Below are 57,671 nucleotides of genomic sequence, written 5' to 3' on the forward strand. Positions count from 1 at the left end.
AGCTATTTTGAAGCCGTTTTCTCGCTCAGAGAGCATGTTTTCTACGGGTACTTTGCAGTCGTTGAAAAATACCTGTCTTGTAGAAGAGCCTTTGATGCCTAGCTTGCGCTCTTCATCATTCATGGTGATGCCGCCGTATTCTTTTTCTACGATAAAAGCCGTCAGGTTTTTATCATCATCGATTTTGGCAAAAACAATAAAAAGGTCTGCAAAGCCGGCATTGGAAATCCACATCTTTTGCCCGTTGATGATGTAGTGTTTGCCATCATCAGATAGCTTGGCTTTCGTTTTTCCAGAATTGGCGTCAGAGCCAGCATCTGGTTCGGTCAGGCAATAGCATGCTTTCCATTCCCCAGTCGCAAGTTTTGGGATGTACTTTTGTTTTTGCTCTTCTGTGCCATAGTAAAGAATAGGAAGGGTGCCTATTCCGGTATGCGCACCGTATGCAGTAGAAAACGAACCAGAAGAAGCTATGATGTCGGCCATCAGCATACCCGTGTTGAAGTTCATGCCTAAGCCGCCATATGCTTCTGGTACGGATACACCAAGTAGTCCTAATTCACCAGCTTTTTCCATAAGTGATGGCATGAGCCCTTCTTCCATATTATCGATTCGGTCTCTGTTTGGGGTAATTTCCTTGTCGATAAAATCCTGGGTGGCTGCCGCCATCATTTTTTGTTCTTCTGAAAACTCTTCTGGAATGAAGACTTCCTCAGCGGATGTTTCTTTGATGAGAAACTCACCTCCTTTAAGTGTTGATTTGTTTGCGACTGCTTCCATTTTGGTTTAATGTATTTTGAATCTGGTACATTTTGTTATGCATGCATAACATTTCAAATATATAAACATTTGTTATGCATGCATAATACTTTTTAAAAAATCTTGAGAAAATATTTCAGAAATCAGCGCGGGAATAGGGGCGGAAAAGAGCAGTTTCTTAAAACTTCATGGTTTAGAACCAAACGCTGTTGTTTACAAGTACTTGTGGGACTGGATATAGATTGGCCGGTATGAGATTACCTCCTGTCTTTTGCTTATCTTTGCGCACTATTTTCATATCCAATTGGTTGGTTTAAAGGAAAATAGGTTGGTGCGGGAAAATCCTGCACCTGTAGAAATGTGAAACGTAAACGAGGCTGTGAACCTCGCGAAGCGAAAATTATGAGTAAACACGGAAGAGTACTTGTCGCCATGAGTGGTGGCATAGACAGTTCATTGGCAGCGGTAATGCTCCATGAGCAAGGTTATGAAGTCATTGGAATGACGATGAAAACCTGGGACTACCAAACCTCCGGTGGTTCTAAAAAGGAGACAGGATGTTGCAGTCTCGATTCTATCAATGATGCAAGAAACATTGCAGTAAACCTGGGTTTCCCACACTTTATAGTAGACATCAGAGAGGAGTTTGGTGACTATGTGATCGATCACTTTACCAATGAGTATCTGGATGGACGCACACCTAACCCTTGTGTGTTGTGCAATACGCACATCAAGTGGGACTCTTTGTTGCGAAGAGCAGATAAGTTGGACTGTGAATTTATCGCTACGGGGCATTATGCAAACGTGCGTGAGGAAAATAGCCGGTTTGTCATTTCTAAAGGGAAAGATGAGCACAAAGACCAATCCTATGCGCTTTGGGGTATTTCTCAGGAAAGCTTAAGCCGAACCAAGTACCCACTGGGTCACCTGCATAAGTCAGAAATAAGGGACATGGCTACTGAGCGTGGATTCCATGAGTTGGTGACCAAATCCGAATCTTACGAAATCTGCTTCGTGCCAGACAATGACTACAGGGGTTTTCTTAAGCGCAGGGTAGAAGGTTTGGAAGATCAGGTAAGTGGTGGAGAATTTGTGCTGGAAGATGGTACAGTGGTTGGCACGCACGAGGGCTATCCGTTTTACACTGTAGGCCAGCGAAAAGGTTTGGGAATCGCTTTGGGGTATCCCGTGTATGTGACAGAGATTCAAAAAGACAAAAACCGGGTGGTGCTTGGGACTTTTGACGAATTGTCGAGAGATGGTATGTATGTAAAGAATCTTACCATGCAAAAATACGCTTCTATAGAAGGAGAGCGAAAAGACACCATTACCAAAGTTCGGTACAATGACAATGGCACGCCTGCGGTGATAGAGCAGGTGGGAGATACCATGAAAGTGTTTTTTGGTAAAGGTGTATCGGCAATTGCGCCAGGTCAGGCCGCAGTGTTCTACGAGGGAAATGACGTGATCGGCGGGGGATGGATCAAATCCAGCTTCCATCAAGCCAAACTGGCCGAAATGCCAGCAATATCCTCCAAATAGGTTGTTAATTTTAGTTCATCATTTTCAGATGTAAGCTAAATTACGGTTCACACCTATGAAAAAACTTCTTTTACCGCTAGTCCTTCTTTGGTCATGCACGGACAATTTGCAGGATATCGCTCTAGACACAGGATATGATTTCTATCCACTGGAGAAGTCCATGCACTGGCTCTATAAGGTAGAAGAAGTTAATTTCGATGCTTTCGGAGGAGATACTACACGCTATTTTCTAGAAGAACGAATTGGTGATAGTCTGATAGCTCCTTCTGGAGAAGTGCGGTACTTATTAGAACGCTACAGGGGTGAGGATTCGCTCAATATGAAGCTGGATAGTATCTGGACAGTTCAGAAGTTTCAAAACTCACTGGTAGTAACCGAAAATAACCTATCTATTGTGAAATTGACATTTCCAGTGGAGGTGGGCAAGAGCTGGAATGGAAATGCATACAACAGTAAGGATGAACGACTGTTCTACTATGAAAGTGGCACCGATCTTGATGAAGTGAAGGTGGTAATTAGCGATATTCCTCAAAATCTGGTCAATCAGGACGAACGCTATGAGGTGTATCAGCGTGGAGTTGGGCTCGTTCGCAAAAATTACATCACGCTCAGTTTTTGTTCGGTGAACTGCTCGTCGGAGTTGGGCGAAATCCAAAGTGGAAGAATACTTAAACAGCAATTAATTTCTTATGGGAAAAGGTAACTTAAAGTGGAGTTTGGTTATGGTGTTGCAAGTTGCCTTTTTGTGGGCTGCTAAAGGGCAGGATCGCTATATGGTATTTTTTTCAGACAAGGATAACGTGCCTTACAGCCTGGAGCAGCCAGATGCTTTTTTAAGTGATCGAGCCATTGCCAGACGATCGGCGCAAGGAATAGCGATTACCGTACAGGATTTGCCAGTAGATACGGAGTATGTGGCTCAGGTAGAGGGTGAAGGAGCCGATGTGTTCTTTACAAGCAGATGGTTTAATGCTGCGTTGGTTCAGATGGACGATACGCAACGTATCTCAGTGACCAATCTTCCATTCGTAGACAGTGTCACATACATTGCCAAAGGAGCCGTGCTGAGCCACGACCTAGGTGGCTATGAGGTTCCTCAAGACTTTTTAGACCCTGATCGTGTTTCAGGTAATAGCCATACGCAGCTTACCATGCTGGGAGCTAAAGACATGCACGAAGATGGCTTTACCGGAGAGGGTAAAGTGATTGCTGTCTTTGATGCGGGGTTTCCTGGTGTGAATGTTTATAAACCATTCGAACACATCTTTACAGAAAATCGTCTGATTGGGACCAAAGATTTTATCCGCAATTCTGGAAATGTATTTCAATACAATGCGCATGGTACTGCTGTGTTGTCTTGCATAGGAGGCATGTATGAAGAGGTGTTTTCGGGCACTGCACCAGATGCCAGTTACATTTTGTGTGTGACTGAGGATGTAGAAAACGAGTACCGCATAGAAGAATACAATTGGTTGCTTGCTGCAGAATACGCTGACAGTGCAGGAGCAGACGTGATCAATGCGTCGCTTGGATATTCTACATTTTCTGATGGATCAATGGATTACACCTATCAGGACATGAACGGGAAAAACACCATAGTAGCTCGTGCGGCTAGTTACGCTGCGGATCGGGGAATAGTGGTAGTGGTAAGTGCCGGCAATGAAGGCAACGGCAGCTGGAAGTACATTACCTCCCCAGGTGACGCTGATGATGTACTCACCGTGGGAAGTGTGGATTCACGCTATGAGCGGTCAGGGTTTAGTTCTTTCGGACCTACGGCAGACGGGCGAATCAAGCCAGATGTGTCTGCAATGGGAACATTTACGTCCATCTTTACGGTAGGCCAAAGCAGGGGTGAAGTAGTCTCTGGAATGATCACCACGGGTAATGGTACTAGCTTTGCTGCACCGCAGATCGCTGGATTTGCTGCAGCTACATGGCAGGCAAACCCGGACTGGAACAGTCAGCAGGTGATAGAGTCCATCAAACTCTCGGGCTCTAATGCTGATGAGCCTAATAGTGAAATAGGTTATGGCGTACCTAAATACGAAAGCGAAGTACCTGGTGCTTTTACCGTTTATCCTAATCCCTTCAAAGACAACATGATTTTTGTAGAGTTTGGTAATGTGGAAATCAAAGGCAGACTCACAATAGATCTTCAGGATACAAAAGGAAATAAAATATTTTCTACTAAACTAAGCGCTCGCGATAGGCTAGACAGGATTGAAATAGAAGTGAAACCCTCCGAAAATGGAACGTATTTCTTAACCTTGCACTCCAGAGGATTTAAGAAAACTGTAAAACTGATAAAGATTTAGCATGAAGGAGTGTTTGGTTTCCCCATCTATGTTGGCAGCTGATTTTGCGAACATTCAGCGTGATGTAGAAATGCTCAATAGCAGTGAAGCTGACTACATTCATATTGATATTATGGATGGTGTGTTTGTTCCAAATATTTCATTTGGATTTCCAGTGACAGAGGCAATAGCTCGTCACGCAAAAAAGCCCTTGGATTTTCACCTGATGGTAAAGGATGCTACTCCATACCTAGAAGCTTGTCGCGACAGTGGCGCTGAGATCATTACAGTACACTACGAGGCTTGTACTCATTTGCATCGTACCATTATGGCTATTCATGAACTTGGTGCTAAAGCTGGAGTAGCCTTGAACCCGCATACCCCTGTAGCCGTGCTAGAGGAAATTATCGATCATATCGATTTGGCACTTATTATGAGTGTAAACCCTGGCTTTGGAGGTCAGAAATTTATCCCTCATACGTTTGCTAAAGTTGAAAAACTGGCCGCTATGGCGGAAAAGACCAACCCGGACCTACTTATAGAAATAGATGGAGGAGTAACCAGTGAAAACGCCAGGGAATTGGTGCAAAAAGGTGCGAATATGCTGGTTGCGGGAAGTTTTGTTTTTAAATCCGAAAACCCTCAGGATACTATTCACTCACTCAAGCGCGTTTAGTAACCTAAATGAAGCTCCAACCAACCCTATTTTTTCTCTTTCTTTTAAATACCTGGCTGCTGAGTGCCCAGAGCACACTGGTGACTGGAGTGGTGAGCGATGAATCAGGTATAGAAATACCAGGAGTGTCAGTTACCATAGAAGGTACCTCCAAAGGCACAGTTACGAACGTAGAGGGGCAGTTTGAGTTAGAGGTTCCCGTGAAGCAGAATGTGACGCTTGTTTTTACACACATTCAGTACATACCGCAGCGATTGACACAAGCTTTTGATGAGGAAACTCCTCTCTCGATAGTCCTGAAAGAGCAAACAACTCAACTTCAGGATGTTCAGATAAAAGATGATCGATTAGGAGATCTGGATGAGGTGGTGAATTTTCAAAAAGTAGATGCCAAATCAGCCAAAGCGCTCCCTTCTACATTTGGAGACTTTAATAAAGTGCTGGTCACGCTACCAGGGGTTTCTAGCAACAATGAACTGAGCTCTGCATACAGTGTGCGTGGAGGTAACTTTGATGAAAACCTCGTATATGTAAACGACATCCCGGTTTATCGCCCATTTTTGGCCAATGCCGGCCGGCAGGAAGGGTTGAGCTTCGTAAACCCTGATATGGTTCAGGATATTGAATTTTACGCAGGGGGATGGGAGCCCAAGTATGGAGACAAACTCTCCAGTAGCTTAAATATCGAATACAAAGAGCCTGACAGTCTGGAAGGGGCAGTGACAGTGGGACTGCTGGGAGGAACTGCCTACACTGGTGGACACTCCGATAGGTTGTCCTACCTAATAGGCGCTCGTCACAGAGATTCCAGGTATTTGCTGGGTACACTGGAGACACAGGGGCAGTACTTTCCTACCTACACCGATATTCAGTCTATGCTTACCTTCGACTTATCTAAAAAGGGAGCACAGTATATCAACAAAACGAAGCTCAATGTACTGCTAAGCTACGGTCGAAACAGGTACGTGAGCATCCCCGAGTCACAAACCACAGATTTTGGATCTGTTCAAGCTAACTTCCGCCTCAATACCTACTTTGAAGGCCGCGAAATCATGCGTTATGATACGTATCAGAGTGGTTTGCGGCTTACCCATCGTTTTACCGAAAGGCTTCGGGCACATTTTATTGGCTCGGCCATGTATACAAGCGAAACGGAGCAATACGATGTGGAAGGAGCCTACTTTCTCTGTGATGTAAATAAAGACCCAAATACCAGCAGCTTTGACCAATGTGTGATTGTTCGTGGTGCTGGCACCAACTATGATTATGGCAGAAACAGCCTGGATGCGCAGCTCTACACTGCCGAAAACAGATGGGAGTATTTGTTAAACGTAAACCACGTCCTGGAGGCTGGTGCCGGGGTGACTATTCAGCAGATGAACGATCAAATCAATGAATATGAATACATTGACTCTGCTGACTATGTAAACCTCCAATCATCCATATTCAATGATATAAACCTGGGGGCAAGACAGTATTTTGGCTATGTGCAAAACACATTGTTGTGGAAGGATTCCATTCATGCGCTTGCTTCAGGTGTGCGAATGACCTTTTGGGATTACAATGGTCAGCTCTTGGTCAGTCCTCGAATCAGTTACCGCTGGGCTCCTAAATGGAAAAAGACCACTACCTTCAAGCTGGCCGTAGGACTTTACCAGCAACCGCCTTTTTACCGGGAACTTAGAGATAGAGACGGATTGCTTCGCCAAAACGTTTACGCTCAAAAATCCCTTCATTTTATAGGGGGAATGACACGCCTTTTTGAAATGTGGGGACGACCATTCCTATTTAGCGCCGATATCTATCATAAGGAGCTTTATGACGTCATACCTTATGACATAGACAATGTAAGGTTGAGGTATTATCCTACACTGTCTGGGCGCGCCTTTGCGAGGGGTGTTGACTTTAGAGTGCATGGAGAGTTTGTAAAAGGCACACAGTCATGGTTTAGCCTTGGTCTGTTGCAAACTCAGGAGAAAATTGATGGTGTAGACGATGATTACATCCGCCGGCCTACCGACCAACGTGTGAATCTTGCGGCCTATTTCGAAGATCACATGCCAGGAGACCCCTCATTGAGGATATACCTTAATATGGTTTTTGGTTCTGGCTATCCCCTGGGACCGCCCGACCGCCCAGAATTAAGAAACGCATTTAGTGGAGACGAATATTATCGGGCAGATATTGGGTTGTCTAAGCGATTTGAGTTTAGGTCCAATCAGATGTTTAACAATATCTGGTTGCGAATAGAAGTGCTCAATGCCCTGGCAGCAGACAATACCCTTTCTTATACATGGATCGAAGATGTGAATGGAGCCCAGTTCGCAGTACCTAATTCTTTGTCGGCAAGGTTTTTGAATATTAAGTTTACAGCAGAACTTTAGTCAGGCAATTTTCGTCTGTTTAGGCTGCAGTTTACTGTTTCTAAAAACCTTAAATATGAAAAATCTAAACATCGCTTTACTCACATTTGTAGTAGTTGTACTTTTTAGTTCGTGTACCAGCCGAACAGTCACCAGGGTGAGCCCCAATGAGCAGATAGACCTTAGTGGTCGCTGGAATGATACCGATTCTAAGTTGGTGGCCGAAGAAATGATTCGTGACGTTCTCAACCGGCCATGGAAAGAGGATTTTGTTCGGGCATATGATCGCAAACCGGTGGTGATCGTAGGAATGATCAACAACAAGACTTCAGAGTACATAGAGCCAGAAACATTTATCAAGGATGTAGAGCGTGAGTTTATCAATTCTGGTATGGTGCGTGTAGTACAAAATGCCGAGTTTAGAGAAAAACTTCGCGAGGAGCGTGCACAGCAAGGGGAGTTTGCCTCACCAGAGACTCAAGCCAAATGGGGGCGTGAGTTAGGAGCAGATTTTATGATGTTTGGTGTAATTACCTCTGTGACGGATTCTTATCGCAAAGAGAAAGTGGTAAACTACAAGGTTAATCTCGAGCTCGCGAATCTGGAGACAAATGAAAAGGTATGGATCGGAGATAAGGAGATTAAAAAGTACATAAAAAATTAATCAAGGGGACTTTCGTGAAGTTTCTCAAGATCAAATACATCGGAGCAGTGCTGCTAGGGGCTGCTCTGTCTTCTTGCGCCACGTATTATCAGATACAATCAGAATTTAACCAAAACTTTGAAAGTGGTCAGCTGGAACAAGCGGCCAGAGTTTTGGACGAAAATAAACGAGCAGGCAAAAAGAAAGCGCGATTTCTGTACTATGCAGACCAGGGAGTGGTCAATGCCATGCTTGGTAACCTGGAAGAAAGTAATAAATGGTTCGAAAAAGCATACCTGTTTGGAGAAGACTACCAGAATAATTATGCAAACGTTGCGGCCTCTTTTCTGGTCAACCCTAATACGATAGTCTACCCGGGAGAGGACCATGAGCACCTGTTGCTTTTATATTACAAGGCTCTCAATTTTCTGAAACTCAACGATCATGAGTCGGCTTTAGTGGAGTGCAGACGTCTGATCAATCGGCTCAATGCCCTGAGTGATCGCTATAAGTCAGATAAAAAATACAGGCGTGATGCTTTTGTACACAATCTTATGGGGATCATTTTTGAAGCAAGTGGAGATGTGAGTAATGCATTTGTAGCATATCGAAATGCCCACAACATCTATGAGCAGGACTATACCCGGCTGTTTGGTCTGGAAACTCCTAATCAGCTCAAGCAAGACCTGCTGAGGACCGCATATCTTAATGGGTATGATTCCGATTTAGCGTTTTTTGAGCGAAAATTCGATTTGACTTATCAGCACAAACCCAACGCTCAGGAGCTGGTGTTTTTCTGGCACAATGGACTTGGCCCCGTGAAAGACGAATGGTCCATAAACTTCACCACGGTAGCGAATGGTGACGGTTTTGTGACCTTTACCAACGAAGAATATGGACTGAGTTTTCCATACAATACAGCAAATGCAGAGGGTGGGGGTGATCTCACAGATTTACGAGTTTTTCGTGTAGCCTTTCCTAAGTATGTGGAGCGAAAGCCATATTTTGAGAGGGCTGTACTGGAAACACCCGGTAAGCGATTTGCACTTGAAAAAGCTGAAGACATCAATGCCGTGGCGTTTAAAACACTAGAGGAGCGAATGCTTCAGGAAATGGGCAAAGGCCTGCTGCGTGTCGCATTAAAAAAATCCGTGGAAATGGCCATTCGCAATGGTGGAGAAAGTGAAGATGGCGAGGAGCAAACCAAAGAAGAGAAGCAGGAGGAAGCCATGCGTGAAGGGTTGTCATTCCTGGTAGGCGTAGTAAATGCTGCTACTGAAAAAGCAGACACCAGAAATTGGCAGACTATACCACATAGCATCTACTATACACGCGTACCCCTGAAAACGGGACGGCAAACTGTGATGCTCAAAACCATTGCGCCATCTGGAGCCACTCAAAAAGAAACATTTTTATTTGATGTGGGACCAGGAGAGACCGTATTTCACACCTTTCATTCACTCGAATATCGGCGTTAAGTCTATTTTTTCTCACTTTTTTGATCAACGTTCATTAAACTTGTTGATTGTAAAAACTTAAAAGACTAAAAATACAGTTAAGATGAGAAAATTTTTGGTGATGATCATGCTAGTGAGTGGCGTACTGTCGCTACGTGCACAGGATGAAACTACATTTACCGACGAAGAGCTACAGACCTACGCATCTGTTATGGTCTGGGCTGAGCAGGAAAAGGCAGCATTGAGCAGTATCGTTAGTGACTCTGTAGCTATTTGGCTAGAGGAGTCTCCACTAGACAATGCCAAGTACAATGAGCTCAGCAAAGCGGACAAAAAAGATGATCTGGCAAGTGTAGAAGCTACGCCTGAGCAAGTGGAGGCGTACAAAGAAGTAAAAGCGCGAATCGCTGAGAAAACCGCAAACTTCAAAGAAACCTATGTAGGCAAAATCAAAGGAGACATAGGTGCTGGTCTTTACAACAAATTGAAGGCTGCGCTCAAAAAAGACGAAGAAGTAAAAGAGCGCTATCAAGCTATCTACGAAGAGCTGAAGGCAGAAGCTGCAGCAGAAAATGATGAAGAGGCTGAAGAGGAATCTCCAGAGCAGTAAGCAGCATCAATACAATGAATTTCTAAGAAAAAGGGGCGATTTTATTGCCCCTTTTTCGTTACATTGAGATTTTTATTAATTTCAATAGCACTAACCTTTTTTCATAGAATTTCATGTTTACTGAATACGAGATCGAAACCATGGTGGCCATACCGGAGGTACTTACGGCTACCCAAGCCCTCAAAAAAGACTTTTGTAAAAACGAAGCTCCCTACCTGGAAATCAGTGATCATGACTTTTTCTCACTCGTGATGATGGCACCTACAGTAGGAATTGCACTGGCTGATGGGAGTGTGAGCTTGTTTGAGGAGCTTGCGCTAAATAAGAAAGCTAGAAAACTATCCAAAGGTGGGTACTTTATGAAAAAAGATCCCGTGGTGTATGCCATGAAGTTTTTGCTGAAGAAGTATGATATCTGGCATGAGAAGTTTTTTCATGTATTGAAAGTGGCCATGCGAGCCTCATTTGATATGGATGGTATGGAAAAAGAGAAATTTCATCCGGATACAGAAATAGCGCCAGAAGTTTACAAACGTGCCGTGTTAAGCACACCATACATTCTCATTCGTTTTATTGCCTCATTTTTTCTGGAAAATGACGAGGAAATCATTAGCACCAATCGCCATATGAGGCGCAATGAATACTTACGACTGTTAAAGATCGGGGAGCAACTAGACCTTCACAAACTACCAATCTTTCACATGTTTTGTAAAACCTTCGATCAGAAAGCCTAATTTCGCATATATTATATTTTAGAATTCTGGCGTTAATCTCAGAACGGATAGTCTGAGGCAATTCATGAGGGGGATTATTACATCATTTTTAAGTGTGCTCATAGTGAGCGTGATTTGGTCATGCAAGGAGGACTCGTCTGAGCTCACCAGAGAGGATGAGGAAAGATCCATCATCAGTGCCTATCTAGACTCTATGGACCTGGCCGACATTGCAGCTGAGGACACGTCAGGAATTTACGCTTATCCGATTATCAGCAATCCATCAGGAAAATCACAAAATGAAGGCAATGTGCTTTCGATATTCTACAAGATATCGGTGCTGGGCGGTCAAACGATTGATGTTTATGATTCGCTGGATGGCGATACCATTGTAGTCAAGCAAGGTGCAGGAGCCATTTACCCTGTAGGGATTGATCGGGCGCTGGCTTATCTGCAGGAGGGCGAAACATGGGGATTTGTTTTGCCATCACATCTCGCATATGGCTCCTATAGTTATTCTACACTGATACCTGAGCATTCAATTATTTTGGCAGAGCTTTCACTCCTAAAGATTAGAAGTGAATCACAAGTGCTGGATGATGAATTGCAGGCCATCAATAGGTATGTAGAAGATCAGGAGTTGAGAGATACCGTATCAAACCCATACAATCAACCGGAGTTTTTGCCGAATGGAATGGTATATAAGCGATTATCACCTGGGTCAGGACCTTATCCTTCACAGGATAGTACAGTTTCCATTACATACGAATCCAATTACCTCAATGGGGTAGTGGTGCATCGTGCACCGGCCGCAGCACCATTTGAATTTGTCATTGGTGGAGCGCAGGTGATTTCCGGACTGGAGTCTGGTGTATTGAAGATGCAGCAGGGAGAAGAGGCTTTGCTGATCATCCCTTCTTATCTGGCCTACCGGGAAAGTGCGCAGGTCATCCCTCCATTTCCTGAGATTTATGAAGATCTCGTGGAGTTGGAAGTAGTGCCGGCCTATAGTTCCAGGATAGCACCTTATAGACCGTTGGTTTTCGAAATTGATCTGATAAATGTCAATTGATGCAAATTATCCGTATTTTTAGCGTTCAAACAGGACTGTATTGAGACTTATTCTCATCGTCATATCGTTTCTCTGTGTCACCGCCACCTGGGCACAGTCTCAGGATATTTATGCTAAATACAATATCTACAGAAACCCTATCCGGGTATTTCTAAACAAATTCAATTGGACGGTAACATCAGGCTACGGAGCTACCGCATACCAGCATGATCTTGCTGGGTTTTACTTTTTTCAGGACAATGATGGTCAATACATTCTGGATAAGTCCAACGAGTTAAGCACCATTTTTCAGGGGTATGCTCACTGGATGAGTGATCCAGTTTCTGGTGAAGAGGTGAGTCTGGAAAACCCGTTTGAAGTGCCCTATGACTATCTGGAGCGTCCGGTTAATAACCCAGAACTAAGAAGTTCGCGGTATTTGGCAGATGCCGACACCATGGGGTTAGGTTTTTCGTCAATAGCCAATACAGTGCCCGTGATGGTTTCATTACACTTCAATATCAAGAAATTTCGCGTAGGGGGCGGGTTTCAGTACGAACGGCACTATATGCGTCCACTTGCTCCCTCTACTGATGAAAGCCAGATTCGCTCATATGAGCCGGCATTTGATAAAACCAGCTATACAAAGTTTTTCGGAACGGTTGGATATCAGTTTTATGAGTTCTGGGATTACACCTTTGTAGGCGAGGTGCAGTTGGGTAGAGCCAAAGCAGGTAAAGAGATCAATACTTCAGCAATTGGTATCGGACAAAATTTCTACACCAATTTAGGCGTGAGCATTGAAAGGAGGTTTTCTGAATACTTCCGTTTGATCATCAAGCCCAGCTTTGATTTCAAAGGCTATGTGATCAATTTGCCAGATGCCTCAAGTGTCAGACATACCAACAATGCGTTCATGCTCAACATTGGGGTTAGTATTAATATCCCGGAGATTCCTCGTTCACCAATCAAAAGTGACCATGTCCAGCTTAAGCATGTGATCACAGATCCTTCTACAGGTAGGCTGATGGAAGTCAGAGGTCAGCCATTTTGGAAAGAACAAAATCCCAAAATAGGGCAAAATCACCGCAGACTATGGCGTTATAAGTTGAAAAACAGGCGAAAAATATCGCCTTATTAATTTCCTTATTTAGCATAAAAAAAATGCTTAAATTGCGACTTGTTTTTAGGTAAACTTTAAAGATTTTTCATGTCCGACGATATTGAAAATTTGCCTGATGAAGAATCAGGTTCGGCCGGATCTGGCCAGCAGATTATCCCGATTAATATAGAAGACGAAATGAGAGGTGCTTACATTGACTACTCAATGTCAGTGATCATCTCTCGGGCGCTTCCAGATGTGCGTGATGGTCTAAAACCCGTGCACAGGCGTATTTTATATGGGATGCTGGAGCTGGGTGTTAATTATAACAAGCCCTATAAGAAATCTGCAAGGATAGTAGGAGAGGTACTGGGTAAGTATCACCCCCATGGTGATTCCGCAGTATATGACACTATGGTACGTATGGCGCAGCCCTGGTCGCTGCGCTACGAGCTGGTAGATGGTCAGGGAAACTTTGGGTCTGTTGATGGTGATTCGCCTGCAGCCATGCGTTATACCGAGGCACGGTTGAGACGTATCGCTGAAGAACTGCTCTCTGATATCAACAAAAACACGGTTGATTTCACCCCAAACTTTGACGATAGCTTAAAAGAGCCTTCCGTATTGCCGGGCAAACTGCCCAATCTGCTGCTCAATGGAGCAAGTGGTATTGCGGTAGGTATGGCTACTAACATGGCCCCTCACAACTTGTCAGAAGTAGTAGATGGCATCACAGCTTATATAGACAACAACGACATCAGCATAGATGAGCTGACTCAGCACATCAAGGCTCCCGATTTTCCTACAGGGGGGATCATTTATGGGTACCAGGGAGTGCGTTCGGCATTCGAAACAGGCAGAGGAAGAGTCGTGCTGCGTGCCAAGGCAGAAGTAGAAACCCTCAAGTCTGGTAGAGAGCAAATTATTGTTACCGAGATACCTTATCTGGTCAACAAGGCCTCGATGATTGAGAAGACGGCTCAGTTGATCAATGAAAAGAAAATTGAAGGCATTTCTGATATCCGGGACGAATCGGATAGAGAAGGGATGCGTATTGTATATGAACTGAAGAAAGACACGATTCCGAACATCGTGTTGAATAACCTGTACAAACAAACGCAGCTTCAGTCTTCATTTAGCGTAAACAACGTGGCTCTGGTCGGAGGAAGACCTAAGACGTTGAACCTGAAGGATATCATCAAGCACTATGTAGATCACCGCCATGAGGTAGTGATCCGCAGAACGAAGTATGAACTGGAGGAGGCCGAGAAGCGAGCCCATATCCTGGAGGGATACCTGATAGCGCTTGACAATCTGGATGAGGTTATCGCCTTGATTCGAAATTCAAGAGACCCTGAAATAGCTAAAGCTGGTTTGATAGAAAACTTTAAGCTTTCGGAGATTCAGGCACGTGCTATTCTGGATATGAGGCTTCAGAGACTCACTGGACTGGAGCGTGAAAAGATTCTCAAAGAATATGAGGAAGTAAAAGCACTCATTGAAGAGCTAAACGCTATTTTGGCCGACGAAGGCAAGCGTATGGAAATCATCAAAGATGAGATTGCAGTGCTCAAGGATCGCTATGGTGATGAAAGGAGAACCTACATTGAGCATGCGGCTGATGAATTTACAGCCGAAGATATGATTCCGGATGATGAAATGGTCATTACCATTTCTCATGCTGGATATATCAAGCGAACACCGCTAATCGAATACAAAACACAAGGTAGAGGTGGTGTAGGATCCAAAGCAGCTACATTTAAAGATGACGATTTCACTGAGCATCTGTTTATAGCTACAAACCACAACTACCTGCTGATTTTCACAGAGTTTGGAAAAGTCTTCTGGCATAAGGTGTGGGCCATTCCTGAGGGAAGTAAGATATCTAAGGGCCGGGCTATTCAAAACCTGATCAACATCGACCCTGATGATAAGGTGCGAGCTGTGATCAATGTGAAGACCCTCACAGATCCAGACTATATCAATAACAACTTCCTGGTGATGTGTACCCAGCGAGGTATTATCAAAAAGACTTCTTTAGAAGCCTATAGTCGTCCGAGACAAAATGGTATCAACGCCATCACCATCAATGAAGGTGATAAGCTACTCAATGTACGCCTTACGAATGGAGACAACCATATCGTGATCGCTTCCAATACGGGTAGAGCGATAAACTTCCATGAGTCTGATGTGAGAGCTATGGGAAGAATGGCCACAGGTGTACGTGGTATTCGCATGGATGACAAAGAATATGTGGTTGGCATGGTCTGTGTAGATCATAAAGAACCGGCCAATTTGCTTGTGGTATCTGAAAATGGATATGGCAAGCGATCAGAGTGGTCAGAATACCGTATTACCAAGCGAGGTAGTAAGGGAGTGAAGACCATGAAGATTACAGATAAAACCGGTGGATTGGTGGCCATAAAGGATGTAGAAGACACCGATCACCTCATGATTATCAATAGGTCTGGAATAGCAATACGAACTGAAGTAAGTAACCTGCGTGTGATGGGTAGAGCTACACAGGGCGTAAGACTGATCAGACTAAACGATGACGACCAAATCTCAGCTGTAGAAAAAATTTCTAATCTTGGCGAAGAAGATGAGGACGTTACGGATCAAAACGATCAGGAATCAACTGATCAAAATGAAGAAAACGTTGACTAATTACACTAACAACAGACACACATCTACAATGAAACGTACTTACATCTTAGCGGTGGCCATGGTACTTGCAGTTGCAGGCTATGCCCAAAAGAAACCGAAAATTAATAAGGCGAATTCGGCCAGAGAAAATGGAGACCTGGTAGAAGCCAAGTCGATTATTGATGCGGCGATAGAGCATGAAAAGACCAAAGATGATGGTAAAACCTGGTATTACAGAGGGTTGATTTATGCTACACTTGATACCACCTCCAATGAGCAGTTTTCAGCTCTTGCAGAAAATGCACTTGAGGAAGCAACGGAGGCGTTTGCAAAGGCCGAAGAAATTGATCCTGAAGGTAAAAACTATTACGTATCTGGTGAATTTGGTATTCCAGTGCTGATGGAGCAGCAGATTAGCAACTATTACTCTCATTACTACAACAAAGCAGTGACGGCTTTTCAAAATAGCGAATTTGAGGAGGCTGTAGAAGCATTTGAAAACTCTTATGCCATAGTGCCAGAAGATACCAACTCTTATGTAAACGCTGCTTATGCTGCTCACAATGGAGAGTTGTACGATGATGCTGTTAGAAACTATCGTTTGGCGATAGACAATGGAGCTACTAGCAAGGACTTGTACTACAACTATGTAAACATCCTGGCAACTGCTATGGGTGAAAAGGAAAAAGCACTGGAGGTAATTGATGAAGCATTGGAGCAATTCCCTGCGGATGGGCCACTTTCTAAGAACAAAGTAAATATTCTAATAGAGTTGGGTAAGATAGACGAGGCTAAAGGAAACCTGGAAGATGCTATCAAATCTGAACCGGACAATGAAAACCTTTACTTCACCTTAGGAGTGCTGTATGATGAGCTAGACAATATGGAAAAAGCCAATGAGGCTTACAAGTCGGCGATAGAAATCAACCCAGAGCACTACGAGTCAAACTTTAACTATGGTGTAAATCTGATCAACTCAGCCAATGAAATCATCAAGGAAAGTAATAATCTGGGTATGAGTAAGGCGGATCAGAAAAAAGCTAAGGAGCTTGAGCCTGTAATCCAGGAGAAACTAAAAGAGGCACTGCCTCAGTGGGAGCACATTCACAAAATTGCCCCAACTGACAAAACAGCCATAGAAACACTGGCATACATTTACACTCAATTGAAAATGTATGATAAAGCTGAAGAGATGAGTGAAAAGCTCGATAATCTTTAGTCCAAATAGTATTTCATGATAGAAAAGCCTTCAAACGCACGTTGTTTGAAGGCTTTTTTGTTTACTTTTATTGCATCACCACAAGGCATTTAGTCTTTTGGCGATTACTTCAATATACCACCATGTTCTCGTTGACACGACCAATAGTCTAGTTGACTCTATTTTAATGAAATTTACAAACGTAGATTTCCGAACTTTAACCAACAACCCCAAAAAACAGGTGGTATGAGCACAATCACTATTTCTGCAAAAAGCATTGACGATTTAAATTTCGTTTACAAGCGACTCAAGAAGGACTTTAAAGCTGAAGGTTCTATTAAACTGAACCAACAAAGTATGGATTATGAATTGGTCCTATTTAGAAGTGAGCTCGATGGATCACTGAAGGCGCTTTGTGAAAAAGTGATTGAGACAGCAGATCTGATGGAAGATGAAGAATCTTTCGAAAACCTTACCAGAGAAAAGCTATTGGAGTTTATGCAGGCAGATAGGCCCCCAATATCTCTAAAACCTCTTCACGGAGCCTGGAAAGAGCTGACACCTGAAAAACGCGAAGCTTGCTACAACTATCTTTGTGAGGAAATGGAATTGGAAGTTCCAGAGAATCAATCAAAAGAAATAACGCTATAAAACCACGGATTTTTATACTTAAAAAGCCCATTGGAAACAATCGGGCTTTTTTTATATCCTTGGATCTAAATTTGTGCCTCAGCAGTATGACCCTAAAATATCGACTTATCTTTCCTGTATTGATATTGATGCTTTGCCAGGCATGTCAAGATTTGACTCCCGCACAAATCAGCGGTCTTTGGAGACTGGATGCACTAAATATTGATGGTTTTGAGAAGCCGGTAGATCAGCTATACATGCAGCTTCAGCCAAATGGGAGCTTTGCCGTGACCCGACCAGCAGGAGATTTAGTGGGTACCTATGAACTGCACAATGGAGAAATTCATTTCAATAGTCCACATACGCCCTGGTGGAATGACGCATGGAGCCTCCAATTGATTCAGAGGCAATTGCGACTTAGAGGCAAAAAAGCGCCGTATTTTACTACTTTTCTCACTTTTACCCCTGTAGAAAAAATCCCTGATTTTGATGAATTTGAGGAAGAACTAGTAGGAAATTGGGTGCTTTACCGTATTCGAAAAAAAGGTAAAAAAACGTTTCCAGCTCAAACTTATATGTCGTTTACCCCAGTTAGCTACTTGCTAAGCGTAGATGGCAAAACGCAAGAACGGGGCGGTCTCAAAGTAGATCCGCGTCACCGAAAGCTCATTTTTGAAAATCAGGAGACTGCATGGAAGGCCTGGTTTTACGGACGAGAACTACGGCTATCCAATGCCGAATTGGAGTTGGAATATTCGCTTCGTCGCCAATAGAAGCAAGATCACTTTTTTCGTTTTACTCCACGCACTGCTTCTGCGATCCACGGATCGTCCGGCCAGTGATGTTTGGGGTATCGTCGTTTTAGATCTTTTCGCACTTCATAGTACGTTTCATTCCAAAAACTTTTCAGGTCTGAGGTGATTTGAACAGGCTTAAATCCTGGGGAGAGTAGCTGAAGTAATACTGCTGTCTTTCCCTGATTGATTCGTGGAGTTTCCGCTAGTCCAAACATTTCCTGAAGGCGTACTTTCAAGAAAGGAGCCTCGCCATCGGTGCGGTATTCGAGCTTTATTTTACTGCCACTGGGGACCTCTATCTGATTTGGTGTGAGCTCATCCAGTAGTTGTTGTTGGTCGAATGCTAGACTAAAATGCAAAACCTCGCTAAGGTCAATTTTTTTGAGGTCTTCGGGAGTTTCTACGCCTTCCAGGTAAGGGGTGATCCATTGCTCACAATTTGCCAGTAAGGTGCGTGTACTCACATCAGGCCAGCCTTCATCTGGATTCCACTTGCGTAGCGAAAGTACTTTGGCTTGCCATCGTATCACATGCTCACTCCAATTGAGCAATTGTTCGCCTTCCTTTATTAAGGCTTTACATATAGCCTGTTTGATTTCTTCTTCGTCCGGGTCATCGATTGGTTTAGATTGGAGCACTATGCTGCCTATGCGCAAATCTCTAGAGGCAATTAGCCCACCTTTGCGTGTGTCCCAGGTGACCATTTCGCGTTCTTGCACCAGTGGTGCAAGGTCTCGTGGGTTTAGCGGAGCCGCCAAAAAAATCTTTCCCATGCCATCACGAGCGTCCATATGCGCTACGGCGAGCCACGGCTCATGTGCCAGGTCATCCCTATGACCTACCATGGCGAGTTTGCCATTGGCCAACTGAAATTGGGCGTTGTTGCCAGGACGTGAATGGGCAATGCGCTCAGGATATGCCTGGCAGAGCAACAGCCCCGTTTCAAATGGATCTACAGGGCTGTTGTCAGCTTCAATTTTGAAAAGTTGACGATAGGATTGGGCTACCTTTTCAATTCGAGCAAATTTTTTACCCAATCGGTTTTCTCCTCTTAACCGACGCAGTTCTTCTAGCCTTAGGTTGATGTCTATTCCACTCTCTTTAGGTAGCGGGTCACGTTCTTCCAATAGCGCACCTATGTCTGTACCCAGAGCCAGAGCGTCTTCCTCTGCGGCTTTTATGAGCATGTGGGCTATTCTGGGATGACAGGGTAGCTTATGCAGCTCTTCTCCATGCTGTGTGAGTTTGTCGTCTTCCAGAGCTTCTATTTCATGCAGCATATTTCTGGCTTGAGCCAAAGCTCCTGAAGGAGGAGGGTCGAGCCAAACCAGGTCGTTTGGGTTTTGAATTCCCCATTTGGCCAGATCCAAAACCAATGGTGCCAGATCGGCTTCCATAATTTCTGGAGTGCGGTGCGCTTGAAGCTGAGCATGCGTGGCTTTTGTCCACATTCGGTAGCATACGCCAGGGCCAAGCCGTCCGGCTCGGCCTGCACGTTGATCGGCGGCATCAATAGATACTGGAACAGTTACTAGTTTTGAGAGCCCAGAGGAAGGGTCAAATTTAGACTTTCGGGCAAACCCAGTGTCTACTACTGTGGTGATGCCTTCGATGGTGAGGCTCGTTTCTGCTATACTGGTAGCCAATACAATTTTCCTTTTGCCTTCCTTGTCAGGCATAATAGCAGCAAATTGTTTGTTTTGAGGTAGCTGGCCATACAAAGGGTGGATAGCAAAGCTTTTGAGCTCTTTGCGCAGGAGTTCTTCACATTTTCGAATCTCACCTTCACCCGGGAAAAATGCCAGAATATCTCCAGGCTGTTCACGGCTGGCTTGAAGAATGGTGCGAGCAGTGAGTTCTGGCAACATCATCAGGTCATTTTCTCCAGTATAAAGTACGTCTACAGGGTATTGCCTTCCTTTACTAGCTATCGTCGGAGAGCTTAGTAGATCCGATAGTTGAGGCATGTCGAGTGTGGCAGACATGATAACTATGCGGAGATCTTCTCTTAGCACTTGTTGTGCTTCTCTGCAAAGGGCTAGTGCTACGTCTGCATGGATGCTCCTTTCATGAAATTCATCAAAGATAATCAGGCCTACGCCTTCCAGTGCATTGTCTGAATGCAGCATACGGGTCAGAATACCCTCTGTGACAACCTCTATTTTAGTGGCTTCTGATACTCGATTATCAAACCGAACCCTATAGCCAATTTCTTTACCCACCTGGGTGCCATTGAGGTCAGACATTCGTGCGGCGATAGATCGTGCCGCAAGTCTCCTGGGTTCAAGCATCAGAATCTTTTGGCCCGAAAGCCATGGTTCGTTCAGCAGTGCCAGCGGCAATACTGTACTTTTTCCGGCACCGGGAGGAGCATTTACGATCAGGCAATTGCTGGTAGCCAGATGTTTTTTGGTATCGTCTAGTACCTCGCGAATGGGCAGGTCTGTGCTGTATGGGTCGAATGCCAAATCCTGAATGGGTTTAGTGAAGTGCGAAATTAAGGGATTTGGTCCGAATTGCGGCGGGTAGGAGGTGAGGGTTATGCCGGATTGACTAGGTTTGCCGTCATGTCAAAAGCTCAGCAAACTCAACCCCTGGTGTCTATAATCATGGCCGTTAAAGATACAGCCCCTTATCTGGAAGAGTGTTTGGACTCTATACTGGCACAAACCTATACCAACTGGGAGTTAATTGCTGTAAACGATCATTCTACAGATCGAACGCCGGAGATATTGAGGGAGTACGAGCAAAAAGATGAGCGGGTTCGGGTGTTTGATAGTCATAAACCACGCTTGATCCCGACACTTCAGGTAGGATATGCTCAGGCCAGGGGTGAGCTTATCAATCGAATGGATTCGGACGATCGCATGCCTGCAAAAAAGCTTGAGGTGCTGGTAAATGCATGGCTTCCTCATGGTAAGGGAACGATCATTGCCGGAGGCACGGAGCATTTTGTGGAAGAGGGAGAGGTAGGTGATGGCTTTTTACGCTATGAACGCTGGCTCAATCATGTGGCCAGGACCAGTACGCATTATCAAGAGATTTATAAAGAATGCGTCATTCCTTCCCATTGTTGGATCATACATCGTGATGATTTTGATTCGGTAGGAGCGTTTGACCCGGTGGTCTATCCGGAGGATTATGACTTGTGCTTTAGGTTTTATCAAAATGGCTTACGCGTAATAGGTGTTGATAAGGTGTTGCACTATTGGCGGGACAGGTCGCAGCGAATCTCACGTACTTGGGAGGAGTATAAGGATAATCGCTACTTTGAGTTGAAACTCCGCTATTTCTATGAGTTGGATCGTGATAGCCGTAGACCGCTTGTTATTTGGGGGGCAGGCCGAAATGGAAAGGATCTTATCAGGCTTTTGCAGCCCAGAGAAAAGGAGAGCCAGCTACATTGGGTATGTGACAATGATCGGAAGATAGGTAAGGATATTTATGGCATTCGCATGGAAGGGTGCGACGCTATTTTGTCCCTTGACCGTCCACAGATCCTTATTGTAGTTTCTGCACCTGATGATGTAGCGGAAATTCGACAGCAGCTAATCGCCTGGGGCAAGCAACCAGTGACAGACTATTGGTTTTTTGTGTGATTTCTGACAGCTATTTGGCCTTTTGGCATAAAAAAAACACATATCGGCATATCGGGTGCACAGAATTAGGTAATTTTCTACCGATCAACCGAAATGTCCATGTCTATCGCTTTTTATAATGCACTGGAGTATGCTCCGGAGCAAGTAGAAGCATTTTCCCAAAACCTGAACGCGGTACTGGTGGTGTATCATGTCACTCAAAAGTGGCAACAACGAGCAAACACCACAAAACTAGATGGCCGAGTGCTTACCGCATCCACCCGCCCCCAACAGGGAGTTTATTTTATTCCAGAAGGATACAAGTATCAGTATGATGGTAAAATACTAACCATACTGCAGGAGCAGTCGCTCACAGCTGAAAAGCAGCTTAAAATGCTTGCTGGTAGCTATCCGCAAGGCTCTATTACCTTGATGGATGAAGACCTGCGTATCATATATACAGCCGGAGAAGGGTATTCGGATCAGGAGGTTGATCCAGAAGATCTGATAGACTTGTCAGCTGAGAAAGTCTTGATGCCAGAGGTTTTTCAGCCATTGAAACAGCACATACTGGCACTCAAACCCGGACAAAAGCAAGATATTGATTTAACCCTGAGAGGTAAAACCTTTCAGAATACCTGCAGTGCCGTCCTCGATGTGGACACACGAAAGATTTACTATATCTTAAGGTCTTTAGATGTTACTGCGAAGCGATTTGTGCAGCTGGCGTTGCAAGAAAGTGAGGCACGCTACAGGTATATGATCGAGAGGAGCCGTGAGTTGATCTGTACACATGAGCCAGACGGAACTTACAAGTATGTTTCTCCTTCTGCTACAAGGCTAGTAGGCTATACACCTGGCGAATTGATCGGTCGAAACCCGTATGATTTTTTTCACCCTGATGATATAGAATACATTCGTGAAAGCTCTCACGAACCGTCATTGAAAGGCCAAACTGATGGCAGCATACAGTATCGTTTTAGGCGAAAAGATGGAACCTATATTTGGCTCGACTCATATACAAGCATAACGAAAGACGATACAGGAGAAGTGACATCCATACTTACCGGGTCGCGGGATATTACGGCCGTGAAGGAAGCCGAGTTGCGCTGGAAGGAAAGCGAGCAGCGGTTTCGAGGAATCGCTGACAATATACCGGGTGTGATTTACCTGTGCCTTAACGACGAGCGCTTTTCCATGCAGTACCTCAATCAGGAAATAAAAAACCTAAGTGGATATGAACATGAAGATTTCCTCTCTGGCAGAGTGAGCTTTATAGACCTCTACCACCCAGAAGATAAGCCATACATTTTAGCTGAAGTAGAGGAAGCGCTTATGCGTAAGGAGCCATTTCACTGTACCTATAGGATTAAAAAGAAGGGTGCCGAAGGCTGGGTATGGGTGGATGAGTACGGTCAGGGAATTTATGAAGAGGGGGAGCTCAAATATTTGGAAGGAGTACTGCTAGACATTACTGAACGAAAAGAAGCTGAGGCCAAAATTTTGGAGCGTGAAGCAAACCTGGAAGCAATTATCGAAAGTACCAATAGTATTATCGGGTTGTTTGATCGTGAACAGCGTTTAGTTGCCTACAATAAGAGATTTGCAGAAGTGACTTACCAAACCGAAAAGTTAGAGTTGTATAAGGGGATTGACCTTATAGGAAAGCTTGGAGGCTCCATGGCAGGCTTATTCGAGGGATTTCAGGAACGAGGCCTAAACGGGGAGAAATTCAATGAAACAATCGAATATCCAACCTCTGAGGGGGTGAAATATTATCTGTGTAGCCACAATCCAGTGTTTCAAAAAGGGGAGGTCACAGGGGTTTCGGTCTTCGTGGAAGATGTTACCGAACTGCGCAAATCTCAGGTGGAGCTAGAGCGGTATGCTACAAAACTGGAGCAGTTGGTATCTGAGCGAACTAAGGAGCTACATGCTAAAAACACTGAGCTCATGGCTGGAAACCGGGAGTTGGAGTTAACACTAAATGAGCTCAAATCAGCACAGGCCCAACTGATCCAATCTGAAAAGATGGCAAGTCTGGGTATGCTGGCGATGGGGATCGGACATGAAATCAATAACCCTTTAAATTTTATTAAAAACGGTTGTTCGGGATTAGTGAGAGAGCTGGAAGATTTGGAGTGCTTTGACGACCAAGCTGTAGAGCCATTTTTGGAAATAATAAACGACGGGGTAGATAGAGCTGCAGAGATTGTAAGAAGCCTGAGTCGGTTTAGCAGACAGGTGCCATCAATGAGTGAAACTTGTCAGCTAGAAGCCATTGTGGATAATTGTCTGGTGATGTTGCATGCACAGATCAAGGGCCGGATAACGGTAGAAAAACACTACAATGATCATGTGCAACTTGCTGGTAATGAGGGTAAACTGCATCAGGCTTTTTTGAATATCCTCAGTAATGCAGTGCAGGCAATCGACCGGAATGGAACCATTTCTGTGACAATCCGAGAGACTGAAGCTTCCAAAGAAATCATCTTCGAAGATGATGGGGTAGGCATAGCACCCGAAAATATCGATCGAATAAGTGATCCTTTTTTCACAACAAAAGCCCCAGGAAAGGGGATTGGTATCGGATTGTTTATTACTTTTTCCATAATTAAAGAACACAGCGGTGAAGTGGAGGTGTACTCAACGCCCGGAAAGGGAGCTAAGTTTGTCCTCACTTTTCCTAATCAGATAGGTTAACCAGTTATGCCACAGTATCCGGAAATACGCGTCCTGTATGTTGATGATGAGAAAGATAATTTATTTGTTTTTCAAGCTAACTTTCAAAGAAAGTTTAATATTATCACAGCAGAATCTCCTCTCACAGCGCTAAAGCAATTGGATGAAGAGCGTGAAAGGCCTGTGGTGGTAATTAGTGACATGCGCATGCCCAAAATGAATGGTGTTCAATTCATCAAGAAAGCTAAGTCCAAGTACGATGATATCTCTTTTTTCATCATGACTGGCTTTGGCTTTAACCCCGAAATAGAAGAGGCAATGGAAGCCAACCTCATCGACCGGTATTTTACTAAGCCCTTCAATGTAAATGAAATCGAAGAAGTGATCATCGACGCCTGGAAGCGCCAAGCAGGGTAAAAAGAGCCATGTCTTACAACATGGCTCTGGTTGGTTAACGTTTGATAAACTTTTCTATCGTGCCTCCATCTGTTTTGAACAGGTACACCCCAGGAGCCAGTTCATCTATGGCTAGCCGATAACTGGTAGTAAGTGATTTGGTTTGAATCCATACTTTTCCGCCTAGATCTATTACCTGAAACCCTTCATTTTCATTCAAGCCAGAAAGCTGAATCCATCGAGACGCAGGATTAGGGCTAATGCGAATTTTCTGTGCACTCTGACTACTCACCCTTGCATTACTACAGGTGCTCCCTACCGTGAAGTTGTGCCTGGATGACGAGGTATTATTTTCGCCACCAGTAGGCAAGCTGTAGGTGTAGTAGAAATAGATGGTTTCACCAGCAGCTGCGGTGATTTGATACGGCTGATTCGGCGTGACGTGGTAGCCGGGATATCCTCCAGTAGGGCTGGTGCCGTAGTAGAGGATGCACGTAGTGCTACCTACTCCTGCTGTACTCGGTACAAATGTAATCGTGGGATTAGGAGCGTCATCAGAAGTACTGGCGGAATAATCCCCTGTGGAGGCATCAAACGAGCATCCTCCAGCAGATGTGTTAGCCGTAAACGTCAACCAGTTGATATTGAATCCGCTGCTGTTCGCATTGAGTTGTAAGGTTTGCACGCCAGCAGTGAGCGTGATGTTTTCAGTAATTGTGGTCCAGTTTTGCCATCCTCCTGTTCCAGTAAAACTAAAATCTGCAAGTGAATTGCCGCCTAGGCTGATATCAAACATTTTGTTGGCTGTTCCTGCCGCAGCTACTCGTACCTCCAGGGTATAAGTGCCCGATTCTGCTACATCTACCTCATAGGTAAGCCAGTCTCCCTGATCTATCCACCCCACATTTTCTCCTCCACCAGTATCTGTGCTGGTTTCGGTTTGGATACCACTCATGGAGGTGTAGGCTTCTGCCTCCAGCTGTCCGGGTATCGGGTAGGCTGAGGTGCTGCCAGATGTTACGGTAAGGTTGGTACTGCCCGATACACCATCAGCAGTAGCAGTGATGGTGAAGTTGCCAGTAGCTGAAGGGGTGTAATGTCCCTGAGCGTCTATGGCCCCTCCAGTCGTGCTCCACGTAGGGTTGATGCTCATGGGGTCTCCATTTTGGTCAAAGCCCTGAGCTGTGTATTGCTGTGTTTGATGCTGGCTGATCGTGGCTGCTGACGGACTTACGCTAATCGAGGCAAGTACAGGAGTGGGGTTAGAGCCACCGCAGTTGCCGACCTCAAAGCTATGCCGGCTATTGGAAGTGTTGTTTTCACCTCCCTGGGGTAAGCTATAGGTGTAATAAAAGTAGATGGTTTGGCCAGAACTGGCATTGATGGTAAATGGCTGATTTGGGGTTACATTGTAGCCCGGATATCCGCCAGTAGGACTGGTGCCATAGTAGAGTATGCATGTGGTGTTGCCTACACCGCTTACTGTTGGTACAAATGTGATGGATGGATTGCTGCTGCCAGAGACCTCTGCGGTATAGTCTCCCGTAGCTGCGCTGAAGCTACAAGATGAAGTGCCGCTGGTCACTGTCACTTGAGCTGTGCCTGAGATGCCCGAAGCAGTAGCTGTAACCGTAAAGGATCCCGCGGTAGTACCGGTAAAAAGGCCACTGCTGGCTATGTCTCCACCAGAAGCGGACCAGGTAGGCGAAATGGATACAGGGTCTCCGTTTTGATCATACCCCTGTGCAGTAAACTGCTGGGTGGATCCTTCAGGGATGGTTGTATTTGATGGAGTGACCGAAATGCTGGAAAGCGCAGCACTAGCGGACACTGTCACGCTCGTGCTGGCTGTGACATCCCCCTCTGAAGCCGTAATGGTATAGGTGCCCGCAGTATTTGCACTATATTGACCGGAGGTACTGATGCTACCTCCGGTGGTGGACCAGGAAGGAGTGCTGGCTATAGAGTCACCAAACTGATCATAGCCTTGAGCAGTAAACTGGATCGTATTTCCTTCAGCTACCGCAGGGTTTTCGGGAGATATCACAAATGAAGAAAGCTCGGGCTGAGCAGTACCTTCGTAAGTAAAGGTCATGCGACCCAAATTAAACCCTCCACTGCCCACTTGTACGCGAATGACCTGTGTGCCAGCACTGAGACTTACATTGCTCACGGTTTTGTCTTCGTAGGTGCTCCAAGAAGGGTCATTCATAGACACGGTGATGCTGGGGCTGATTTGGGTGCCATTTTCATTTTCAAACCAAAAAGGACCACCACCGGAGCTGCTACCTGAGGTATAGCGCAGTGTGACGGAGTAGTCACCTGCCTGGGCTACATCCACGGTATATTCCAGCCATTCACCACCGTCTATCCACCCCACAGTGTGCCCTTCTCCATTAGTAAAAGAAGCGTCTACAGCCTCTGAAGGCCTAAAGTCTCCTTCATTCCAACTGGTTGCATCACTATAACTCACACCTTGACCGGAGCCTCCTTCAAAGCTGTCGTAATACCCTGCCTCCAGCGTTCCTGGTATGGCAGTGGGGCTTCCCAGGTATGGGGTTTGTGCTCCTGACTGAATGCGTACAATATTGGAAACGTTGAAATCGCTGCCCACATACACACGTGTATGGTAAGCAGGAAAGCCCGCCGGCACATTGGTGTCCGTAGCTTCGTAAGGGACGCTGGTATCAGTGCCTACCAGTAGATTGCCTCGATAAAACTCCACTTTGCTAATGGAAGAACCGGTAGCTGTTGCCGACAAGACCAAAGAGCCATTGGATGGTATTTCGTCGGTGCTGGCCGATAGCGTGATCGAAGCATTAAGATCTTTATTAGTCGCAGTTTCGCCAGCTGGTACGGTCATGGTATAGCCATCCGAAAACGAAACGGTGATGGCTGACGATCCGTAATTGTGTGCCACGTAGGTTTTAGTGCCGTTTTTCTGGAATACTGCTGCGATCGGGTAGTTGGCGGTGACTAATTCCGCTACCTGACCCATGGCGTTCATGGTATGCAGCCAGTGATAAGTTTGTGCATCAGAGATGCCAAATTTGATGTTTCGGTCAGTATAAGAATTATACAGACTAAGGGCTTGAGCTGGATCTAAAAACGAAAGGAAACTCCAATACGTATCGTACCACAAGTTGTCATTTGGTACGTTGTTGAGTACGTCCGTTTTGGAAGTCATACCATTCCAAACCTCTTGTACATACGCCGTATTATGTCCCATGTATAAGGCTCCCCCGTGTATTGGGTAGAGCTGGATGCCGTAGCTTGCCGCAATGTCTGAAGTCCACCAGGTACCATTGTCATATCCACCTCCCCATATCCTGGCCACCATTTCATGGGCATATTCCGGCTGAAAGGTCCGGTCGTTTTGGTCAAACCAATACTCCTCAATGGCTGATTGCTCGGTGGTATAAAGGAAAATGCCCAAATCTCTAATGGCATCATTACCTGTCACCGTGCCCCAGTGGATGAGTGAGGAGTTAAACTGCATCGATTCGGAAGTAGACTCCTGGTCATTGCCAAAAGGCTCCGTGGCAAACCCATTAGCCCAGCAATGGCCTGCATAGGGACTAAAGTTTCTTAAAAATGGGAACATGGGGTCGGTGCGCGACGGGTTGGCGGCATCACGGATGAGTAAGTCGACCATGCCACCCCACTGGGATGCCCAGCCAGGCTGGTATTGCTCAATAGCTGCGGCTGCATGAATGAAGTATCCCCAGTGAAAGTGGTGGTCGTTTAGGTTTTCGTCTTGACGGTGCCCAGCGGGATAACCAAGCATACTTTTCCAGGTGTCGTTGTAGTAAAATAGGAAGGCCACTTCACCACCTTCGGAAGTAAACCAATCTTCAAGGCGGTTTTTGACTGTAGTCAAAAGCTGATCACGGGCTTCTACATGCCCGATTTGGTCGGCTATATGTGCTGCCTGGATCAGGCGGTTCATGGCCTGGCCTTCATTGTAGGAGTCTGTCCAGGTAGCCAGACCATCATTCTTTATCTGATCGATTTTTTGGTAGAGTGCGCCTGGGTCAAAACCATCGCTGTATTTGCCGAGGTTTGGTAGTGTAGGCAGTATTCCGCTAAAGGTGTTTTGAGTGGAAAAAGAATTGCTATGTAGGAGTTTGAGCTCTCCTCTGACGGTTTCGTAACTCATTCCTCCTGGCTGTGGAGAACTGGTTGCCAGCCGTGACCATTGGTGGGGAAGTAAGCCGAGAACAACATCGGTTTCGCTGCCTTCTTTGATGTCTGGAGTAACGGAAAAGGTGGCTAATACCTCACCATTGGATTCGTTGTATGACCAGCTGGTGGTCGTATTTTCGGGAAATACAAACGCGTGAGGCTCCAGGCTTGCAATAGCCGTATTGATGTCCACGCCAAAAGGGAGCATTGCCATGGACCAGTAATTTTTGCCGTTGAGTGAAGATGTATACACCCCGCCACTTCCTGTCCAGGTGGATCCGGCAGGCCCAAAGACGACAAAGTTGGCGTTGTTGTAGTTGTTGGTGATGATGATTTTGTTGCCATCGACAGAGGCGCCGGACGGATTGTGATTGACTACCACCTTAGCGAGATCAGCTGTGCCTTTGGTGAAATAAGTGAAAGGCATTCCTGTGCCCATGGTCGCATTAAAAGTTTTCCCTCCGCCGGACCAGTTCATGGTTACGGTCCAGTCGCTATGGTCTGAGGCAGTTGATTGTGTGACGTTTAGCCCGTCCACGCCAACGACTATTCCATTTACATCGCCCATAGGCTGCCGGTATTCGGAGGGTCCACTAGTGGGAGGTATGGTATAATTTATGGTGAGCCCATCCAGGCGTGATTTGTAAGATAGCGGGTAGTTGAAGGCCTGACCGCCATGGTTTTCTTTGATCAGGTTAGACCACCAGTCATTGGTGGGTACGGGCATGCTTGCGGCACTGCCTGATAGGGTAGGGCTACCGGACGGAAAGGTGTTTCTTCCAGCTTGATCGGTGCCCGGAAATGTGGTGGTGTAGCTACCGCTACCTACTGAAATAATCTGAGCGTGTGAAATTTGTAAAATAGTGAGTAAACATACCAATAGAAGTGTTTTCCATTGGAAAATTCGCGTTTTCATAGTTGTAAGTTTAGATATGTGATTGGTTTAGGTACTTCTGACCCCCAGATAAAGCACCAGAGGTCAGAAGAGAAAAGATTAGTATTTGACGAATTTTAGCGCTTCGTCATGCTTTGCCAGCTTGATCAGATAAGTACCTTTTGGTAGGTGGCTGATGTCTAGCTTGAGCTTATTGTGTGTTAGCCTGGAATGGATGTTTTGTAGTTCATTGCCTGCCAAATCGAAAAGCTGAAAGTCTGCGTCAAGAGCTCCATTGATCTGAAGGTATTCGTTGGCTGGATTGGGGAAAACGCTTAGTGCAGGCTTCTTATTTTCTATAACTTCCCTGGTAGTTCTGGAGCCAGTGGCTTGCGTCAGGCTTAGCCAGTTGATATTCCAGCCTCCGGAGGTGGCTTTGATGGCGATCTGTTGCTGCCCGGTATTTAGGTTTACTGTATGTGAGATGGTGGTCCAGTTTTGCCACCCGCCTGTGTTGGGTACACTCAGCGACCCAAACACAGGGCTGCCTCCGGCTTGCTCTAACTGCAGACCACCTCCACCATAGAGACTTGCCACTCTGTACGATACCGTGTATGCCCCACTGGCAGGCAGGTTTACATCCCACACCATCCAGTCATTGGCATCTATCCAACCTACGTTTAGACCGCCTTCTGAGCAGTTTTCGGTTTGCACACCAGACATGATGGCGTAGTTTTCAGCTTCTATTTGCTGAGACCATGCTGGTCCTCCAGCCTCATAAACGCGCACATAGTCCACGTACATTTTGGCAGGAAGGGCGCTATTGTCCACATTCCATCCTGGCCAGTTGCCACCGATTGCCATGTTGAGGATGATGAAGAAATTATTGTGGAATTCGCTGGTGCCGTTTACACCCCCGGCTATACTGGCTTCATGATACTGATTGCCGTCTATAAACCACTTGATGCTGTTGGCATCCCATTCGATAGCGTAGGTGTGGTATGTAGTCACATTCGCATAGGTACTGCCGCCATAGCTCGCGTAGCTGTTGGTGTGATCTTGCCAGTGAATGGTGCCATGAGTGGCTTGCTCCGTATTGACATGCTCCATGATGTCTATCTCACCGCAGGCTGGCCAGCCTACTGAGGTGATATTGTCTCCCAGCATCCAAAAAGCTGGCCATACTCCCTGAAAGGAAGGCATAGCAATACGCGCTTCGATTTTGCCATATTTCCAGGATTTCTTGCCCTGCGTTTTCATTCGCGCAGAGGTATAGTTCTTGCCTCCAAAGCTTTCCTGTTTGGCGGTAATGACCAGCTGGCCATTTTCGATGGACGCATTTTGTTGTCGGTAGTACTGAAGCTCGTTGTTGCCCCAGCCGCCAGAACCGGTACCTGTTTCAAAGACCCAGTCCGGGCCGATGCTATTGGTAAACTCATCAGACCACACCAGCTGCCAGTTTTGCGAGTAGCCTGGAAGCAAACTAAATACTACAAATAGAATGAAAAATACGAAAACGAGTAGACCGTGTGAAAGGTCTGTGTTCACCATTGGTTGAGGTTTCATAGTGTTCTTGGTTGTATTGAAAATTGATTAATTAGGTTTTTTAAACCTAAGTTGTTCTATATCAATACACTAAAAATTCACTACATCAATAACACATCAGTGGACAAAAATGACCACATCAATACTACGTCGATTTTGCTAAAATTCATGGTATAAACCTCTTTTGGTAACAGGAGGCCATCGGTGAAAATTGAAATACGCTGGAATCATAAATAACCAAAAATAATAGGCATACAATTCAAAGTAATGACATCAACACAATTTCAATTGATGTGTGTTTATTTAAATAAAAGCCTATGAATTATCACACTAGAAAATGGGTGAAACCCGAAGATCTCAATGCCAACGAAACACTTTTTGGAGGAAAACTCCTCGCCTGGGTAGATGAGGAGGCAGCACTCTATGCGATTATCCAGCTAGAAAATGCCCATGTAGTGACCAAATACATGTCTTCTGTGGAATTTATATCGTCAGCACGCCAAAACGATATCGTAGAAATAGGGATAGAGCCTGTAAAGTGGGGCAAAAGCTCACTGACACTGCGTGCGGAGGTCCGCAACAAGATGACCCAACAACCGATCGTGAAAATCGATGAAATTGTCATGGTAAACCTTGACAATAATGGCCAACCTAAGCCACACGGTAAGACTCAAGTGGAGTTCGTAAGTGACAGAATCGCAGCACAGAAGCAGCAGTAAATTACTTTTTTTAGCTTATTTCATCGAATTTCTGACAACCAGATTTGGTACTTATCGTAAATATGTTACAATTGTAGTGTATTAGTAGGGTAGTACACCGTAACACTATCGAATTATGGTACAAATCAATGACTTGTCTTTTGCTTATAGCAAGCAGGGTGGGCTGTTTGACGGCTTCTCGCTAGAACTGACCGCAGGCAATATTTATGGTTTGCTGGGGCAGAACGGGGCAGGTAAAAGCACTTTGCTCAAGATGATCAGTGGTTTGTTGGCTCCAAAGTCTGGGGAAATTAGGATAAGCGGTAAGCATTCACATGAGCGAGACCCTAAGTTGCTTCAGGAAATCTTTTTGGTACCTGAGGAGATTTATGTGCCGACCATGACTTCTGAACAGTATGAAAAGTATTACTCCGTCTTTTATCCGAGATTTGATCAGCAGTCGTTTCAGGCCTATCTGCAAGCTTTCGAAGTGCCTGTGGACAAAATGCTGACTCAGTTGTCTTTGGGTCAGAAAAAGAAATTTTTGCTAGCATTTGGTCTGGCCACCGATACCCACTTACTCGTTTTGGATGAGCCAACCAATGGATTGGACATTCCTTCCAAAAGCACCTTTCGCAAAATAGTAGCGAACGCCATTCACGAGGAGAGGACTTTTATTGTATCTACCCATCAGGTGAAGGATATAGAAAACCTCATTGATCCCATACTTATTATGGACAGTGGAAAGGTGGTGTTTAACCATACGTACGAAGAGATCAGTGAAGCTTTAGCTTTTCAGCGGCTTAAGCATTTGCCTGCAGCAACCGAACTGGTTTATTCGGAGGAATCTTTTGGTACACATTTCGTAGTGAGTCGAAATACCGGCCAGGAAAGTCACCCAAATTTGGAATTGCTTTTTAACGCCGTGATTAATGATTCGGCAAAAATGGATCGTGCATTTGAAAAATTGGGACAGCTATGAGCGAGCTAAAAGCATTTGATTTGGGAAGGCTTGCTGGCTTTTTAAAACTGCAGCTGTTTAAGTTTCGAAAGGGGATAGTACTGACTCTGGCAGTTACTTTTGGAATGCTGTTTTTCGTGGGTCTCCTCCTGGATATCTACGTGGATCCTACCAAAGTGACCTTTGAGCACATGGAAAATTTTACCGGGTCTATACTTCTTGGTGGTTTTGTGCTGAGCAGCATGGCTTTTAACGAACTAGGCAATAAGCTGAAAGCTCAGCATTACCTGATGGTGCCTGTTTCAGCATTAGAAAAATTTATAGCCATGTGGCTGCTCACCGGTTTAGGCTGGGCAGTAGGTTATACACTCGTGTTTACCCTGTACACCTGGGTAGCCAATGTCGTAGGACCGGTGCTTTTTAGTTACGTTTCCTTCCGGGCGTTCGATCCGCTTGGAGCTGAGACTTTACTTCGAATTGTCGTATATCTGGTCCTTCAGGGAGTGTTTTTGATAGGGTCCGTTCGGTTCAAATCCTATGCCTTGCCTAAAACTTTGTTGGCTATTTTGTTGGTGGCGCTGGTATGTGGCTCGTGTGCTTTTATGATTATGAAAGAAACCTTCCTGACGGAGCATCGCTGTGGAAATGGAGAATGCGAGTACATAACAGAAATGGGCAAGCACCCGATTTGGTCGGTGGTGAAATGGATGTTTTGGAGTGTGCTAGGACCAGTAACATGGCTAGTGACCTATCTGGGGCTAAAAGAACAGGAGGTATAGCCATGGAGTTTAAGGATAATCAGGCCATATACCTGCAAATCGCCGATCTGTTTTGTGAAAATATACTGTCAGGCAAATGGAAACCTGGCGATCGAATACCGTCAGTGCGTGAAATGGCGGTAACCATAGAAGTAAACCCAAATACCGTCATGCGAACCTTTACCTACTTACAAGAAAAAGCCATCATATTTAACAAGCGAGGGATCGGCTATTTTGTGTCGGAGGATGGTTTTCAGAAAACCAAAGAGTTGAAAAAAAAGGACTTTATCGAGCAAGAACTTCCCGAGGTATTTAAAACCATGGATTTGCTTGGGATGGGGCTGGATGATCTGCAGAATTTGTATGAATTGTATTTAAAAGAGGCGGACTCATGAAAGCAAGTACGAAAATTATCGTCCTGGTTCTGACTTTTGTCGTGATGGCATTTGTGGTAAGTATGTTCGTTTTTAGAGCACAGCTGCAACAGCTGCTTAGCCAGCGGTACATTATTGCTTATGAAGAGTTGCCTTTATCAGAAATCCGGCATCTAAAGGTGAATGGACCCTGGGACCTTCGTCTTGAACAGCAACGTGATCAGGTCTTTGCCTTCGATCAAGACAAGGCACTCGATTGGGATATTTACCTAAAGATTAGCGGCGATACGCTTATACTGGATGCCGGGAACCTTTCAGCGGATCAATTACCAAAAATTCAGTTTTCTGCTCCGGTTTATGGCCAAATAGAAACCAATAACAACACTTCGCTCTACCTGGTAGAGGTAGCGCAGGACAGTCTTAGAGGTATGTTTAGAAACAATAGCAACATTCGCTTTGGGGCTGTGGATATTCAGCAAACTACGCTCCGGACGGAGGGTGGAAGTAGTATTACAATCATTCGAGATATCTATTGAAAATTTTAGTTTAACAAATATGTAAACCACCATCAGAACACATTTGGAAGTGCCGAGCTTGTAGCTCTTACTGCTTATCTGGCAAGTATTAAATGCTCAATAGTGTTTGATTCAATGCGGAAAGAGGAATAATCACCAACTAGTGGTGAGACAGGTGAGATGCGTCTAATAGGTTCTTCAAAATTCAACTCATATGAAACAACTCATCAGGAGCGAGCTGCAGCTAGCACGCACTCAGGCTTTGTATGTCCAATTTTCTACCCAAAACAAAGCGGCTATATGCATTACCGAATTTGGAGCCTATTTCGTGATGGCAGTATTTCAGTGCTATTTCAGTCGTTGCTATTGCCTAACACAGGAAAAGATAAATAAAATATCAAACACCATCATCGGGGTTCAGGCTCATCTGCTAGGTGACAGGAATCAATAGAATCTGAGTTGAAAATCATTTTACCATAGAAAATATAAACCACCAATAACATGAAAAACACAGAAAAATTTAGTCCCTCTCCAAGTTGCTTGCACTTTCTCGGCTTCATCGGAGCAGCCGTATATTATATCTCTACGGCCACCGGTTTTTGGGGCGGAGTATTGGGCTTTCTCAAAGCCATTGTCTGGCCAGCCTTTTTAGTATTTGAAGGGCTCAAATATTTGGGAGCATGATTGGTGCAATTAGCGCTGAAAGACCCACTGCTTCCTCCAGGAGGGTGCAGACGTGGCTCACCATAGCCGTAAGGATATGGTTTGTAGTAGCGGTAATCGGCCAATTAATGTTCGCTTATTACATTTTTGCTTTTTATGGAGGCTCTGCAATGCGAAATGAGCTGGGCTCATGGAATGAGGTGCTCTTTCACGGCCTCACCAAAGAAATTTCTATGGGGAATGTGGCGATAGTAAGTCATATAGTTTTCGCAGCTATAATCACTCTCGGAGGCCCTCTTCAGTTTATCAAGGCTATTCAAAGCCGGGCCAAAGGTTTTCACCGGTGGAATGGACGCATTTATGTATTCGTGGCCCTGATCATGAGTCTGTCTGGGATTTACATTATTTTGGTCAAAGGTCCCGTGGGTAGCATCTACATGGCCGCCGGCAATTTGCTAAATGCGAGCTTGATTTTGGTATGCGCCTGGATGACCTGGCGCAGGGCCGTGCAGCGACAGATGCAGGCGCACCGACAGTGGGCCGTTCGCATGTTTTTAGCTGTTAGCGGAGTTTGGTTTTTCCGCCTTGGGTTTGGGCTTTGGATTGCTATTCACCAGGGAGCACCGGGGCATACCGATGCATTTGATGGACCGTTTGATATCGGATTGGCTTTAGCGCATACCACAGTTCCATTACTATTTGGAGAGCTGTATTTACGAGCCAAACGCAGCAGCAGGACTGTGCAAAAAATTGCGGCTATGGTCAGTTTACACTTTGCAACAATACTCACGGCTATAGGAGTTGTTATGGCCGCTATCATCTTTTGGTTACCTTCTTTATAGTGTCATGACGCGGATACTTATAATGAAAACTGACATCCGTTCCGTATTGGAGGTACAGTTGATCGCCGACGCATTGGATCAATGTGTAGATGTGAAAAAGTGGACGGTAGACACAGAGGACGTAGATAAAGTGCTTCGAATAGAAGCTACGGGAAGCCTTTGCGAGCAAAAGGTACAACAGCTGATATTACCGTTTGGGTTTTATTGTGAAGACCTGCCAAACTAGCAGACTACTTGGCCGCTGCTTATAAGATGGGATCAGCGAGATCTTTCTTGTAAGCAGCTACCTGCTCCTCAAAAGCAGCCTTGCGGTCTGTGGCAATGTCTTTTCTCCTGGGAAAAGCAAATTTAAGAGGGTCTTGCTGACGGTTTTTGTACCAAACGCGCAAGCACAAGTGTGGGCCTGAAGATAATCCCGTCGAGCCCACTTCGCCGATTTTTTGGCCTTTTTTTACGGTGACACCTTTGGTGATGAGCGAATCTATCCTAGACATGTGTAGGTACTGAGTCATCAGATCTTTGTTGTGACGAATCTTTACAAAGTTGCCATTGGCTCGCCCATAGCGAGCATCTATCACCACCCCGTCATCGATCGCTTCTATAGGAGTGCCAATTTCAGCCTCAAAGTCCATCCCTAAATGGGAGCGGTAGCGTCTTTTTACCGGATGAAACCTCCGTTTGCTATAGAGTGAAGTAATGCGATCGCAAATCAATGGGCTGTGGCTGTGGTTGATGCCGTTTTCGTCAAAGTATTCCCAGCCGTCACCATTGTCAAACCCATAGCCGGCGTAGTGGGTACCATCATGGGTAAAGTGTAGCGCTAGCACCTTGCCACTGCCGATTACTTCACCCTCTACAGTTTGCTCTTCGTAGATCACACGAAATTGATCATTGCGTTTTAGGTTGCGAAAATCAACTTTCCAGGCCAGTACGGTAAGAATCTTATCAGCCAGGTCTTCAGGAGCACCTGCTGCCAGCACAGCGCTAGTGAGTGAAGAGGTGATGACCCCATAAGTGCTTTTGATGTGGGTGATGATGGGCTGCTGTATCATTTGTGCTGCCACAGGTCTAAAGCTCAAAACCAGCCTGTCCCGCACGTCTGCCTCGTAGACGAGACGCATAGGCTCTTCAGCTTCATTATAATGCACCTGATACTTATTGCCTACCTGAAATTCCCTCAGGTCGATGAGGCTTTCTATTTGATGAGATAGCAGGTTGATGTCTGGCCTGGGGATGCCTATTCGGTTGAGGATTTTTGGAAAGTTGTCACCCCAGCGAACGGTGAATTTACGGATGCGTTCTTCTGAGAGTGCGGGTAGCAAAGGGACATCTATGGTATCGGCTACAGTAGGCTGTGGATAGTCAAATGCTTCGCAAGGTACATAGCCCGGTTGAAGGTCTTTAGGGCGAGATTCACCAGAGGTAGGGTAGGTCATCCAGATCACCACTACTACCAGGCATAGAATAAGAATACTGAATATTCGTTTCACAGTTGGTTTTGTCCTTTTTTCGGTCATTCCAACCTCAAACTTAGGGCAAAGTGCCCACTTGTTACGGGTGAATCATTAGAATCTACCTGAAAGATCAAGAAATCAAAATCCCATCAGTGCTTCATAAACCTTGTGAGTAGGCAGGCCCATCACGTTGTAGTAGCTACCTGTAATACGGATGATTTTCGTCATGCCGATCCACTCCTGGATGCCATATGCCCCGGCTTTGTCAAAGGGCTGGAAGGTGGTAATGTAATGATCGATCTCTGCGGGGCTCAATGATCCAAAAGTTACTTCTGTCCGATCAGAAAAGGAGATTTCGCGGGAAGCGGAAGAAATACATACACCACAGATCACTTCATGGGTTTTGTTGGAAAGGCTCGTGAGCATCTCGCGTGCCTCATCGGCATTGGCAGGTTTATTCATTACCCGGTCTCCGAGAATTACCGTAGTATCTGCGGTGAGTATCAGTGCGTCAGGTAGGAGCGGGCGGTAGTTTTCATTTTTTTGAACAGCCAGGTATTGTGCTACTTCGTCAGCCGGCAGCTCACCCGGGAAGTCTTCAGGAAAATCCCGTACAAACACCTCAAATTCAAATCCAGCTTCACGAAGGAGCTGTTGTCTGCGAGGGCTGTTGGAAGCCAGGATCAAACGGTGTTCGAAATTCTTCATCGGCTATAGAGCTAAATACAAATCCACTTATAACTTTCGGGTAAAAATAGGTTGATTTTTGCGGCATGGTATAGCCGCTGTAGCAAACTTTTTTCACTGTTTCAATGCTGATGTCATTGGTGATCACAGCAAACTGCGCTTCACCTTTTAATACCTCACGCATGCATTCGGTAAAGTTTCTTTGAAAGGTGATATTACGAGCATCTACTTGTTTTGGTCCGGGTATGCCCAGAATTTTTTCAAAGATAAAGTAGTGCATGACCGTCAGATCCATCTCTTTGATAGACTGTGGGAAGTTCCAGGTGATTTGTTGAAGACACTCCGGCTTTAAACGTATTTTGTAAGCGTTATCGCCTACTAGCAAACCGAATGCCCATTGTTTGCCCAGGATCACCTCATTGACATCTGGCGCGTTTTCTACAGGAGTGATGGTGAAATAGGCTTCTAATTGCTCCAGGAGCCATTTTTCTGAAAAATTAGCTGCCTCTGAAACCACACGATGAGTAGGAAGTATGCGCAAATCTTCAGCTTCCGTGTTGGTGAAATACATCATGTGAAAGTTGTAGCCTTCCTCTCCAGTATGCTGTGGGTTTGCTGCCTGTTGCGCTTTCATGTAATTGAGCGATCCTTCATACCGGTGATGGCCGTCTGCGAGTATGATTTGCTTATACCTTAGTATTTCCTGAATTCGTTGGATCACGGCTCTATCTTGAATCACGGAAAATACATCACGCACTCCCTGGTAGTCCTCAGATTCGTACAGGGGATGACGCATGCTCTCGTCGAGGTATTTCTCTATTTCATGGCTGGGGTCTGTATACAGTCCGTGAGTAGGAGATACGTTGAGTTGGGTTTGCTCCAAAAGTGATGTGCGATCACTTACCGAGTAAGGCATGGTACTCTCGTGGCGCAGCAGCACTTTTTCTGGCCAGTCATATACTCTTAAGTTGGCAATGAAGCCTTTGCGGCAAAAGGTCTTGTCGGACCCTCGCAGAGAGAAGTACTGATAATAAACATAGAGTGCAGGCACCTGATCCTGCACCAGTACACCTGTCGACTTCCAGTTTTCTAGCGTCTCACGGGCTGCTTTTGCTGGCTGTTTGCCACGTGGTACCGACAGGTGTATGCTGTTTAGTGGGTTTTGATAGAGTGCTTCTCGCTGCTTGTCGGATACCACGTCAAAGAGCGGGGACGTAAGGTTATCGATTTGCGAAGTAAGCCGCCGGTGATAGCGCCATCCGGCAATCGGTCTGATTTCCGCCATTAACGCTTATTCATTCTTTTTTTCCAACCACTATTTTTTGCACTGTCGGTGTTTTGCGCTGGGTGCAGGGTACTTTGCTGTTTTTGGCGTAGTTCCGCTCCGAGCAGGGCAGCTACCAGCGCAGTGTCTGCATCTACATCTTTTTGAAGTACCTCTGGTGTGAAATGTTCTTCTACAAATTTGGTGGTGAACTTTCCACTTACAAACTCTTCATGCCCGAGCACAAAATCACAAAATGTCAGGGTGGTTTTGATGCCTTCTATCTGATACTCCCGGATTGCACGTCGCATCCGCTCTATGGCTTCCTGTCGGTCTTTGCCATGGGTGATTAGCTTGGCGATCATCGGGTCATAATAGATGGGGATTTCCATTCCGGGCTCATAGCCATCATCCACACGAATGCCTGGACCCTGAGGCCTGCGATAAGTCTTGAGTGTGCCTGTATCTGGTAGGAAGTTGTTTTCTGGATCTTCGGCATAGACACGTACTTCCAGGCTGTGGCCATTGATTTGAAGGTCATCCTGAGCAAAAGAGAGCTTTTCACCTCTGGCAATCTTTATCTGTTCTTTTACCAGATCCAGTCCGGTGATTTGTTCGGTTACAGGGTGCTCTACCTGCAGGCGGGTGTTCATCTCCAGAAAGTAAAAGTCCAGATTGCTATCCGCTATAAACTCCACTGTGCCTGCTCCATAGTAATTACATGAACGCGCTACATTTACAGCTGCTTCTCCAAATTTTTTGCGTACTTCGGGGGTCACCACTGCCGAGGGTGCTTCTTCTATTACTTTTTGGTTTCGTCGCTGTATGCTGCATTCGCGCTCAAAGAGATAGACGATGTTGCCATGTTGATCTCCTAGTATCTGTACCTCTATGTGCTTGGGAGAGGTGATGAATTTTTCGATAAACACGGAATCATCACCAAATGAGCTCCTGGCCTCACTGACCGCTCGGGTCATTTGCTCTTCAAAGTCTTTGGGGTCATGTACTATGCGCATGCCTTTTCCACCACCTCCGGCACTGGCTTTGATCATTACCGGATAGCCAATCTCTTCAGCGATTTTTTTGGCCGCAGCCACATCGCTGATTGGTTCATCCATACCAGGTACCAGCGGTACACCAAAGTCCTTCACGGCTTGCTTGGAAGCTAATTTGTCTCCCATCACTTTGATGGCAGGAGAGGAAGGACCTATAAAAGTAATGTCAGCCTTTTCGCACGCTTCGGCGAAATGGGCATTTTCAGAAAGGAATCCATACCCGGGGTGTACAGCATCCGCACCTGTTTGTTTACATGCATCTATGATTTTGTCTATGAGTAGATAAGACTGTGCTGAGGGGGGTGGGCCTATGCACACAGCTTCATCTGCATATAATACATGGGGGGCAGTATTATCCGTTTCGCTATATACTGCTACCGTGGGGATGCCCATTTCTCGGGCAGATCGCATCACGCGCAGGGCTATTTCGCCGCGGTTTGCTACGAGTATTTTGTTGATCATGTTTATTTTGGGCTATATACGCAATGCTAATGAATATTTCGTTAATCGTTGAAAAATGAAATGCTAGCTAAGGATTTGTCCAATGTGGATTAAGTATTAGTTTTGTGGTTCGATTTAGGTAAGGTTTTATTAACATTCAATAGATGGATTTATTCGAAAAATTACTACAGGATAGGGGGCCGCTAGGGCAGCATTCTTATTTCGATGACAATTTTTACATGTTTCCTAAGCTGGAGGGAGAGATTGCTCCACGCATGAAGTTCAGAGGAAAAGAAGTGCTCACCTGGAGTTTGAACAACTACCTGGGACTGGCTAACCACCCTGAAGTAAGGAAGGCAGATGCGGATGCGGCGGCAGAATGGGGCCTTGCATACCCAATGGGAGCCCGTATGATGACGGGAAATACCAAGTATCACGAGCAGTTGGAGCAGGAACTTGCAGATTTTGTGTCTAAGGATGCAGCCATGTTGCTCAACTTTGGGTATCAGGGTGTGATGTCTGTAATCGATGCGCTGGTAGATAGAAAAGATGTGATCGTATATGATGCAGAGTCACATGCATGCATTATAGACGGTCTCAGAATGCACATGGGTAAGCGTTTTGTTTTCCCTCACAACGATATAGAAAACCTGGAGCGACAGCTGAAACGAGCTGAAAAGATAGTAAGTGAAACAGGTGGAGGTATCCTCGTCATTACTGAAGGTGTATTCGGTATGTCCGGAAATATGGGAGACCTGAAGTCTATTGCTGCGCTGAAAAAGAAATTTGACTTCCGACTTCTTGTAGACGATGCACACGGATTTGGTACCATGGGTGCTACAGGCGCTGGTGCTGGTGAAGAGCAGGGTGTACAAGACGATATCGATATCTACTTTAGCACGTTTGCCAAGTCTATGGCGAGTATCGGAGCATTTATCGCCGGTCGTGCAGATATTATAGATGTGTTGCGTTATAATGTACGCTCACAGATTTTTGCTAAATCGCTACCTATGCCACTGGTAATAGGTAACCTGAAGCGTTTGGAGCTGCTTAGATCTAAGCCTGAACTTAAAGATAAGCTTTGGACCATTGTAAACGCTATACAGAATGGTTTCCGTGAAAAAGGATACCAAATAGGTACCACTCAGTCTCCTGTGACTCCTGTAGTGATGAATGGAGATACGTTGGAAGCTGTAAACCTTGTAAAAGATTTACGTATGGAGCACAATATATTCTGCTCTGTGGTAGTTTATCCTGTGGTGCCTAAGGGAACGATCATTTTGAGAATCATCCCTACAGCTGTACACACTTTGGACGATGTGGCTGAGACCATTGCTGCATTCGAAGCGGTGAAAGAAAAATTGGATAGCGGTGTGTACAAAGAAGCGGGTGTGGAAGGTGCTTACGCGAAAATCTAGCTTTTTTCGCTCCTATTGCTTGTTTTTTGAACATTTTGTATAAATTGCTTGAACGAATAATTATCAGTAACCTTAAAGATCTATCAATATGAAAAGATTCGAACAATTGAAAGAATTAGTAGACGGATTAGAAGCTGACTTTGCTAAATTCTATGACAAGGAAAACTCTGCTGCTGGTACTCGCGTGAGAAAAGGCATGCAAGAGCTTAAGAACCTTGCTCAAGAAATTAGAATTGAAGTTCAGGATATCAAGAACAAAGCATAATCAATCAACTGATTATAGATCAAAAAAGGGGCTCCATGAGCCCCTTTTTTTTGATCTTTTCACAAAAAAAAAAGCCCGCTGAATAACATTCAGCGGGCTTTTTTGTAAGGTTTTATGTTCTAACTCAAGAACGATTTAAAATCGGAGAGGAGCTCTTCGCTACCTTTCATGAGTGGTAAGCGTACATCGTGCTGAATTAGTCCGGCAGCTGCTAAGCCTGTTTTTACAGAGACCGGATTTCCTTCTCTACCCACCAGGTCATATCCTTCGAGCATTTCGAAATGTATTTTGGTGGCCCCTTTGAAATCACCGCGAAGGGCCAAACGGACCATTTCGCTAAATTCTGTTGGTTGTAAGTTGGCAATCACTGATATGGCTCCCACACACCCAAAAGACATCATGGGTAGGGTAAGGGCATCATCACCAGAGATCAACAGGAAGTCGTCCGGAGTATTGGCCGCTATTTCCATGCACTGCGTGAGGTTACCACTGGCTTCTTTTGTGCCAATGATATTTGGGTGGGCTGAGAGCTCTATAGTGCTAGCAGCAGAAATATCGGTAGCAGTACGGGCCGGTACATTGTAGAGGATCACCGGAAAAGGACTTGCGTCAGCTATTTCCTGATAATGTTTTACAATTCCTGCCTGAGAAGGCTTGTTGTAGTAAGGGCTCAATGAAAGAATGGCTGAAATAGGATAATCTTTCACCAATTCTAATTGATCTTTCACCCATTTGGTGCTGTTTCCTCCCAGGCCATAGACTACAGGCAATCCTTTGGGGTTGTTGGACAGCACAAACTCTATGACCTGATTTTTTTCCTCAGCACTGATGGTGGGAGCCTCTCCTGTAGTACCCAATACTACCAGATATTCTACCCCGCCTTTGTTTACGTGATCAAGTACACGTTTTAGGCCGTCAAAGTCAATGGTCAAATCTGGGTTCATGGGAGTGGTTAAGGCTACTCCGGTGCCTTTGTAAAAATCAGTATTCATAGCTTTGAATCATTTTTAAATATTTTAGGACCTCACTACTCGCTGGTTTGTCTGAGGTCGTAGAGTGGATCATCAGTTCGAAAAAGTGATTTCGGTCAGGTTGCAACAAACCCACTCGACACTTGGCATTCAGCAAAGAAAATACATAATCAATCAAAAAGTGCCTGGTTTCGTCCAGACATATCGCGAAATCGTAAGATTGCTTTAAAAAAAAGACCAATTCTTCCTTTTCGTACTTTCCAGAAGCCGATATGTCGGTAGCCGTAAAATGAGGAAGAGTGGGGGATCCTTGCTTTGGAGTGTGATTATACACCATTACGTGTACTTCCTTACCGGCATTTTTAAGGTCAGCGATTAGTTTTTCTAGCTGCTCACTGCTCTCGAATTGATCTGAAGCCAGTATCGCGATTTTTTCACTTTCCTGAAAAGCTCGCATGTCTTTGGGGACGCGCCTTTTTAAGTTCTTTTTCGCCTTGTATTGTAGGTATGGTTTCTTGAATATTCCCATTAGCTGGTCATGGCTTTAAAGTCGGCTTCAGAAAGGATGGTGGTCCCTAGTTTTTCAGCTTTTTCCAGTTTGGCAGGTCCCATGTTTTCACCAGCGATAAGAAAATCAGTTTTTCCAGATATCGAGCCTGCCACTTTTCCTCCCATTGCTTTGATCAGGTCTTTTAGTTCTTCTCTACCATATTCATTGAATACACCAGAAACTACCACCGTTTTATCAGCAAAATGCTGAGGCAATGCTGCCGTCTGTTCGTTTACAGTTACTTCCATCTGTAAACCGGCTGCTTTTAGGCGAGCGACCAATTCCTGATGCTCCGGGTTGGTAAAAAAGTCTACCACACTTTGGGCGATGCGCTCACCAATTTCATGGACGTTGACTATCTCATCAAAACTCGCAGAGATCAATGAATCAATGGTTTTAAAATGCTCTGCGAGCTTTTCCGCTACTGTTTTTCCTACATACCGAATGCCCAAACCAAAAAGGACACTTTCGAAAGGTGCATTTTTGGACTCCTGCAGGGCCTCGATCATGTTTTGAGCTGACTTTTCCTTGATGGAGCGCTTTTTTACTTTACCAGTGGCTAGATCTTCTTCTTCTATCAGCAGTCCATTTACATCCTCAAAGGTGAGATCGTAGAGGTCAGCTATTCCAGAGATTTTATTGAGTTTAAAAAGGGTTTCGATGGTTTTTGGTCCCAGGTGCTGAATGTCCATGGCATTTCTGGAAATGAAATGCTCTACACGACCCATTACCTGTGGTGGACATGCATCTACATTCGGGCAGTAGTGTACTGCTTCACCTTCTTTTCTTACTAGTTCTGTTCCACACTCGGGGCATTTGTTGAGGTAGGTGGTGGGTTGAGAGTCTTTTGGTCGTTTATCTAGATTAACCCCAGTGATTTTAGGAATGATTTCCCCACCTTTTTCTACAAAAACAAAATCACCTACACGTATGTCCAGGCGTTCGATTTCGTTGGCGTTGTGCAGGGAGGCACGCTTGACGGTGGTGCCAGCCAGCTGTACGGGGGTGAGCTCAGCTACGGGTGTGATGGCTCCGGTTCTGCCTACCTGGTAAGTGATATTCAGAAGTTTACTTTCCGCTGCTTCGGATTTGTATTTATAGGAAATGGCCCAGCGGGGGCTTTTAGCCGTAAATCCTAGTTCCTGCTGATGTTCTACCCGATTTACTTTGATCACAATACCATCTGTCTCTACCGGTAGCTCGTGGCGTTTTTGCTCCCAATGATTGATGTAAGCAATGACATCTTCAATAGTTGCACATTTTTGATAAGTTGGAGACACATTAAAGCCCCATTTTTCCAGGAGCTGTAAGGAGGTGTCGTGGTTTTCATTGCCCAGCCCTTCGCCTAGCAGCGTGTATAGGTAGCAGTCGAGTTTGCGTTCAGCCACCACACTGGAATCCTGCATTTTGAGCGTGCCCGATGCGGTGTTTCTGGGGTTGGCCAGGAGTGCTTCGCCGGCTTTTTCACGCTCTGTATTTAGATTAGCAAAGACATCTTTTGGCATAAAGACCTCACCACGTACTTCGAATGCTTTAGGTACTTCCTGTCGAAAACTCAATGGCAAGGAGCGAATGGTACGTACATTGTTGGTGACCTCATCGCCTTTTTCGCCATCTCCTCGAGTGACGGCTTGTTTGAGGATCCCATTTTCATAAAGAATACTGATAGCTACCCCATCAAACTTTAGTTCGCAGATGTATTCATAGTCTAAAGTGCCAAGCCCTTTTTGTACGCGTTTGTCAAAGTCTACCAGGTCTTCTTTCGAATACGTATTGCCCAGCGAAAGCATGGGATACTTATGATATACAGTGTTGAAGCTTTTGGTAATGGTACCGCCTACACGGTGGGTGGGGGAGTCATCACGTTTGTACTCAGGATGCTCCTTTTCCAGCTGCTCCAGCTGTTTGAGTTTCTGATCAAATTCAAAATCAGATATCTCAGAAGTGCTCTCCTGATAGTATAAATGGTTGTGATGGATCAGCTCGTCTGTGAGCTTGTCTATTTTGTCCTTGATGGTGCTACTCATTGCTAGGTAAAGTCCTTACAAATCTAACAAGAAGCTGCTATTGGAGTCATGCAAAAGCATAAGATTGTACGAAAGAATCTGATTTTTCGGGAAGTAAAAAAGTAATAAAAATGTATGCCTTTTAAGGCAACATTGGAAGCACTTTCGGAGTTAGTCTTAGTTGTGTGGTAATAAATTTATAATTTTTATAATTAAATCAATAATTGAGAAAGCCAGCTATTTTTTTACTCTTATTGATAAGTGTACTGGAAAGCTACGCTCAATGCAGTAGTATCCGGCAGCAGCGTAATATTACGTTCAACACCGATAAGGACTGTGCACCTGTCACAGTCACAGATTTTACGATCACCTATTTCTTCAATACTCCACAAAATCCTGCGGATGTCGTCATTCGGTTTGATTGGAATGATCCGGCCAATAATTTTGATGAATACTCTCAGGGGGATGCTAATTTCTCAGTGGGCGGGACGAATACCGAATTTACAGCTGTAGGGACGTTTACTTATCCAGAAAATGATCAGTGTGTGTTTGAGCCTGTTTCTAGTGTCATAGTGGCAGGTGAAGCATGTGAAACTTCTGAGCAGGTCCAAGTCGTCACTTCCTGGTCTCGCGACAATGATTTTGGTGGGGACATTGCCATTATGCCAGAAAACTTCAATGTATGTTATAATAACCCTGTGGTAAACGCTGTATTTGAAGATAACTCTACCTTTAACTGCAACATCAATCAGGAACCCGATAATCCCAATCGTCTCCCCAGGCACACCCAGTTTGTGTATGGAACCAACCACAACCCGGCAGCCTCCATTCGTGACTTGTCGCTCGTGGACGATGGTGGAAATACAGTGGACCTTACTGACGGTAGTGCCAATCTGGGTGGGCCGGAAACTCGGTCAGGAGTGACCGCCGCTTATTTTGGGCCTATTGTAGAAATCCCGTTTCCGGCAGATGGCCCAAACCTGCAGTCATTTCCTATCAGTGCTCCGGCAAATGCCGACAATCAGGTAGGAAACGTATTTGAAATAACCCTGTATAACTGGAATATTTGTAACCCTTACAATGGTGATGCTGCAAACCCGAACTACAATGATGCAGTACAGACTACTGCGTATATTGAAATTGTAGAGCCGCCGGTGCCGGCCTTTGTGGCTCGTCTCAACAACGCCAGTGGGGCCGTTCAGGAAGTGTTTTGTCTGGGAGAGCGTATTTACTTTGAAAACCAAACTACAGGAGTGGCGGATGTTTCCTGGGAGTTTTATGATGACCCTTCGGGTAACACTCGGGTAGGGACCTCAGGAGCAACAAACCCCGTTTTCACTTTCAATACTGCCGGAGAGAAGCTCATTAGACTTACTGCGTCTAACCCGAATGCCCAGGGGAGTTGCACAGAGGTATATGAAGACACCATTGCTATGTCGCCAGCAGCTATGGCTGCTTTTGGTTTGTACACCAGTGACTTTAGCGCTGCTACGAACGGAGATTTTTGTGCTGCACAGACCGAATCGATCACCGTGGGTTTTAGAGATGAAACCATCAATATAGAGCCGGAAACTGAATGGAGGTGGGAGTTTTATGATTCGGACGGAAACCTGGAAGAAAGTATTCCGCCTGGTGCGAATACTTATGGTGACCGACAAAGTGATTTTACACGAACATTTACTGGAATTGGCGACTATCAGGTGAGGCTAATTGCCCGGAATTCTGTGACGCAGTGCGAGTCGGTAGCTATAGACAGTGTGCGATTGTATGCGGAGCCGGTAGCTTATTTTGAGGCAGATACCGTATGCGCGGGCGTTGCAACAAGCTTTGTAGGAATTGCCGATTCGATCGGAAGTCTGGCAGTGCGCGTCAACGAAGACAGGGTAGCGACTTACGAGTGGGACTTTAGCTATGATGGGAGTGCTTTTCAGGTGGAGCGTAGCACGGCCTCTAATGACCCATTTGAGCGAATGCTGGATGGAACAGATGGAGCCGAACCAGCAGAATCCGTGGCAGGGACTTACTCGGTGGCGCTAAGGATGATCACCGAAAAGGGTGGCTGTATTGGTACCTACATACATGACGTGGTGGTCAATCCATTGCCGGGCCCTCAGCTTGGTAGTAACTATTCTGGACCTGTATGTCCTGGCGATTCTGTAATGCTTTTCAACCAAAGTGACCTTGCCACCGCCGATTTCTTTTTAATCTTTACTGACTCGGTGGCATATTACGATACTATCGCTTTCAATCAGGCAGATACATCGCTGATTTTTGAAAACACCAGAGACACTGCCCGTCACTTCTACCTGTCGTTAAAAGGCATCACTCCAGCTGGGTGTGAGGAAATTTCTGAACCCATGACTGTGGAGGTGTTGCCTGCATTTCAGAGTGGGTTTACCGATGTAAACTATAGCGTGTCTAGAGGGAACTGCTCAGTTTGGAGCAGTACATTGGAGGTAAACAGCCGCACCCAAAACTTAAACGCGGATACTTATACCTGGTCTATAGCTGATGAAAATGGGCTGTTGGCGGGATATCCGATCGTGAAGAATGCCGGAGATCCGGATTTTCACCGTTTGGACTATGAGCTGGTAAATGCGTCACCTTCGAACAAGCTTTTTACCATTACTCTGGAAGTAGAAAAGGCTGGTGTATGCGTGCTTTCTAGTCAGGAGGAGCTTGTCATCAATCCTTCACCATCAAGTGCTTTTTCGGTAGAACGAATAGATTCATGTGCTTTTGCGGTTTTTGAGCTTTCTGCCGATCAGACAGGGCTTGCTAGCTACGATTGGGAGTTTACTCCGGCACCAGATCAGCATCTGGACGATGAAAATAATCAACGTCTGGTTTACCTGCGTGAAGCTCCATCAGGGGCTGATATTCCCATTGTTTTTCGTTTGGTGACTGAAAACCTCGCCAATTGCTCGAGCGATACATCCGAGTATGTAGGCCAGGTAGATAAGTCTGAGCCTCCGTTGGTAGCTGGATTTGAAATTGATCGAGATACGCTACTGCTACCTGATAGTGTGCTGACCCTGAATAACACCAGCAGTGGTGCTACTGCTTATCTGTGGGATTTTGGTGATGGACAAACGCAAACTACTGCGGAGCCGGGAACCCATGCCTATCCTACTGCTGGAGTGTATCGCATCGAGCTGGAGGTAAGTAACACCTACTGCGAGGCTTTTGCTTACAAAAATGTGGTGGTAGAACCACCCGAGCCGATAATCGATTTCAATGCCGATGTATTGGCTGGCTGTGCACCGCTTACGGTTCAGTTTTTAAATGAAAGTCAGTTTACCAACCCTGCTTCGTTTAGATGGGAGTTTGGAGATGGCAATACTTCTACTGCCGAAAACCCTGCTCATACGTATGCCCGGGCCGGTTCCTATACGGTGAGTTTATATGGTGAAAACATGCGCGGAGTGTCTGATGTGCTCATCAGAGAGGATTATGTGCAGGTCTATGCCCAGCCCGTGGCAGATTTTGCTGTCAACCCGTCTGTGGCCTTTGTGCCCGATACGGAAGTGTTTTTCAGAAATGCTTCCCAAACTGCAACCAGCTTCTCCTGGGATTTTGGTGATGGGCAAACGTCTACAGACCTAAATCCCCGGCATACATATTCTGAGGTGGGCACGTATGATATTCAACTAATAGCTTCAAATGATCAGGGCTGTGTGGATTCTCTCCTGATAGAATCAGGAGTAGAGGCTGTGGCAGGAGGGAATGTGAAGACCCCCAACGCGTTTTCGCCAGGGGGATCCAATGGAGCAGATGCTTTCAATGATGTTTTCTTACCAAGAGTAGAAGGCGTCAGTGAGTTTAGAATGTTCATCTACAATAGGTGGGGAGAGTTACTTTTTGAAAGCCTTGATCCCCAGCTGGGATGGGATGGGTTTTTCAATGGGCAGCTACAGCCTGCCGACGTATACGTATACCGACTAGAGCTTACCTATAGTGATGGCCGGGAACAGGTGAAAATAGGGGATGTAACGCTGGTAAGATGAATAAGCTGATTGTTTTTAACCTATTGATAGTCATGTCGTTGATGTCTTTTGCTCAGGACATGCATTATTCGCAGTATTATGCGAACCCACTCTACCTCAATCCAGCTTTCACCGGAGCCATTGCACATCAGCGTGTGGCAGTCAACCATCGGCTGCAGTGGCCCGAACTACCAAAAGCATTTGCTAATTACAGCTTTAGCTATGACCAAAACGTACCTGCCTTAAATAGTGGTTTTGGCTTGTTGGCCAATGTGGATCGGGCGGGATCTGCCAGTTTGCAAAGTGCTTCCATTGCCTTTAATTACAGTTATACAGTAGAGGTGCAAGGTGCCTGGGTGGTAAAACCGGCACTTACATTTGGGTACGTAAGCCGATCTATAGATTATACAAAGCTTGTTTTTGGTGATCAGATAGATTTTGGGGTTGATGGTGCCCCTTCTCAGGATCCGTCAATTGGCCAAATTGATAGTAATAACTTTATGGACATTGGCGCAGGCTTACTTGCCTACACAAAAAAGGCCTGGTTTGGAGTGTCTGGGTATCACCTAAATACCCCCAATCATTCCATAATTTCTGGCAATACCTACCTGCCAATGAAGTGGACCGTACATGCTGGTTTACGCTTTCAAATGGGCAATCCAGCTTTTAAAAACGTAAAAAAGGTAAGTGTTTCGCCCAGTTTCATTTACAAACGGCAGGGTGATTTTGATCAGTTGGATGTGGGAGCCTCTTTTCACTATAGTCCGGTGCTTTTCGGTCTCTATTACCGCGGACTTCCCTGGGAGAAAAATGATGCCAATCAGCTTAATCATGATGCTGTTGTTTTATTGTTTGGAGTGAAATTTGACCAGTTTCAGTTTGGTTATAGTTTTGATTCGAACATCTCCCGGCTTAGTACTTCTACGGGAGGTGCTCATGAGCTGTCTTTGGTATATCACTTTCAGTGGCCCAATAATCCACAGCGTGTAGAGCGTAGCAAACGATTCCTACCTTGTCCGGCGTTTATTGACGGGCTTTACAACTAGCATTGCCGGGTTTGTTATAATTTTGAGCTTGATGATGGAGAAAGAAGCATTGCTGCAAAAGCTGGACAAGCATCCGATCATAGCTCAGGTGGGGCAGGTGGCGGACGAGCAAAACCTGGACACTTATATTGTGGGCGGATATGTAAGAGATTTGCTGCTGGAGCGGGAAAGTAAAGACATAGATTTTGTATGTGTGGGCAGTGGAATAGCTCTGGCAAAAGCTGTAAAAGCAAAGCTGGGCAAATCAGCCAAACTGGCTGTTTACAAAAATTTCGGTACTGCGGCGATTACACATGAGGATTTTGAATTAGAATTCGTTGGTGCCAGACGAGAAAGCTATCGGGCGGATTCGCGCAAACCGATCGTGGAAGACGGGTCATTGGAGGACGATCAAAACCGCAGGGACTTTACCATCAATGCATTGGCTATTCAAATCAACACGGCAAATTATGGGAAACTCATCGACCCATTTGGTGGAGTAGAGCATTTACAGCAGAAGCTAATCAAAACTCCTCTCGAACCGGAAGTAACATTTTCGGATGATCCGCTGCGCATCATGCGTGCTATTAGGTTTGCTACACAGCTGAAGTTTGACATAGCTCCGGAGACTTTTGATGCCATCATCAAACAAAAAGAGCGAATAAGTATCATTTCTCAAGAGCGCATCACTGACGAGCTCAATAAAATCATCCTGGCTGACACGCCTTCTTATGGGTTTAAACTGCTGTTTACCTGCGGGTTGCTCCCGATTATTTTTCCAGAAATGGCAAAGCTCCATGGGGTGAAGAAAGTTAACGGTAAGGCGCATAAGGACAACTTTTACCACACGCTACAGGTGCTGGATAATATCTGTGCAGACACGGATAGTCTTTGGTTGCGCTGGGCTGCAATCCTACACGACATAGCTAAGCCTGCTACGCAGCGTTTTCATGAGAAGGCAGGGTGGACGTTTCACGGGCATGAAGACATGGGAGCACGCTGGGTGCCCCGGATATTCAAAAAGCTGAAGTTGCCGCTCAATGAGAAGATGAAATATGTGCAAAAGCTGGTAAAGCTCCACTTACGGCCTATCGCACTGGTAAATGAAAAAGTAACAGACTCTGCCATACGTAGACTGCTCTATGAAGCTGGAGATGATATCGATGATCTGATGACGCTCTGTCGGGCGGATGTTACTAGTAAAAACCCGGATCGTGTACGCAGGTATCTTGCCAACTTTAAGAAAGTAGAAAAGAAAATCAAGGAAGTGGAAGAGCGGGATCAGGTGCGCAACTTTCAGCCACCGGTATCTGGCGAAACCATCATAGCTACTTTTGGTATAGAGCCATCTCGTGAGGTGGGCGAAATCAAAAATGGAATCAAAGAAGCTATATTAGAAGGAACCATTCGTAATAACCCTGAGGAGGCACATGAGCTGATGATCAAACTGGGAAAATCTTTGGGGCTTACGCCCAAGTCAAACTAATCTATATTTTTGCAATCTTTTAGTAAACAGAAAACCTGAAATTAATACCTATGAAATATCTATTGTCGCTTATCGTGTGCCTGGTTGCATTTGCTTCTTCTGCTCAGCAGCAGGTGCCTCAGGATTCTATCCCTTTTGAGCTTAGAAAACAGGCCTACATCTACTCCATGGCCAATAAGTATAATGACCCGGCCGTAGCCCGAATGGCACTATACAACCTGATTGCTACCAATCCGGGAAGCTCCGCTCTGTTGGATTCTTTGGCACTGCTATACATCGACTACCAGCAGTATGCGTCTGCTGCCCTGGTGGCCCAAGATGCCATGAAGCTGAACCCGGATGATATCTTTGCCACCGAAGTTGCAGCAGTAGCTTTTGATAATCTAGGCGTAAAAACCCGAGCTGTAGCCAACTACGAAAAACTATATCTGGCCAACAATGACCTGAACACTCTCTATAAGGTGGCGTTTTTGCAACTAGACCTGAAACGCTACGGACAGGCATTGAGCAATGCGGATATCATCATAGAATCCAGCAAATCAGAGGAGATTGAGTTAATCTTCCCGACCCAGGACAACAAAGGGCAGGAGGTGTCCATGAAAGTAGCTGCCATTCGCCTAAAAGGGATGATCGAAAAGGATCGTGGCAATACTGCTCTGGCTAAGGACCTGTTTCAAAAGGCACTGGACATGCAGCCAGACTTTGAGCTATTGAAGCAGCAAATCGCCGAACTCGATCAATAAATTAGACTTTTTCAGCATGCTGCTTTAGGCGGTCTAGCCAATGAAGCAGTGTGCTGTGTAGTTTTTGATGGCTAAAGAAAAGCGTAAAGAACCCCTGTAATGACTCGTCGGTGGTGACAATGGTCTGATTGCCATCAGTTTCTTCCAGGTTCCAAACATGAATAGCTTTCATACCCATGGCTTTTCCCGTCCAGCTGATCATTTCATTTTCCTTGATTTGACGAATTGTAGAGGAAATAGATGTTCCGTTCATCGTCCAGCTAAATGTGCTGCCAATACTGAGCTCTTCAAACTTAACATCGGCAATGTCATCGTTCCATTCAGGCCATTTTTCTATCTCAGTAATGCTTTTCCAAACCACATCAACGGGCGCATTGATGATGGTAGACTGACTGTCGCGGATGCTGGCATTAGGATTGATTTTTCCATTCTCGGCCAGAGGAGCTAGGACTTTCATACGGCTAGGGATTTTAGATCTTCACCTAAAAATACCACTTTCATTTGATTGAAAAAATACTTTTTCGATGAGTGTCAGAGAGGCGTGTTGAGCTGTTCTTGCTGTAGTCTGATCATTACAGATCGGTTGAAAATTGCAGAGATCAACCCTCCAATCACATATGTGATGGCTATGGCTGCATAGATACCTTTTACCCCGTACAGGTCATCCAGCCAATAAAGCAGTGGGATACCAATGATCAACATTTGGATAAAAACAATGCTAGATGCTGTTAGAGGTTTGTTGAGGGTGTTGATGTTGCTATTTACGATTTGGACTACACCTTGAAAACCAAAGGAAAAGGATACAAGGGTGAGGTACAGGGCTGTAGCGTTGATCACCTCCTGATCATCAGTGAAAATGCTGGCTATGGGTTTACCAAAGAAAAACAAAATGGCCGCTACAAGAAGTCCCCAGCCTACACTAAAGAGATTGCTGTAAAACACGCCGCTCCGTATACGACTGAAATTCCCAGCTCCAAAGTTTTGACCTGAAAATGGTCCTATGGAAGCAGAAAGAGCAAATAATATGCTCTTGGCGAGAAACTCCACGCGAGTGGCTACACCGTATCCAGCCACTACAAACTCCCCATGCCGTGCAAGCAAGGCAGTAATCACTCCGGTAGTAATGGGCACGATCATTTTACTGATTCCCGAGGGTATGCCTATCCACAATATGGGTTTCCAATTATTCCATTCAGGTAATTTTTTGATTAGGAGTTTTTCTCGGAAGTTGAGCACCCAAAGCGATAGGATCATCGTCATAGCTCTGGAAATCGCCGTGGCTGTAGCTGCTCCTTTTAGCCCCATGGCAGGTATAGGGCCATAGCCAAATATCAAGAGTGGGTCCAGGATGGCATTGATGATGACTGCAAAAATCATAATCATACTGGGTGTTCGGGTGTCTCCGGTAGATCGAATGGCACTATTGCCCACGAAAGGGATGATGACGAAAAACAAGGCGAGGTACCAGATAGTCATGTATTCTACCACATAAGGGAGAATTTCATCACTGGCACCGAGCAGACGAAAAGTCGGTTCTACGGTGAGTACACCGATAATGATAAACACTCCAGCAAGCAAGACTGACAGCATTAAGCTGTCCGTGGTTTCTCTTGCAGCCTGCTTTCGGTCACTGCGTCCGATGGATTTAGAGATGAGCGCCGTGGCCCCAATGCCGAGCCCCTGCATGATGCTGAAGATCACCATGATGACGGGGAAGGTAAAGCTCAAAGCTGCCAGTTGTAAGCTGCCCAGCATTCCTACAAAGTAGGTGTCTACCAGGTTGAAAGCCACCATACTAAGGATGCCAAGCATCATGGGTAAGGTGAGGTTCGTTAGCTTTTTTGGTATAGATCCAGATGTGAGGTCCCGCTGCTCTGCTTTCAAAATGCTTCGTTGATATTGATATAGAAACCACTGGTGTTGTGCCCCCTGGCATAGTCCAGCCGAATGCGGATATGCTCTTCAGGGTTGATTTCATACCTAAGCCCAACGCCGTAGCTTCCTAAAAGTTTGTCAAAGGAAGCAAAAGTATCATTTACCCCGCCTATGCCCCCATAAGCGCTGATTATTATTCTTTTAAAAACGTATTTTCTTACCTCTGCTTGCAGCGTGGAAAAGTGATGGTCTCTATAGGCTCCACGGTAGTAGCCACGCATGCGTTTCCCTCCGCCGAGTAAGGCGTAATTGTAAAAAGGTACGTCACCCACTACAGACTGGTGGTAGAGTTGAAAAGCAGTCTCCCAACCGTCCGCGGGGTGAAAATACTTGCGCGCATCAAAAAAGATGTCTGTGAACGCATAATCTCCGAAAGCAGCATCCTGATATTGCAAAACACGACCCTCCAGGTAGTATCCTCGAAAAGGGCAAAATACATTGTTTCGCTTGTCCAGCACGAAAGAAGCTCCTCCACCGAGTAGCTGGCCGCCCCTTACTCCCCGAATATTACGTTGATTCAGTTCGCCTTCAGCATCGGTTTTGATATGGAAATATTGATCGTAAAATAGAGTAGGACCTAAATAAAAGTTGTCTTTTAGTAATTTAAGTGCATTTACCTCAAACCGAAGAAAACTTGCTGTGTAAGCTTCAAACCTGTCCAGCGAGATGTCACTTCCTATACCGTAGTATTCGTAAGGATACAGGTAATAGCCAAGTTCACCCTTAAGCCAATATTGATCCCCCTTTAGGAATATTCCATAAGGATTAGTGAAAAGAATCTGATTTTCGAGCGTGTAAATGAAAATGCTCTGAATGTTGGACGGAGCGGCCGTTGAATCTTTGCTGGTGCGAAAATAAAAAAGCCCAGCGCCTCCAAAGCCCAACGAAGTTTCAGGTGAAAAAAACACCGCTGGCAACACGATGATTCCCTTGTCTTTGTTTTGGGTGCTGTCCTGTGCGAAAAGCGTACAGCATGTGATAGTCATCAATAAGCATATGAACTTGAATTTCAGGAGCATGAACGGAGCATTTGAACAAAAAACGGAATGACAAAATATCATATTTTCGTCATATTCCAACAAGCCAACAGGTTCGGGTAAAGTATGGTTTGGTTCGAGGGGTTGTTTGAAATGAAATTTGTTCGTTTATTCGCGAACCAATTTGGAGTAGGGTTGGTTATTTTGCCAATTTTTATCGCAATAAAGTAATGGAGAAAATAACATTAGGGTCAGGGTGTTTTTGGTGTACAGAAGCAATTTTTCAGCGACTCAATGGAGTCCAGTCTGCAGTTTCAGGTTATTCTGGAGGGAAAACTAAAGATCCATTTTACAGGGAAGTAGTGGCAGGCACTACTGGCCATGCCGAAGTGGTGCAGGTTACTTTTGATCCTGATGTGATTTCGATAGAGGAGATCCTGGAGGTTTTTTGGAAAACGCATGACCCAACGACGCTTAATAAACAAGGCAATGATGTGGGTACTCAGTACCGGTCTGTGGTTTTTTATCACAACGACGAGCAGCGCCAGATTGCTGAGCGCCTGAAGGCGGCTTTGGATGCTTCCGGCGCATGGGGTGATCCGATTGTGACCGAAATCACGCCTTTAGACGCTTTTTATCCGGCTGAGGATTATCATCAGGATTACTTCAATGAGAATGGTAGTCAGCCTTATTGTCAGTTTGTGGTTGCACCGAAAGTGAGCAAGTTCAAAGAGGTGTTTGGTGATAAGTTGAAAAAGTGAAGCTAAAAAAAGGCACCAGCAATCGAATGATTGAAGGTGCCAGGATTCTACTACTTAACCATTGTTTTTACTATCTCAGCTCCCAGATTTTG

At 45.3% G+C, this 57,671-nt stretch carries 48 protein-coding genes (2 of these 48 cut by a window edge); 33 read left to right on the forward strand and 15 right to left on the reverse strand.

All coding sequences use genetic code 11. The features are described from left to right. Positions 1-780, reverse strand: partial view of an acyl-CoA dehydrogenase family protein gene (locus C7460_RS18410; RefSeq protein ID WP_115869600.1) — the 5' end (the start) only. It extends 1,029 nt beyond the left edge of the window; the window shows 780 of its 1,809 coding nt (coding positions 1-780); the start codon lies at positions 778-780; its stop codon lies beyond the left edge, outside the window. Between the two features lie 381 nt (positions 781-1,161). On the opposite strand from C7460_RS18410, the gene mnmA reads away from it, so the two are divergent. The 15 genes from mnmA (at position 1,162) to C7460_RS18485 (ending at position 18,460) form a co-directional block, all read left to right on the forward strand. Further along, entirely contained in the window at positions 1,162-2,301 is a 1,140-nt protein-coding gene (gene mnmA, locus C7460_RS18415; protein ID WP_115869601.1) for a tRNA 2-thiouridine(34) synthase MnmA, read from the forward strand. Between the two features lie 55 nt (positions 2,302-2,356). Continuing rightward, positions 2,357-3,004: a hypothetical protein gene (locus tag C7460_RS18420; RefSeq protein WP_115869602.1), complete on the forward strand. Its 648-nt coding sequence runs from the start codon at positions 2,357-2,359 to the stop codon at positions 3,002-3,004. After that, positions 2,991-4,619 carry a S8 family serine peptidase gene (locus C7460_RS18425; RefSeq protein WP_115869603.1) on the forward strand — a complete coding sequence of 543 codons (1,629 nt, stop codon included), beginning with the start codon at positions 2,991-2,993 and terminating at the stop codon, positions 4,617-4,619. Before C7460_RS18420 ends, C7460_RS18425 begins: the two co-directional genes overlap by 14 nt. 1 nt (position 4,620) lies before the next feature. After that, positions 4,621-5,274: a ribulose-phosphate 3-epimerase gene (gene rpe / locus C7460_RS18430; RefSeq protein WP_115869604.1), complete on the forward strand. Its 654-nt coding sequence runs from the start codon at positions 4,621-4,623 to the stop codon at positions 5,272-5,274. 8 nt (positions 5,275-5,282) lie between these two features. Continuing rightward, positions 5,283-7,658, forward strand: a complete 2,376-nt coding sequence (locus tag C7460_RS18435; protein ID WP_115869605.1) for a TonB-dependent receptor — start codon at positions 5,283-5,285, stop codon at positions 7,656-7,658. A gap of 55 nt (positions 7,659-7,713) precedes the next feature. Next, positions 7,714-8,301: a penicillin-binding protein activator LpoB gene (locus C7460_RS18440; RefSeq protein WP_115869606.1), complete on the forward strand. Its 588-nt coding sequence runs from the start codon at positions 7,714-7,716 to the stop codon at positions 8,299-8,301. A gap of 14 nt (positions 8,302-8,315) precedes the next feature. Beyond that, positions 8,316-9,758 (forward strand): COG3014 family protein, encoded by a 1,443-nt coding sequence (locus tag C7460_RS18445; RefSeq protein WP_245986466.1) that lies wholly within the window; start codon positions 8,316-8,318, stop codon positions 9,756-9,758. An 82-nt stretch (positions 9,759-9,840) separates the two neighbouring features. Then, complete coding sequence (locus tag C7460_RS18450) at positions 9,841-10,347, forward strand: hypothetical protein (protein WP_115869607.1); 507 nt, start codon at positions 9,841-9,843, stop codon at positions 10,345-10,347. A 113-nt stretch (positions 10,348-10,460) separates the two neighbouring features. Beyond that, a complete protein-coding gene (locus tag C7460_RS18455; RefSeq protein WP_115869608.1) occupies positions 10,461-11,081 on the forward strand; it encodes a hypothetical protein in 621 nt (206 codons plus the stop codon). A gap of 64 nt (positions 11,082-11,145) precedes the next feature. Further along, a complete protein-coding gene (locus C7460_RS18460) occupies positions 11,146-12,132 on the forward strand; it encodes an FKBP-type peptidyl-prolyl cis-trans isomerase (RefSeq protein ID WP_115869609.1) in 987 nt (328 codons plus the stop codon). 40 nt (positions 12,133-12,172) lie between these two features. Continuing rightward, positions 12,173-13,252: a hypothetical protein gene (locus C7460_RS18465; protein ID WP_115869610.1), complete on the forward strand. Its 1,080-nt coding sequence runs from the start codon at positions 12,173-12,175 to the stop codon at positions 13,250-13,252. A 69-nt stretch (positions 13,253-13,321) separates the two neighbouring features. Next, a complete protein-coding gene (gene gyrA, locus C7460_RS18470; protein ID WP_115869611.1) occupies positions 13,322-15,880 on the forward strand; it encodes a DNA gyrase subunit A in 2,559 nt (852 codons plus the stop codon). A gap of 28 nt (positions 15,881-15,908) precedes the next feature. Then, on the forward strand, positions 15,909-17,078 hold the full coding sequence (locus C7460_RS18475) for a tetratricopeptide repeat protein (RefSeq protein WP_170148095.1): 1,170 nt from the start codon (positions 15,909-15,911) through the stop codon (positions 17,076-17,078). 225 nt (positions 17,079-17,303) lie between these two features. Next, positions 17,304-17,708 carry a hypothetical protein gene (locus C7460_RS18480; protein WP_115869613.1) on the forward strand — a complete coding sequence of 135 codons (405 nt, stop codon included), beginning with the start codon at positions 17,304-17,306 and terminating at the stop codon, positions 17,706-17,708. Positions 17,709-17,794: 86 nt separating this feature from the next. Further along, positions 17,795-18,460, forward strand: coding sequence for a hypothetical protein (locus tag C7460_RS18485; protein ID WP_115869614.1), 666 nt, complete (start codon positions 17,795-17,797; stop codon positions 18,458-18,460). 8 nt (positions 18,461-18,468) lie between these two features. Here C7460_RS18485 and hrpB read toward each other — a convergent pair whose 3' ends face one another. Beyond that, positions 18,469-20,952, reverse strand: coding sequence for an ATP-dependent helicase HrpB (hrpB, locus tag C7460_RS18490; protein WP_115869615.1), 2,484 nt, complete (start codon positions 20,950-20,952; stop codon positions 18,469-18,471). A gap of 99 nt (positions 20,953-21,051) precedes the next feature. On the opposite strand from hrpB, the gene C7460_RS18495 reads away from it, so the two are divergent. The 3 genes from C7460_RS18495 (at position 21,052) to C7460_RS18505 (ending at position 25,161) form a co-directional block, all read left to right on the forward strand. Beyond that, positions 21,052-22,083, forward strand: a complete 1,032-nt coding sequence (locus C7460_RS18495) for a glycosyltransferase family 2 protein (RefSeq protein WP_245986468.1) — start codon at positions 21,052-21,054, stop codon at positions 22,081-22,083. A 99-nt stretch (positions 22,084-22,182) separates the two neighbouring features. Further along, positions 22,183-24,765: a PAS domain-containing sensor histidine kinase gene (locus C7460_RS18500; RefSeq protein ID WP_170148096.1), complete on the forward strand. Its 2,583-nt coding sequence runs from the start codon at positions 22,183-22,185 to the stop codon at positions 24,763-24,765. 6 nt (positions 24,766-24,771) lie between these two features. After that, complete coding sequence (locus C7460_RS18505; protein ID WP_115869617.1) at positions 24,772-25,161, forward strand: response regulator; 390 nt, start codon at positions 24,772-24,774, stop codon at positions 25,159-25,161. A 34-nt stretch (positions 25,162-25,195) separates the two neighbouring features. Here C7460_RS18505 and C7460_RS18510 read toward each other — a convergent pair whose 3' ends face one another. Further along, entirely contained in the window at positions 25,196-30,241 is a 5,046-nt protein-coding gene (locus C7460_RS18510) for a glycosyl hydrolase (protein WP_115869618.1), read from the reverse strand. A 78-nt stretch (positions 30,242-30,319) separates the two neighbouring features. Continuing rightward, positions 30,320-31,765 (reverse strand): carbohydrate-binding protein, encoded by a 1,446-nt coding sequence (locus tag C7460_RS18515; RefSeq protein ID WP_245986472.1) that lies wholly within the window; start codon positions 31,763-31,765, stop codon positions 30,320-30,322. 296 nt (positions 31,766-32,061) lie between these two features. Here C7460_RS18515 and C7460_RS18520 point away from each other — a divergent pair, with 296 nt between their 5' ends. The 8 genes from C7460_RS18520 (at position 32,062) to C7460_RS18560 (ending at position 36,781) form a co-directional block, all read left to right on the forward strand. Then, the gene (locus C7460_RS18520; RefSeq protein ID WP_115869620.1) at positions 32,062-32,463 is read left to right on the forward strand and encodes an acyl-CoA thioesterase; all 402 of its coding nucleotides are present in this window, start codon (positions 32,062-32,064) and stop codon (positions 32,461-32,463) included. A 115-nt stretch (positions 32,464-32,578) separates the two neighbouring features. Further along, positions 32,579-33,424 carry an ABC transporter ATP-binding protein gene (locus C7460_RS18525; protein WP_115869621.1) on the forward strand — a complete coding sequence of 282 codons (846 nt, stop codon included), beginning with the start codon at positions 32,579-32,581 and terminating at the stop codon, positions 33,422-33,424. Further along, a complete protein-coding gene (locus tag C7460_RS18530) occupies positions 33,421-34,182 on the forward strand; it encodes a hypothetical protein (RefSeq protein ID WP_115869622.1) in 762 nt (253 codons plus the stop codon). The genes C7460_RS18525 and C7460_RS18530 overlap by 4 nt, the downstream gene beginning before the upstream one ends. After that, entirely contained in the window at positions 34,140-34,556 is a 417-nt protein-coding gene (locus C7460_RS18535; protein ID WP_317127707.1) for a GntR family transcriptional regulator, read from the forward strand. Before C7460_RS18530 ends, C7460_RS18535 begins: the two co-directional genes overlap by 43 nt. Next, entirely contained in the window at positions 34,553-35,071 is a 519-nt protein-coding gene (locus C7460_RS18540; protein WP_115869623.1) for a hypothetical protein, read from the forward strand. The genes C7460_RS18535 and C7460_RS18540 overlap by 4 nt, the downstream gene beginning before the upstream one ends. A gap of 480 nt (positions 35,072-35,551) precedes the next feature. After that, on the forward strand, positions 35,552-35,734 hold the full coding sequence (locus C7460_RS18550; RefSeq protein WP_115869625.1) for a hypothetical protein: 183 nt from the start codon (positions 35,552-35,554) through the stop codon (positions 35,732-35,734). Beyond that, entirely contained in the window at positions 35,731-36,555 is an 825-nt protein-coding gene (locus tag C7460_RS18555; protein ID WP_115869626.1) for a DUF2306 domain-containing protein, read from the forward strand. The genes C7460_RS18550 and C7460_RS18555 overlap by 4 nt, the downstream gene beginning before the upstream one ends. 22 nt (positions 36,556-36,577) lie before the next feature. Beyond that, positions 36,578-36,781 carry a hypothetical protein gene (locus C7460_RS18560; protein ID WP_115869627.1) on the forward strand — a complete coding sequence of 68 codons (204 nt, stop codon included), beginning with the start codon at positions 36,578-36,580 and terminating at the stop codon, positions 36,779-36,781. Between the two features lie 19 nt (positions 36,782-36,800). Here the strand turns inward: C7460_RS18560 and C7460_RS18565 are convergent, their stop codons facing one another. The 4 genes from C7460_RS18565 to accC form a co-directional block, all read right to left on the reverse strand. Next, the gene (locus C7460_RS18565; protein ID WP_170148097.1) at positions 36,801-38,045 is read right to left on the reverse strand and encodes a peptidoglycan DD-metalloendopeptidase family protein; all 1,245 of its coding nucleotides are present in this window, start codon (positions 38,043-38,045) and stop codon (positions 36,801-36,803) included. Between the two features lie 102 nt (positions 38,046-38,147). Next, positions 38,148-38,717, reverse strand: a complete 570-nt coding sequence (locus tag C7460_RS18570; protein WP_115869629.1) for a Maf family nucleotide pyrophosphatase — start codon at positions 38,715-38,717, stop codon at positions 38,148-38,150. Then, the gene (locus C7460_RS18575; protein WP_115869630.1) at positions 38,650-39,981 is read right to left on the reverse strand and encodes a DUF1015 domain-containing protein; all 1,332 of its coding nucleotides are present in this window, start codon (positions 39,979-39,981) and stop codon (positions 38,650-38,652) included. Before C7460_RS18575 ends, C7460_RS18570 begins: the two co-directional genes overlap by 68 nt. Continuing rightward, the gene (accC, locus tag C7460_RS18580) at positions 39,981-41,477 is read right to left on the reverse strand and encodes an acetyl-CoA carboxylase biotin carboxylase subunit (RefSeq protein ID WP_394340436.1); all 1,497 of its coding nucleotides are present in this window, start codon (positions 41,475-41,477) and stop codon (positions 39,981-39,983) included. The genes C7460_RS18575 and accC overlap by 1 nt, the downstream gene beginning before the upstream one ends. Positions 41,478-41,620: 143 nt before the next feature. Here accC and C7460_RS18585 point away from each other — a divergent pair, with 143 nt between their 5' ends. Both C7460_RS18585 and C7460_RS18590 read left to right on the forward strand, forming a co-directional pair. Further along, positions 41,621-42,874 (forward strand): aminotransferase class I/II-fold pyridoxal phosphate-dependent enzyme, encoded by a 1,254-nt coding sequence (locus tag C7460_RS18585; RefSeq protein ID WP_115869632.1) that lies wholly within the window; start codon positions 41,621-41,623, stop codon positions 42,872-42,874. Positions 42,875-42,962: 88 nt separating this feature from the next. Beyond that, on the forward strand, positions 42,963-43,139 hold the full coding sequence (locus C7460_RS18590; protein WP_115869633.1) for a histone H1: 177 nt from the start codon (positions 42,963-42,965) through the stop codon (positions 43,137-43,139). Between the two features lie 119 nt (positions 43,140-43,258). Here C7460_RS18590 and dapA read toward each other — a convergent pair whose 3' ends face one another. The 3 genes from dapA to ligA are packed head-to-tail and all read right to left on the reverse strand — an operon-like array spanning position 43,259 to position 46,687. After that, positions 43,259-44,131 (reverse strand): 4-hydroxy-tetrahydrodipicolinate synthase, encoded by an 873-nt coding sequence (dapA, locus tag C7460_RS18595; protein WP_115869634.1) that lies wholly within the window; start codon positions 44,129-44,131, stop codon positions 43,259-43,261. Beyond that, positions 44,121-44,639 carry a DUF6913 domain-containing protein gene (locus C7460_RS18600; RefSeq protein ID WP_115869635.1) on the reverse strand — a complete coding sequence of 173 codons (519 nt, stop codon included), beginning with the start codon at positions 44,637-44,639 and terminating at the stop codon, positions 44,121-44,123. Before C7460_RS18600 ends, dapA begins: the two co-directional genes overlap by 11 nt. Further along, on the reverse strand, positions 44,639-46,687 hold the full coding sequence (ligA, locus tag C7460_RS18605; protein ID WP_115869636.1) for an NAD-dependent DNA ligase LigA: 2,049 nt from the start codon (positions 46,685-46,687) through the stop codon (positions 44,639-44,641). The genes C7460_RS18600 and ligA overlap by 1 nt, the downstream gene beginning before the upstream one ends. A 203-nt stretch (positions 46,688-46,890) precedes the next feature. Between ligA and C7460_RS18610 the strand changes: the two genes are divergently transcribed. The 4 genes from C7460_RS18610 to C7460_RS18625 are packed head-to-tail and all read left to right on the forward strand — an operon-like array spanning position 46,891 to position 53,906. Further along, on the forward strand, positions 46,891-50,673 hold the full coding sequence (locus tag C7460_RS18610; protein WP_115869637.1) for a gliding motility-associated C-terminal domain-containing protein: 3,783 nt from the start codon (positions 46,891-46,893) through the stop codon (positions 50,671-50,673). After that, positions 50,670-51,698, forward strand: a complete 1,029-nt coding sequence (locus tag C7460_RS18615; RefSeq protein ID WP_115869638.1) for a PorP/SprF family type IX secretion system membrane protein — start codon at positions 50,670-50,672, stop codon at positions 51,696-51,698. The genes C7460_RS18610 and C7460_RS18615 overlap by 4 nt, the downstream gene beginning before the upstream one ends. Positions 51,699-51,729: 31 nt before the next feature. Continuing rightward, positions 51,730-53,163 carry a CCA tRNA nucleotidyltransferase gene (locus C7460_RS18620; protein WP_394340437.1) on the forward strand — a complete coding sequence of 478 codons (1,434 nt, stop codon included), beginning with the start codon at positions 51,730-51,732 and terminating at the stop codon, positions 53,161-53,163. A gap of 50 nt (positions 53,164-53,213) precedes the next feature. After that, positions 53,214-53,906, forward strand: a complete 693-nt coding sequence (locus C7460_RS18625) for a hypothetical protein (RefSeq protein WP_115869639.1) — start codon at positions 53,214-53,216, stop codon at positions 53,904-53,906. A gap of 1 nt (position 53,907) precedes the next feature. Here C7460_RS18625 and C7460_RS18630 read toward each other — a convergent pair whose 3' ends face one another. From C7460_RS18630 to C7460_RS18640, 3 genes are all read right to left on the reverse strand, one after another. Continuing rightward, positions 53,908-54,363, reverse strand: a complete 456-nt coding sequence (locus tag C7460_RS18630; RefSeq protein ID WP_115869640.1) for an SRPBCC family protein — start codon at positions 54,361-54,363, stop codon at positions 53,908-53,910. A gap of 74 nt (positions 54,364-54,437) precedes the next feature. Then, positions 54,438-55,790, reverse strand: a complete 1,353-nt coding sequence (locus C7460_RS18635) for an MATE family efflux transporter (protein WP_115869641.1) — start codon at positions 55,788-55,790, stop codon at positions 54,438-54,440. After that, entirely contained in the window at positions 55,787-56,827 is a 1,041-nt protein-coding gene (locus C7460_RS18640; protein ID WP_221409578.1) for a BamA/TamA family outer membrane protein, read from the reverse strand. The genes C7460_RS18635 and C7460_RS18640 overlap by 4 nt, the downstream gene beginning before the upstream one ends. A gap of 221 nt (positions 56,828-57,048) precedes the next feature. Here C7460_RS18640 and msrA point away from each other — a divergent pair, with 221 nt between their 5' ends. Beyond that, complete coding sequence (msrA, locus tag C7460_RS18645) at positions 57,049-57,579, forward strand: peptide-methionine (S)-S-oxide reductase MsrA (RefSeq protein WP_115869643.1); 531 nt, start codon at positions 57,049-57,051, stop codon at positions 57,577-57,579. Between the two features lie 70 nt (positions 57,580-57,649). Here the strand turns inward: msrA and C7460_RS18650 are convergent, their stop codons facing one another. After that, on the reverse strand, positions 57,650-57,671 hold the 3' portion of the coding sequence (locus C7460_RS18650; protein ID WP_115869644.1) for a hypothetical protein. The gene runs 374 nt beyond the window's last position; 22 of the gene's 396 nt are visible here — the last part of the coding sequence; the start codon falls outside the window, past its right edge — the gene reads right to left on this strand; the stop codon is at positions 57,650-57,652.

The organism is Marinoscillum furvescens DSM 4134 (assembly GCF_003386095.1).
GTDB classification, from domain to species: domain Bacteria; phylum Bacteroidota; class Bacteroidia; order Cytophagales; family Cyclobacteriaceae; genus Marinoscillum; species Marinoscillum furvescens.

Excerpts from the sequence above, each read along its gene's own strand:
- C7460_RS18460 (WP_115869609.1), top strand. The coding sequence starts at position 11,146 with ATGAGGGGGATTATTACATCATTTTTAAGTGTGCTCATAGTGAGCGTG.
- C7460_RS18450 (WP_115869607.1), top strand. The coding sequence starts at position 9,841 with ATGAGAAAATTTTTGGTGATGATCATGCTAGTGAGTGGCGTACTGTCG.
- C7460_RS18640 (WP_221409578.1), bottom strand. The coding sequence starts at position 56,827 with ATGACTATCACATGCTGTACGCTTTTCGCACAGGACAGCACCCAAAAC.
- C7460_RS18535 (WP_317127707.1), top strand. The coding sequence starts at position 34,140 with ATGGCTAGTGACCTATCTGGGGCTAAAAGAACAGGAGGTATAGCCATG.
- C7460_RS18515 (WP_245986472.1), bottom strand. The coding sequence starts at position 31,765 with ATGAAACCTCAACCAATGGTGAACACAGACCTTTCACACGGTCTACTC.
- C7460_RS18570 (WP_115869629.1), bottom strand. The coding sequence starts at position 38,717 with ATGAAGAATTTCGAACACCGTTTGATCCTGGCTTCCAACAGCCCTCGC.
- C7460_RS18525 (WP_115869621.1), top strand. The coding sequence starts at position 32,579 with ATGGTACAAATCAATGACTTGTCTTTTGCTTATAGCAAGCAGGGTGGG.
- C7460_RS18485 (WP_115869614.1), top strand. The coding sequence starts at position 17,795 with ATGACCCTAAAATATCGACTTATCTTTCCTGTATTGATATTGATGCTT.
- C7460_RS18590 (WP_115869633.1), top strand. The coding sequence starts at position 42,963 with ATGAAAAGATTCGAACAATTGAAAGAATTAGTAGACGGATTAGAAGCT.
- ligA (WP_115869636.1), bottom strand. The coding sequence starts at position 46,687 with ATGAGTAGCACCATCAAGGACAAAATAGACAAGCTCACAGACGAGCTG.
- gyrA (WP_115869611.1), top strand. The coding sequence starts at position 13,322 with ATGTCCGACGATATTGAAAATTTGCCTGATGAAGAATCAGGTTCGGCC.
- C7460_RS18435 (WP_115869605.1), top strand. The coding sequence starts at position 5,283 with ATGAAGCTCCAACCAACCCTATTTTTTCTCTTTCTTTTAAATACCTGG.
- C7460_RS18530 (WP_115869622.1), top strand. The coding sequence starts at position 33,421 with ATGAGCGAGCTAAAAGCATTTGATTTGGGAAGGCTTGCTGGCTTTTTA.
- C7460_RS18560 (WP_115869627.1), top strand. The coding sequence starts at position 36,578 with ATGAAAACTGACATCCGTTCCGTATTGGAGGTACAGTTGATCGCCGAC.
- C7460_RS18615 (WP_115869638.1), top strand. The coding sequence starts at position 50,670 with ATGAATAAGCTGATTGTTTTTAACCTATTGATAGTCATGTCGTTGATG.
- C7460_RS18520 (WP_115869620.1), top strand. The coding sequence starts at position 32,062 with ATGAATTATCACACTAGAAAATGGGTGAAACCCGAAGATCTCAATGCC.
- C7460_RS18630 (WP_115869640.1), bottom strand. The coding sequence starts at position 54,363 with ATGAAAGTCCTAGCTCCTCTGGCCGAGAATGGAAAAATCAATCCTAAT.
- C7460_RS18500 (WP_170148096.1), top strand. The coding sequence starts at position 22,183 with ATGTCTATCGCTTTTTATAATGCACTGGAGTATGCTCCGGAGCAAGTA.
- mnmA (WP_115869601.1), top strand. The coding sequence starts at position 1,162 with ATGAGTAAACACGGAAGAGTACTTGTCGCCATGAGTGGTGGCATAGAC.
- C7460_RS18575 (WP_115869630.1), bottom strand. The coding sequence starts at position 39,981 with ATGGCGGAAATCAGACCGATTGCCGGATGGCGCTATCACCGGCGGCTT.
- C7460_RS18505 (WP_115869617.1), top strand. The coding sequence starts at position 24,772 with ATGCCACAGTATCCGGAAATACGCGTCCTGTATGTTGATGATGAGAAA.
- C7460_RS18475 (WP_170148095.1), top strand. The coding sequence starts at position 15,909 with ATGAAACGTACTTACATCTTAGCGGTGGCCATGGTACTTGCAGTTGCA.
- C7460_RS18620 (WP_394340437.1), top strand. The coding sequence starts at position 51,730 with ATGATGGAGAAAGAAGCATTGCTGCAAAAGCTGGACAAGCATCCGATC.
- C7460_RS18440 (WP_115869606.1), top strand. The coding sequence starts at position 7,714 with ATGAAAAATCTAAACATCGCTTTACTCACATTTGTAGTAGTTGTACTT.
- C7460_RS18420 (WP_115869602.1), top strand. The coding sequence starts at position 2,357 with ATGAAAAAACTTCTTTTACCGCTAGTCCTTCTTTGGTCATGCACGGAC.
- C7460_RS18510 (WP_115869618.1), bottom strand. The coding sequence starts at position 30,241 with ATGAAAACGCGAATTTTCCAATGGAAAACACTTCTATTGGTATGTTTA.
- C7460_RS18425 (WP_115869603.1), top strand. The coding sequence starts at position 2,991 with ATGGGAAAAGGTAACTTAAAGTGGAGTTTGGTTATGGTGTTGCAAGTT.
- C7460_RS18585 (WP_115869632.1), top strand. The coding sequence starts at position 41,621 with ATGGATTTATTCGAAAAATTACTACAGGATAGGGGGCCGCTAGGGCAG.
- C7460_RS18600 (WP_115869635.1), bottom strand. The coding sequence starts at position 44,639 with ATGGGAATATTCAAGAAACCATACCTACAATACAAGGCGAAAAAGAAC.
- C7460_RS18550 (WP_115869625.1), top strand. The coding sequence starts at position 35,552 with ATGAAAAACACAGAAAAATTTAGTCCCTCTCCAAGTTGCTTGCACTTT.
- msrA (WP_115869643.1), top strand. The coding sequence starts at position 57,049 with ATGGAGAAAATAACATTAGGGTCAGGGTGTTTTTGGTGTACAGAAGCA.
- C7460_RS18495 (WP_245986468.1), top strand. The coding sequence starts at position 21,052 with ATGTCAAAAGCTCAGCAAACTCAACCCCTGGTGTCTATAATCATGGCC.
- C7460_RS18455 (WP_115869608.1), top strand. The coding sequence starts at position 10,461 with ATGTTTACTGAATACGAGATCGAAACCATGGTGGCCATACCGGAGGTA.
- C7460_RS18480 (WP_115869613.1), top strand. The coding sequence starts at position 17,304 with ATGAGCACAATCACTATTTCTGCAAAAAGCATTGACGATTTAAATTTC.
- C7460_RS18555 (WP_115869626.1), top strand. The coding sequence starts at position 35,731 with ATGATTGGTGCAATTAGCGCTGAAAGACCCACTGCTTCCTCCAGGAGG.
- accC (WP_394340436.1), bottom strand. The coding sequence starts at position 41,477 with ATGATCAACAAAATACTCGTAGCAAACCGCGGCGAAATAGCCCTGCGC.
- dapA (WP_115869634.1), bottom strand. The coding sequence starts at position 44,131 with ATGAATACTGATTTTTACAAAGGCACCGGAGTAGCCTTAACCACTCCC.
- rpe (WP_115869604.1), top strand. The coding sequence starts at position 4,621 with ATGAAGGAGTGTTTGGTTTCCCCATCTATGTTGGCAGCTGATTTTGCG.
- C7460_RS18540 (WP_115869623.1), top strand. The coding sequence starts at position 34,553 with ATGAAAGCAAGTACGAAAATTATCGTCCTGGTTCTGACTTTTGTCGTG.
- C7460_RS18625 (WP_115869639.1), top strand. The coding sequence starts at position 53,214 with ATGAAATATCTATTGTCGCTTATCGTGTGCCTGGTTGCATTTGCTTCT.